This is a genomic window from Roseinatronobacter ekhonensis, assembly GCF_900499075.1.
Lineage (GTDB): Bacteria > Pseudomonadota > Alphaproteobacteria > Rhodobacterales > Rhodobacteraceae > Roseinatronobacter > Roseinatronobacter ekhonensis.
In genome coordinates, this window is sequence record NZ_UIHC01000027.1 from 1 (window position 1) to 41,885 (window position 41,885).

Annotated in this window: 33 protein-coding genes and 1 pseudogene; 19 read left to right on the forward strand and 15 right to left on the reverse strand. The window is 62.9% G+C overall.

Features of this window, described 5'->3' with window-relative positions:
• Positions 1-165: 165 nt before the first annotated feature.
• The 3 genes from pbpC to ROE7235_RS12430 all read right to left on the reverse strand — a co-directional run bounded on the left by pbpC (position 166) and on the right by ROE7235_RS12430 (position 8,514).
• Entirely contained in the window at positions 166-2,175 is a 2,010-nt protein-coding gene (pbpC, locus tag ROE7235_RS12420) for a penicillin-binding protein 1C (RefSeq protein ID WP_121095851.1), read from the reverse strand.
• On the reverse strand, positions 2,172-7,559 hold the full coding sequence (locus ROE7235_RS12425) for an alpha-2-macroglobulin family protein (RefSeq protein ID WP_245963958.1): 5,388 nt from the start codon (positions 7,557-7,559) through the stop codon (positions 2,172-2,174). The genes pbpC and ROE7235_RS12425 overlap by 4 nt, the downstream gene beginning before the upstream one ends.
• Before the next feature lie 136 nt (positions 7,560-7,695).
• Entirely contained in the window at positions 7,696-8,514 is an 819-nt protein-coding gene (locus tag ROE7235_RS12430; protein ID WP_121095853.1) for an ABC transporter permease, read from the reverse strand.
• Between the two features lie 88 nt (positions 8,515-8,602).
• Here ROE7235_RS12430 and ROE7235_RS12435 point away from each other — a divergent pair, with 88 nt between their 5' ends.
• Together ROE7235_RS12435 and ROE7235_RS12440 are read left to right on the forward strand one after the other, a co-directional pair.
• Positions 8,603-9,796: a KpsE/RkpR family capsule polysaccharide export protein gene (locus ROE7235_RS12435; protein ID WP_147434210.1), complete on the forward strand. Its 1,194-nt coding sequence runs from the start codon at positions 8,603-8,605 to the stop codon at positions 9,794-9,796.
• Between the two features lie 39 nt (positions 9,797-9,835).
• Complete coding sequence (locus ROE7235_RS12440; RefSeq protein WP_121095855.1) at positions 9,836-10,495, forward strand: ABC transporter ATP-binding protein; 660 nt, start codon at positions 9,836-9,838, stop codon at positions 10,493-10,495.
• Positions 10,496-10,522: 27 nt separating this feature from the next.
• On the opposite strand, the gene ROE7235_RS12445 is transcribed toward ROE7235_RS12440, so the two are convergent.
• The 9 genes from ROE7235_RS12445 to ROE7235_RS12485 form a co-directional block, all read right to left on the reverse strand.
• Complete coding sequence (locus tag ROE7235_RS12445) at positions 10,523-11,563, reverse strand: DUF2793 domain-containing protein (RefSeq protein ID WP_121095856.1); 1,041 nt, start codon at positions 11,561-11,563, stop codon at positions 10,523-10,525.
• 91 nt (positions 11,564-11,654) lie between these two features.
• The gene (locus ROE7235_RS12450) at positions 11,655-12,542 is read right to left on the reverse strand and encodes a 2-oxo acid dehydrogenase subunit E2 (RefSeq protein ID WP_121095857.1); all 888 of its coding nucleotides are present in this window, start codon (positions 12,540-12,542) and stop codon (positions 11,655-11,657) included.
• A 9-nt stretch (positions 12,543-12,551) separates the two neighbouring features.
• Positions 12,552-13,976, reverse strand: a complete 1,425-nt coding sequence (locus ROE7235_RS12455; protein WP_121095858.1) for an NAD-dependent succinate-semialdehyde dehydrogenase — start codon at positions 13,974-13,976, stop codon at positions 12,552-12,554.
• A gap of 27 nt (positions 13,977-14,003) precedes the next feature.
• Positions 14,004-15,269: a biotin/lipoyl-containing protein gene (locus tag ROE7235_RS12460; RefSeq protein WP_121095859.1), complete on the reverse strand. Its 1,266-nt coding sequence runs from the start codon at positions 15,267-15,269 to the stop codon at positions 14,004-14,006.
• Positions 15,259-16,254 (reverse strand): alpha-ketoacid dehydrogenase subunit beta, encoded by a 996-nt coding sequence (locus tag ROE7235_RS12465; RefSeq protein ID WP_121095860.1) that lies wholly within the window; start codon positions 16,252-16,254, stop codon positions 15,259-15,261. Before ROE7235_RS12465 ends, ROE7235_RS12460 begins: the two co-directional genes overlap by 11 nt.
• A 126-nt stretch (positions 16,255-16,380) precedes the next feature.
• Positions 16,381-17,370, reverse strand: a complete 990-nt coding sequence (locus tag ROE7235_RS12470; RefSeq protein ID WP_121095861.1) for a thiamine pyrophosphate-dependent dehydrogenase E1 component subunit alpha — start codon at positions 17,368-17,370, stop codon at positions 16,381-16,383.
• Positions 17,371-17,443: 73 nt separating this feature from the next.
• On the reverse strand, positions 17,444-18,742 hold the full coding sequence (locus ROE7235_RS12475) for a M24 family metallopeptidase (protein ID WP_121095862.1): 1,299 nt from the start codon (positions 18,740-18,742) through the stop codon (positions 17,444-17,446).
• Between the two features lie 97 nt (positions 18,743-18,839).
• A complete protein-coding gene (locus tag ROE7235_RS12480; protein ID WP_121095863.1) occupies positions 18,840-19,649 on the reverse strand; it encodes an SDR family NAD(P)-dependent oxidoreductase in 810 nt (269 codons plus the stop codon).
• Between the two features lie 10 nt (positions 19,650-19,659).
• Entirely contained in the window at positions 19,660-21,483 is a 1,824-nt protein-coding gene (locus ROE7235_RS12485) for an extracellular solute-binding protein (RefSeq protein WP_245963959.1), read from the reverse strand.
• A 211-nt stretch (positions 21,484-21,694) separates the two neighbouring features.
• Here ROE7235_RS12485 and ROE7235_RS12490 point away from each other — a divergent pair, with 211 nt between their 5' ends.
• The 5 genes from ROE7235_RS12490 to ROE7235_RS12510 all read left to right on the forward strand — a co-directional run bounded on the left by ROE7235_RS12490 (position 21,695) and on the right by ROE7235_RS12510 (position 27,046).
• Entirely contained in the window at positions 21,695-22,648 is a 954-nt protein-coding gene (locus ROE7235_RS12490; RefSeq protein WP_121095881.1) for a sugar ABC transporter substrate-binding protein, read from the forward strand.
• Between the two features lie 80 nt (positions 22,649-22,728).
• Complete coding sequence (locus tag ROE7235_RS12495) at positions 22,729-23,526, forward strand: SDR family NAD(P)-dependent oxidoreductase (protein WP_121095864.1); 798 nt, start codon at positions 22,729-22,731, stop codon at positions 23,524-23,526.
• Between the two features lie 28 nt (positions 23,527-23,554).
• The gene (locus ROE7235_RS12500; RefSeq protein ID WP_121095865.1) at positions 23,555-24,526 is read left to right on the forward strand and encodes an ABC transporter permease; all 972 of its coding nucleotides are present in this window, start codon (positions 23,555-23,557) and stop codon (positions 24,524-24,526) included.
• A gap of 13 nt (positions 24,527-24,539) precedes the next feature.
• Entirely contained in the window at positions 24,540-25,541 is a 1,002-nt protein-coding gene (locus tag ROE7235_RS12505; RefSeq protein ID WP_121095866.1) for an ABC transporter permease, read from the forward strand.
• Positions 25,538-27,046 (forward strand): sugar ABC transporter ATP-binding protein, encoded by a 1,509-nt coding sequence (locus ROE7235_RS12510; RefSeq protein ID WP_121095867.1) that lies wholly within the window; start codon positions 25,538-25,540, stop codon positions 27,044-27,046. The genes ROE7235_RS12505 and ROE7235_RS12510 overlap by 4 nt, the downstream gene beginning before the upstream one ends.
• Positions 27,047-27,052: 6 nt before the next feature.
• On the opposite strand, the gene ROE7235_RS12515 is transcribed toward ROE7235_RS12510, so the two are convergent.
• Positions 27,053-28,108 (reverse strand): ABC transporter ATP-binding protein, encoded by a 1,056-nt coding sequence (locus ROE7235_RS12515; protein ID WP_121095868.1) that lies wholly within the window; start codon positions 28,106-28,108, stop codon positions 27,053-27,055.
• A 3-nt stretch (positions 28,109-28,111) separates the two neighbouring features.
• The gene (locus tag ROE7235_RS12520) at positions 28,112-28,918 is read right to left on the reverse strand and encodes an IclR family transcriptional regulator (protein ID WP_121095869.1); all 807 of its coding nucleotides are present in this window, start codon (positions 28,916-28,918) and stop codon (positions 28,112-28,114) included.
• Between the two features lie 109 nt (positions 28,919-29,027).
• Between ROE7235_RS12520 and ROE7235_RS12525 the strand changes: the two genes are divergently transcribed.
• The 12 genes from ROE7235_RS12525 to ROE7235_RS12580 all read left to right on the forward strand — a co-directional run bounded on the left by ROE7235_RS12525 (position 29,028) and on the right by ROE7235_RS12580 (position 41,612).
• Positions 29,028-30,275, forward strand: coding sequence for an ABC transporter substrate-binding protein (locus tag ROE7235_RS12525; RefSeq protein ID WP_121095870.1), 1,248 nt, complete (start codon positions 29,028-29,030; stop codon positions 30,273-30,275).
• A gap of 63 nt (positions 30,276-30,338) precedes the next feature.
• A complete protein-coding gene (locus ROE7235_RS12530) occupies positions 30,339-31,250 on the forward strand; it encodes a carbohydrate ABC transporter permease (protein ID WP_121095871.1) in 912 nt (303 codons plus the stop codon).
• 3 nt (positions 31,251-31,253) lie between these two features.
• Positions 31,254-31,613: an MmcQ/YjbR family DNA-binding protein gene (locus tag ROE7235_RS12535; protein WP_306418874.1), complete on the forward strand. Its 360-nt coding sequence runs from the start codon at positions 31,254-31,256 to the stop codon at positions 31,611-31,613.
• Positions 31,614-32,462: a carbohydrate ABC transporter permease gene (locus ROE7235_RS12540; RefSeq protein WP_121095872.1), complete on the forward strand. Its 849-nt coding sequence runs from the start codon at positions 31,614-31,616 to the stop codon at positions 32,460-32,462.
• Between the two features lie 13 nt (positions 32,463-32,475).
• Entirely contained in the window at positions 32,476-33,828 is a 1,353-nt protein-coding gene (locus ROE7235_RS12545; protein WP_121095873.1) for an alpha-glucosidase/alpha-galactosidase, read from the forward strand.
• A gap of 60 nt (positions 33,829-33,888) precedes the next feature.
• A complete protein-coding gene (locus ROE7235_RS12550) occupies positions 33,889-35,598 on the forward strand; it encodes an IlvD/Edd family dehydratase (protein ID WP_121095874.1) in 1,710 nt (569 codons plus the stop codon).
• Positions 35,598-36,365, forward strand: coding sequence for an SDR family NAD(P)-dependent oxidoreductase (locus ROE7235_RS12555; RefSeq protein WP_121095875.1), 768 nt, complete (start codon positions 35,598-35,600; stop codon positions 36,363-36,365). The genes ROE7235_RS12550 and ROE7235_RS12555 overlap by 1 nt, the downstream gene beginning before the upstream one ends.
• Entirely contained in the window at positions 36,362-37,282 is a 921-nt protein-coding gene (locus ROE7235_RS12560) for a 2-dehydro-3-deoxygalactonokinase (RefSeq protein WP_121095876.1), read from the forward strand. Before ROE7235_RS12555 ends, ROE7235_RS12560 begins: the two co-directional genes overlap by 4 nt.
• Positions 37,270-37,869 carry a 2-dehydro-3-deoxy-6-phosphogalactonate aldolase gene (locus ROE7235_RS12565; protein ID WP_121095877.1) on the forward strand — a complete coding sequence of 200 codons (600 nt, stop codon included), beginning with the start codon at positions 37,270-37,272 and terminating at the stop codon, positions 37,867-37,869. Before ROE7235_RS12560 ends, ROE7235_RS12565 begins: the two co-directional genes overlap by 13 nt.
• Positions 37,866-38,702 (forward strand): SMP-30/gluconolactonase/LRE family protein, encoded by an 837-nt coding sequence (locus ROE7235_RS12570; protein WP_121095883.1) that lies wholly within the window; start codon positions 37,866-37,868, stop codon positions 38,700-38,702. The genes ROE7235_RS12565 and ROE7235_RS12570 overlap by 4 nt, the downstream gene beginning before the upstream one ends.
• The gene (locus ROE7235_RS12575) at positions 38,692-39,711 is read left to right on the forward strand and encodes an aldose epimerase family protein (protein ID WP_220669566.1); all 1,020 of its coding nucleotides are present in this window, start codon (positions 38,692-38,694) and stop codon (positions 39,709-39,711) included. Before ROE7235_RS12570 ends, ROE7235_RS12575 begins: the two co-directional genes overlap by 11 nt.
• Entirely contained in the window at positions 39,708-41,612 is a 1,905-nt protein-coding gene (locus ROE7235_RS12580) for a beta-galactosidase (protein WP_121095879.1), read from the forward strand. The genes ROE7235_RS12575 and ROE7235_RS12580 overlap by 4 nt, the downstream gene beginning before the upstream one ends.
• 72 nt (positions 41,613-41,684) lie before the next feature.
• Here the strand turns inward: ROE7235_RS12580 and ROE7235_RS12585 are convergent.
• Positions 41,685-41,885, reverse strand: a pseudogene (locus ROE7235_RS12585) (IS630 family transposase); the annotation flags it as partial.

Consider the following 41,885-nt stretch of genomic DNA (forward strand, 5'->3'; position numbering starts at 1 on the left):
CTGCACGGACATATGACGAATTATGGAAGGCGGTCGGTCATGTTTGTAACCTGTTCACCCCTGACGAATGCTACAACTTCTTCAAGGCCGCTGGATATGAAACTGATTGAACCAGACGCGCTCTAAATACTCATGTCGCAGGGCCTTCAAACCGCGCAACCCTTTCTATTGCAGTTCCACCTCCACACGCGCCGCGCGGCCCATCGCGTCGACCACGGACAGGGTGACGAAACCGGGGCCGATAAGCGGTAGTTGCGCCGCGCGCTCGAAGCTACGAGTCAGTACCGGCGCGCCATTTGCAAACCATGTAAACGGCGCGCGGCCCCAGTCCACGCGGGCCAGCACACGGCCCGCAACAGGGCGCAGCGCAGCCCCGTCGGGCGGAAAGGCGAGTTGTGGTGCATCTGTGTCCATTGCCAGTTGCGGTCCGAAACGGCGCAGGGGCGGGGGCAGGTCGGCATGCGCCACATCCAGTGTGCGCGGCGGCGCGGGCGGTAGCGGCACCGGGCGCGCGCCAAGCTGGGCGAAGACATCGAACAGGACGGGGGCGGCGGCATCCAGCCCGAATGTGCCGGGCAGGGGTGTTCCATCCGCCCGCCCGATCCAGACGCCTGCAACATGCTGCCCGTCAAAGCCCACCGCCCAGGCATCGCGGTGCCCGTAAGAGGTGCCGGTCTTGAACGCCAGCGGCCAGCCCGGCAGATGCGCGGGGCGCGGCGCACGCGCAAGGATCTGGCCCAGATGCCACGCGGCCTCGGGGGCGATGATCTGCGGGCCGGTTTTCACGGGGCCGGGCGCAGTTTGCAAAGTGACCGTCTGCCCGCCCCGCGCAATTCCGGCGTAAAGCTGCACCAGCCCTTCCAGCGACACGCCCACCCCACCCAAGGCCACGGCCAACCCCGGCGGTCCGTTCAAAGCGGTCGTGACGCCCGCACGGCGCAGCGCTGCCATCAGCCGGGCCGGGCCAAGCGTGTTGGTCATCTCGACCACCGGCAGGTTCAGCGAAAGCTGCAACGCCTCGCGCACCGAGACGGGGCCGCGAAACCGCCCGTCGAAATTCTGCGGAGCATAGCCGCCGAAACTGGCGGGGCGGTCATTGACCAGTGTTTCAGGATGCGCCAGCCCGTCCGAGAAGGCCAGCCCGTAGACCAGCGGTTTCAGAGTCGATCCCGGCGAGCGCATGGCCCGTGTCATGTCGTTGAACCCGGCGCGCATGTCGACGCCGTAAGCGCCACCGATATGGGCACGGACACGGCCTGTCTGCACATCGGCCAGCAAAATGGCCAGCCCCGCGCGCGGGGTCAGCGCGCGCAGCGTGTCCTGCGCCGTTTGTTCCAGCATGGCTTGCAAGCCCGCGTCTATCGTTGTGCGGTGAAGCCCGGTTGCGGGGTTTTCTGCCACCAACCTGTCTGACAGATGTGGGGCCAGCGCGGGAAAGGGGCGACGGGTATCGGGCATATGCTCGGAGCGGGCGGCATCCGCTTCGGCGCGGGTCAGCACGCGCGCGGCAACGGCCCGTTGCAACACTCGGTTGCGGGCGGCGCGCGCGGCCTGCGGGTGGCGGTCGGGGCTGCGCCGGGTGGGTGACTGTGGCAGCGCGATCAGCAGCGCGGATTGCGCGGGTGTCAGGCGCGCCGGGTCTTTGCCGAACCACGCGCGCGCGCCTGCGCGTAGCCCTTCCAGATTGCCGCCCATGGGTGCCAAGTGTAAATATAGCGATAGGATCGCGTCCTTGCTCAGATGCCGTTCCAGCGCCAGTGCCAGCCGGATTTGCCGCGCTTTGCCTGTCCATGTGCCGGTTGGCCCGTCCTCCAGCAGCCGCGCGACCTGCATGGTCAGGGTGGACCCGCCCGACACCCAATGCCCGGCACGCACCGATTGCCACACCGCGCGCAGCAGCGCGACCGGGTCGACACCCATATGGGTGTAAAAGCGCTGGTCCTCGTAGGCCAGCAACATGGCGCGGTAGGTCGGGTCCACGCGGGCAGGGTCCACCGCCAGCCGCCAACGCCCGTCTGCCACGGTGTAGGCCCGCAAGAGTGTGCCGTCTTCGGACAACACCTCGGCAGAGGTCGGCGGGTTCAGCGGCGGCAGATCGGTCGCCACCACCCAGCGTTCCAGCGCCAGCCAGCCTGTCAGCACCAGCGCCGCAACAAGGCCGAGCACCGCTTTCATGGTGCGATGGTCACACGGCCCGTGTCAGTGATCGCGCGCAGGCTGGGGCGATACATGTCCTCGACCTGTACTGCCGGATGGTGAAATTCGCCCGATGACACGGCGCGCACCGCATAGGCCAGCCGCAAGGGCGCCGTTTCGGTCCAGTCCACGGCGGCCAGAAAGCGGTCGCTGCGGGCTTCGGTCATCTGGGCAAAGCTGTGCAGGTTCAGCCAGTCCAGCGCGCGGATATCGCCCGCGCGCAACAGGTTGGGATTGTCGATTTCGACGCCAGCAGGCAGCGCGTCATCGACCATCAGCCGACCGCCGGGCGTGCCGCGATCCGGCTGCACGTCCAGAACCGCGATCAGCCGTTCGCCCACCCGCAGACCGTCAAGCCGCGCGGGTTCGCCATCCGGCGTATAGTAGCTGCGGGAGATGGTGTAGCCGTTGCCGCTGGCGGGCGGGGCGACATCGGGCACACCAAAGGCGGTCAGCGTGACCGTCGTCGGTGTGTCACCTGTATTGGTTATGGTCCGCGTGCTGCCATCATAAAGCTGCACCACATTGCCCGCAACCGCACGCCCGTCAACGTCAAGGCCACCGCCTTCCGACCCAAGCGCCACGGCAGCATGCAGCGACCACGCGGCTTCTTGCGTTGACAATTCATGCACCGCGCCGCGCTGGGCGATTTGCCGCGCCAGAAGCACGCGGTCCACTGCGCCGCTGTCTGCCTCTGACGCCAGCGCCAACAACCCCGCGCGATCGCGCAAGGCCGTGCCATAGTCGCGGCGGAACCCGTCTGCGTCATCGGCCCGCGCAAGGTCCGCGGCGTGGCGGAACATCGCATCGGCGCGCGCCTGTTCGCCGTAGGCGGCCAGCGCCCCGCCCAGTTGCGCGGCAGACAGGGCTGTGTCGAATTTTTCGGCCAGCGTATCGGCGTAGTAGCGCAGATCGCCAATCGCCGCCTCGCCCGCGCGGGCCAGCACATACAGCGCATAGGCAATGGCGGGCGCGTTGTCATATAAATCACCCGCCTGCGCCACCTCGTTGCGCAGGTTGTCAAGCGCCATGCGCAGGGCGGTGTCGGGCACATCCGCACCTTGGCCTGCCGCGCGGGTCAGCACATCGGTGACATAGGCGTCGAGCCACAGGTCATATCCGCCCGCGCCCCAAAGCCCGAAATTGCCGGTGCGCGATTGGCGGGTCAGGATGCGGTCAATGGCCGACTGGATGCGCGCTTGCGCCTCTGCTTCGGTGACAAGGCCAAGCTCGATCGCCGCACCCGACGCCAGCAGAAGCGGTTGCAGCCCGGATGCCAGTTGTTCGGTGCAGCCATAGGGGTAGCCCGTCAGCCGCTGCACAAGACCGGGCAGATCAAGGGCTGCACCCGCACCGGCCACCAAAGTGGCGCGCGCACCGTCGCGCAACCCGTCCAGCGCGTTGGCGTCAAAGCGGAAACTCTCGCCCGGTGCCAATACGAATTGAGAGCTACGCGCGATTTCGGGATCGGTGCGCTGCACCGTCAGCGTCAGATCGCGGGTTAGCACACGACCATCGGGCGTGGTCAGTTCTACGCTATAGCGGTGATCGCCCAAGATGGTTGGCGCCAGTGCCAGGTCCAGCACGGCGCGTTCGCCCTCACTCAGCGTCACGGTGTCGGGCACATCGCCCAAACCGTGGCCGGTCACGCGCAGCGCCATCTCGCCCGCAGCGCCTGTGGCGTGGGTCAGTTCCAGCCGCATCCGGCTGGTGTCGCCCGGTGTCAGAAAACGCGGCAAGCTGGGCTGGACGACGACCGGATCGCGCACCAAGACATCGGTGCTGGCTTGCCCCACGCCGGTGTTGGACCAGACCACCGCCATCAGCCGCACCGTGCCGTTGAAGGCGGGCAGATCAAAGCCGATGGTCGCTTCGCCGTTTTCAAGCGTGATCGGACCTTCGAACAGCGCCAGAAGCGCCTCTGTGGGGGCTGGCCCCGCGCGGTCGATGCCCGATGCATCGCCGCCCGAGCGCACCTGCCCCATGGCCCCCGCCCGCGCATCGATCAGCCGTCCGTAAATGTCGCGCAAGGCAACGCCAAGGCGGCGCTGCCCGAAATAATGCGCGCTTGGGTCGGGGCTGTCGAAATCCGTCAGTGTCAGGATGCCAAGGTCCACTGCGGCGAGCGTGGCATAGACCGGTCCGTCGCTCTCAGCGTTCAGCGTCACCTCCATGCGGGCGCGCGGGTCTGCGGCATCTGGTGCATCTAGCGTGACCGCCAGCGCCTTCGCGGCCGGATCAATCGCGGCGTGGGCAAGCCCCATGCTGCGAGTGGGCATGTCGGTCACGCTACCCGCCCCGCGCAGAAGCGTGGCGGTGACATAGGCGCCCGTGCCCCAATCATCCGTCACTGGCAGGGTGATCTCGGCCTCTCCCGCAACCTCAACCAGTTGCATGTCGATCACGCGGTCCGACAGCACGCTGACCAGCGCCATCCCCTCGCCGGACAGGCGCAAGCGTGCGGTGTCGCCGGGGCGGTAGCTGTCTTGGTCCAGCGCCACGGCCAGCCGGTCGGGTGTGTCGCGCCCGGCCGTGGCCCCATACCATCCGGCAGCGAAGGTGGTGGACGCGCTGGCATACTCGGTCCCGTCATGGGTGACGCGCAGCTCATACTGCCCCCAATCCAGCGGCACGGTGATTTGTCCTGTGCTGTCGACCGACCCTTCGGCCACGCGGTTGCGTTCGGTCACGGGTTCCCAGTTCCAGCGGCCATCGACGCTATACCATTGGTAGCGCGTGTCCACGCGGTCCACCTGCCATGTCAGCGCGCCCTGCATGGCCTGCCCGTCGGGGGAAACAAGCGCGAGGTCGAACACGGCTTCGGCGCCTTGGGGCAGGGTGTCGTCAAATGCGGGACGAATGCCAATCATGGGGCGGGTTGCGGCCATGGGTGCGCTCAGAGTGCGCTCTACAGGGCGGGCGGCCCCGTCCAGCAACGTAGCATTCAGGTCAAGTGTGTAGGGTCGCGCATCAAAACTTGCGTTTTCGAACAAAAGGCGGGTTTGCAAGCGGCCCTCGGCGTCGGTCACGGCATCACCCAAGGGGAAGCGTTGCGGGTCAACCCGTTGGTCATGGCGGCCAAATCGGTAGCCGGGCCAGCCCTCGCGCGTTGTTGCGGGGCGCAGTATTGCGCTGCCCGACAACGTCAATCCCTCGGCGGCGGCCCCGAACAGATGGCGCGCATTGATCTGCAACTCTGGCGGGTTCAGCGGGTCCACCGGCGTCTTTGTCGAAAGCGACAGGTCAAAATCAATGCGCTCTGGCAGGAAATCCTCGACCAGCAGGCGGGTGCTGGCCAGCGCGGGTGCGTCCGGGTCCAAGAGCATATCCAGCCGCCACGCGCCGCGCGGCACATCCGCGCCAAGCGGCAGGGCAAAGACATGACCGCCCGCAACGCCATCGGCACTGAGTGCGCGGGAATATTCCACCCCGTCAGGCCGCATCAGCCGTGCGATCATGGGCAGGCCGGGCAAGGCGCGGGCCTGCGGGTCGCGCGCAAGGGCGGTGACGCGGATCACCTCTCCGGGCCGGTAGGCGCCGCGGTCCGTGGCGATGAACAGATCCACCGGGCCGGGGGCGGCGCGCCCCTCGACCCCGCGGTCCGACAGGTCGAATTCGGGGTCGGCCAGCGACAGCGCGGCCATGTCATCGCCTTGGGTAACGGTCAGAAGCGCGGGCGCGCTAGCGCCGCTGCCTGCCGCCAGTGCGGCCGGAAACCTTGCCATGCCCTGCGCATCGGTCTGCGCGCTGCCAAGAACGCGGTTGGACTCTGCGACCAGCTGTATCTCTGCCCCGTTCACGGGCTGGCCGGTGGACAGGGCCTGCACCACCACATGCAGCCCGTCGCGGCCCGACAGGCTGGTCATCCCCAGATCGGATACCATGAACCATTGCGAGGCCGGGGGCGTGGCATAGGGATCGGTATCCGGCACCGCTGCTTGCAGCAGGTAAGCGCCGGGCGCGAGCGCGCCCGCTTCGGCCAAGGGCAGGCGCGACCGGGTTTCGCGGTTGAGCGCGCCGTCCAGCGTGGCGGTGCCCTGCCAGATAAGTTCGGCCAGATCATTGGTGACACGCTCGCCTTCCCACGCACTGAGGGCTTGTGCGAAATTGCCGTCGCGGATGGTGGCGACAAGGTTGCGGTCGGACACGCGATAGAGTGTCAGGTCGAGCGCATCGGAATTGACAGTTTCCACCGGCAGCGCCCGCGGACCTGTGGCGGGCAGAACATAGCCCCGGCCCAGAAACCGCACCAAGGGCGCGCGGTCGCGGATATAGACCGCCAAAGGCACATCACGCGCCAGCGTATCGCCGCCCGCGGCTGGCAAGCCCGCGCGCAGGCGGATTTCATAGCGCGCGCCGTATTCGACGCCGGTAAGACAAAGCTGGCGATCATCGACCTCTGGGACAAGCGCACCTGCGTCGCCCGCAAGGAACGGCGCATAATCGCGGCTGGCAACCAGCGGTTCGGAAAACCGTGCGCAGATACGCGGCGTCGCGGTATTGCTGTCCACATCATGCGAGAGCAGGCGAAAGCCGTATTGCTCGCGCAGGCGGGTCAGCGTGTCGGGGGCGATGCCGGGACGCAGTGCTTCGGCCAAGCGGATGGCTGCCAGCGCATCCTCGCCCCGGAAGCGTTTTTCAAGCGCGTCCGCCATGGTGACAAGTGCAGGGGCCGGGTCGGACAGGCGCAACGCCGCATTGGTCGCGGCAAGGATTGCCTGACGTTGCAAATCCGCGCTGGGCTGGTTGTCGCGCGCAGCTTGCGCCAGCAGGGCGTTGGCATGCGCAATCCACGCCGCCCCCGAATCTGCCACGGTGGCAGCGGCGCCGGTGAACAGAACCGCACGTCCACCCGTCGCACCGTCCAGCAGCGCCGTTTCGGTCATCCCGTTGGCATAGTATCGCTCTGCCATGGTTTCGGCCTGTCCGCGCGCAAGGTCGAAATCTCGGGCCGACAGAAAACCAAGCCGGGCGCGCATGTCACGCGCACGGGCTGCGGCGCTGGCAGGACGCTCTGCAATCCGGCCCGAGAGCGCGCCTTCGAACGGGACCGCTGCGCCGGGTTGCGACTTGGGAAAACACGCGCCGGCGCGCTGGTTGAACGTAAAGGCCGTGCATTCGGTGTCGCGCAGGCAGGCGGAATGGCACTGGGCAAGATTGGTGTTGAAGATCGGGGTCAGATCGCCGCCGGGCAGGTCGGTATTGTCGAACATTGTCGCGAAGCGCGGTGGCAGGGGGCTGTCTTGTTGCGCATCTGCCGTCGTGCCGAGGGCAAGCGCCGCGCCAAGGATCAGGCCGCAGAGGGGGGCTTTGCGCCCCCCGCCATGCGCGGCATGGCCCCCCCCGCAGAGTATTTTTCGCAAGATGAAGCAGATGCAGCATGGTCGCCCCCCGATGCAGAGTCGCTGGGTAAACTCTAACACAGGGTGGCGCGCATGGCAGCAACAGGTTTCAAGGCACGCCAAGGTGTCGACCTTGGGTTCGCATCGCGGCGGGCCGTCAGCGATTGAGCAGGTCGCGGTGATACTGGCGCAGCAGCATCAGTCCGAGGACCAAGGGCACCAGAATGCAGGTGCCCACATAGGGAAGAGAGATATATCCAGGTGAATAGACGGGATAGAACCCGTCACGCACAATGCCCGTGATATGCATGATCGGGTTATACCACAGGATATCTTGCGCGAAGGGTGGCATGTCTTCGTATAAGAACAGCACGCCCGAGATGATAAAAAGCGGTGCGGTCAGGATACCCCAGATTGTGTCCCAGACCGGAAACCTTTGAAACAGGTAGCAGTTCAGGCAGCCGACCCCCAACCCCAAGCCGCAGATCAGTCCGAATCCCAAGAATATCTGGCCCCAGTCCAGCACGGTCTTGATATCTTCGAACAGAATGATCCCGGTCAGGATGATGCAGGCGGCGGCCAGCGATACGAGGGTGTTCAGAAAGAACCGCGCGATAACGGCGTCCAGCCATGTGACCCTTGGATAGAACAGCAGCGCGCGCGAAAACTTCATGGCGCGGCCCACCGTGCTGCCCAGATTGGTGAAGGCCTGCAAGACCAGCATGCCGGTGCCCTTGAACAACAGAAAGCTGGTGCCAAGCGCGGGCGAGCGAGCCAGCAAGGAAAACGCGAAGGCGATCATCACGATCATGCCCAGCGGCTGCAACACGGCCCAGACATAGCCACCGGGGCTGCGCCCGTAGCGGGTGCCCATCTCGCGCAGGGTCAGCGCGGCAATGCAGCGCAGCGCGGCTATGAACGGGCTTTCGGCCTCTGGAAGGGGCGCATCGGCGATTTCCGGCGGCGGGGCGGGCATTGACAGCCTCTAAGCTGGTTTTTACCGCTTCGTGTATGTAGGTTTTCCGGATAGGAATCAATCAGGCAACCAAGGCAGATTTCAAACCGTGAATACCCATTCCCCCGCACCAGTGCCCCAACAGACCGAGACCAAGGTCGAGAGGCTTGCGCGCAGCACGGCGGTCCACGCCGTGATGCACACGCGCCACAAGGGGTTGATTGCCAGCCTTGTTGCGATGGTCGTTCTGCCCGTGGTTGTGACCGCGCTCTATCTGGGCATTTTGGCACAGCCGCAATACGCGTCCGAAACCGGCTTTGTCGTGCGACAGGAAGAAAGCGTTTCTGCCAGCCAGATGCTGGGCGGGCTATCGCAGGTTCTGGGCACGCAATCCGCCAGCAATTCCGACCTGCTGTTCGAATTTATCCAAAGCCAGGAAATCGTGCGCCGGATAAACGCAGAGTTGGACCTTGTCAGCCATTATTCGCAAACTTGGCCGATGGACCCTGTCTATTCCATATGGCCGGATGTCACGATCGAGGATCTTGGTAGTTTCTGGCGGCGCATGATCCGGATTACCTATGACAAATCGTCGGGCGTCATCATGGTCGAGGTGCGGGCACGCAGTGCGGAAATGGCCCGGAACATCGCGCGTCAAATCGTGTCGCAGAGCGAGTCGATGATCAACACGCTGAACGTGCAGGCCCGCCGCGATAGTATTGCGAATGCCGAAGCCGATCTTGACGATGCGCTGATGAACCTGCGCGATGCGCGCGAGGCGTTGGTCGCGTTTCAGGCCCGGACCCAGATACTGGACCCGCAAGCCGATATTCAGGGGCGTATGGGTGTTGTCGCGAACTTGCAGCAGCAACTGGCGCAGGCTTTGGTCGATTACGATCTGTTGTTGCAGGCCACCGACAATACCGACCCGCGTGTGCGCCAACTGGACCGCCGCATTCGAGCGATTGAAGAGCGCATTGCGGGAGAGAGAGCGAGCTATTCAAGCGACGGATTCGCCTCCGATGACAACAGCTACCCCAGTCTGCTGGCGCAATATGAGGGGCTGCGCGTGGATGTGCAGTTCGCGGAAGAGATCTATAGACTGTCGCTGACGGTCTTGAACCAAGCCCGCGCAACCGCGGAGCGGCAACAACTGTATCTGGCGACCTTCATCGCGCCGACCGAAGCGGAAACCGCGCAATACCCGCGCAACTTGATGTTGATCGGGCTGACCGCGTTTTTCGCCATGATGATCTGGTCCATCTGTGCGCTGGTGTATTACAGTCTGCGCGACAGGGGCTAACGGCCCCATGAAAGAACCCGGCGCCGGAATGGGGATGGCATGATCCAGCTTCGCGACCTGTGCAAAAGCTTCGAGATTCCGGGCGGCACCCATTCGGTGTTCCAGAACCTTACGCTTGACCTGCCGCCCGGACGCTCGCTCGGGTTGCTGGGACGCAACGGGGCGGGCAAATCCACCTTGTTGAAGATCATTGCCGGCACGATGCAACCCAGCGCGGGGCGGGTGATCCGAGGGGGCAAGATTTCTTGGCCGATCGGAGGTGCCAACAGCTTTCACCCGGACATGACCGGGCTTCAGAATACCCGTTTTCTGGCACGGTGCTACGGGATCGATAGCGATTCTCTTGCGCGCTATGTAGAGGAGTTCGCTCAGATCGGTGACCACTTCCACATGCCACTGCGCACCTATTCGCAAGGGATGAAATCGCGGCTGTCCTTCGGGGTGGCGATGGGTATTCCGTTCGACACCTACCTGATCGACGAGGTCACGGGCGCCGGGGATAAAAGCTTTCGAGAGCGTAGCAACAAGGTTTTTCGCGCCCGCATGGCCAAGGCGGACGCGATCATGATCAGTCATAACATGTCCGACATGCGGAGTTTCTGTAACAGCGGGCTGGTGCTGCATCATGGGATGCTGGAGTTTTTTGACGATATCGAACAGGCCATCACCCGCCATGAAGAACTGATGAACCTCGCCTGACCCTTTGGCCTTGCCCGCCAGTCACGATTAGGCTTCTTTCAGAAACCCGTTCGCATCGACCGTGGTATTGGCCGAAGTCCAGAGTTTTGCCCAGATTATCGTGCCCGTCGGCGTGGCGCGCGATCCCAGCCAGAACCCTTGTGCGGCGCTGCTGCCAACCGGCAAGCCCAGCAAGAATGTGCCGCGCCCGTCAACCCCGCGCATCGCCAGCAACGTCGCTTGTCCGGTTTGCCCCGCAGGCACCCCGCTGGCGGTTGCCATATCCGCGATATGATACAGGCCCGGTACAAGCGCTGCGGTCAGGTCTGAGACGGCGGACGGCGTCGCTGCACCCAGCCCGAAATCCCCAACCTTCAGCAGGCGGCCCAAGGTGGCATCTGTCGGGCTTTGGGTGATGGCGCTGCCGCCGATCTGGCCGTCCACGACAATCCCGGCGGGAAAGCTGGTCTGCCCGCTGTCGGGCGCTGCCACCATCGCGTCGTGCCATGTGCTGCCATCGGCGCTGACCTTGATGCTGAAGGCATCGGCCCCCGCCGTCCCCATTTCCGCGCGGCCAGAAAAACCAGTCTGGAACAGCAGGCTTGCCGTATCGGATAGCGCGGATTTGTTCACCTTGATCTGGTGGCCGCCGCCGTCATGGGTAAACAGGCTGGCGTCAGACGACACCGCCAGCCGGTTCACGCTGTCATGGCTGGCGTTGACGCCCACGCCCGACAGGTTGTTCAGGCTTTCGGGCGCGGCAGGCTGCCATGCGCTGCCATCCCAGATATACAAAGCCGTGCCAAATGCTGCGCACCATCCGGTTTGCGGCGTGATGAACTGCCACGCTGTCCCCATCCATACGGCCAAGGCCGTGTCCTGCCCCGCCCAATCGCCGGTTGCGCCCGTGCCCAGTGCCCAGACCTGCCCCGTTTCTGGGCTTGCGGGCGGGTTGATGGCATCCAGCCCCGCGACCACAAGCTGGACGACACTGTCCAGCCGTTCCAATGCCTCGTTATGGGTGACATGCTTTTGCGCCTGCGCGGGCAGCAGAAACGGCAGCCCAAGGCGGGGCGATAGCTCTGACATGGTCGGGCCTCCTGAACCGGGAATTCAGGGGCACCCTAGCGCCAGGCGGTAAGCAACGCGTCAGCGCGGCGCGCGCTGCCCGCGCAACGGTCTAAAGCAGCAAGTTGCGCGGGTCGCTGACAAGGGCGCAATACCGCGCCATGAAGCGGGCGGCATCGGCCCCGTTTATCACCCGATGGTCATAGGACAGGTCCAGCGGCACCATGGGCACGGGGCGGGGCGTATCGCCATCCCAGACCGTGACGGTTTCTGTGCGGGTAATCCCCAGAATCGCCAGTTCCGGCGGGTTCACGATAGGGCTGAACCCCGTGCCGCCAATCCCGCCCAGATTGCTGATACTCATAGATGCGCCGCCCATTTCATCCGGTCCAATCTTTCGGGCTTGCGCACGCGCGGCAAGGTCGGCGATTTCGGCCGACAGCTCCCACAGCCCCTTGCGGTCGGCGTTGCGGATCACCGGCACCATCAGGCCGTTGGGCGTGTCCACTGCAATCCCGATATGGACGTAATCCTTCAGAATAAGCGTTTCGCCATCCGCAGAGAGCGAAGCGTTGAAGCGCGGAAACTCTGTCAGACAGCGCGCCAGCGCCATTACGTGGAACGACAGCGCGGTCAGTTTCAGCCCGCGCGCCTGCGCTTCGTCACGCCAGCCCTTGCGCAACCCGTCCACCGCCGAGATATCGGCGCGGTCGTGATGCGTGACCTGCGGAATCATGGCATTGGCCGCGCCAAGGTTCGCGGCGGCGAGTTTTGACATGCGCGACAACGGCTCCTCGCTCACGGGGCCATGGGCCGCGTGGTCGACCTCCCAATAGCGGCTATGCTCCGGCCCCGCCGCTGCGGCGACACGCCCGCCCAGATGCGCGTCCACGTCCTCGCGCCCCAGGGTGGTGCGTCCGGTCTGGCGGGCCAGATCATCCAGATCGACACCTTTTGTGGCGGCGTAATGCTTGGTGCTTGGGCTTGCCTGAATTTCCATGACCCCCCCTTACCAACTGGCCGAGATATATTGCGTTTCCATGAATTCGAGCATCCCTTCATGCCCGCCTTCGCGGCCAAGCCCGGATTGCTTGGTGCCGCCGAAGGGTGCTGCCGGGTCACTGACCAGCCCGCGATTCAGGCCCACCATACCGTAATCCAGCCGCTCGCAGACCTGCAAACCGCGTTTGAAATCGCCCGAAAATACGTAGGCGACCAGCCCGTATTCGGTGTCGTTGGCGCGGCGGATGACATCTTCCTGATCGGTAAAGGTCTGGATCGCGGCGACGGGACCGAAGATTTCATCCTGCACGCACTCGGCATGCTCGGGCACATTCGACAGGACCGTGGGCGGGTAGAAATAGCCGGTGCCCTCGGGCACCACGCCACCGCATTCCACCTTCGCGCCCTTGGCGACGGCATCTGCCACGAACTCCGACACCTTGTCGCGGGTCGACGCGTTGACCAGCGGGCCGACATCCACGCTTGGGTCGGCCCCGTCGCCAACCTTCAGCGCCGACATGGCAGCGGTCAGGCGGGCGGTGAAATCCTCGGCAATGTCGGCGTGAACATAAATGCGGTTCGCCGCCGTGCAGGCCTCGCCTAGGTTGCGCATCTTGGCCAGCATCGTGCCTTCTATGGCGACATTGATATCGGCATCCTCGAACACCACCAAGGGCGCATTGCCGCCCAGTTCCATCGCGGGTTTCAGCACCTGATCGGCGGCGCCCTTCAGCAGTGTGCGCCCCACACCGGTGGAGCCGGTAAAGCTGACCACGCGCACGCGGGGGTCGTGCAACATGTGGTCAACCAGCGCGCCTGTGCGCTTGGACGGCAGCACATTGACCAAGCCCGGCGGCACGCCTGCTTCTTCTAACAGCGGCATCAGCGCCAGCATGGTCAGCGGCGTTTCCGAGGCCGGCTTGATGATGACGCCGCAGCCTGCCGCCAAAGCAGGCGCAATCTTGCGCGTGCCCATCGCGGCGGGGTAGTTCCATGGGGTTATCAGGATGGCCAAACCCGCGGGTTTGTGCTGCACCATGATCCGCGCGCCGGATGCCGGGGCATGGGTGATCATCCCGTCTGCGCGCACGGCTTCTTCGGCGAACCAGCGGAAGAATTCGGCGGCATAGGTAGCCTCGCCCTTGGCGTCGGTGCCTGCCTTGCCATTTTCCAGCGTGATCAGGTTGGCGAAATGGTCCAGCCGCGCGGTCATCAGCTCCCACGCTTTGCGCAGCACCTCTGACCGCTGGCGCGGGGTGCGCGCGGCCCATTCGGCCATTGCCGCTTCGGCGGCATCCAGGGCAGCGTCAGCATCGGCAATCTCGGCGCTTGCGACAGAGGCAAGCACCTGTTCCGTTGCGGGGTTGATGACGTCGAAGCGCGTGTCGGTCTTCACCCACGCGCCGTTGATATAAAGGTCGGTATGGTCCATCTCGGTCCCCGTATTGCAAAAGCTATGTTACAGCAGGTGGCGAAGTGGCTGCGCCACCCGCCCTGCGACATCGTTCAAAAGGGCGATCGCGGCCTGTGCGCTTAGGTGATGGCCTGCGCATTCCAAGACCAGCGACAGCCCGTCGCCATCCGGCATCAGCGTCAACACCGGCACCTCTTCGGCCCCAAGCGCAACCGATTGCACAAAGCTGCCGCGCAGATCGCGCAGGATCAGCTCTGGCGCATCATCGGTGGCAGCCACTTGCGACAGGCGGCGATTGTCCGGCAGGGCATAGCTTTGGCAGGCGCCGAACCGCTCTACGCCGACAACCGCGACATGGCCCTGACCGGCCAGTGCGGCCAGAACCGCATCGGTGCTGTCCGCATGCGCCGTGGCCCAGCTTGCGAACTCTGCCAGCCCGTGGGCGGGGATGTGCGCGGTCAGGCGGCGGCCCGCCTCTGCAGCTTTGGCGGATGGGGTCGTGTCACTGGGCAATCCGCGCAACACCTCCAGATCCGCGACATGGAAGGGCTGGGGGTGACCAGCCTTGACCAAGCGGTCCAGATCCAGCCCCTGTTCCAGAGCCAAGCGCCGCGCTTTTGGTGACGCCAAGATGCGCCCCCCCGTCTGCGGTCCGGGCGATTTCGCGGGTGTGGTGGTCTGTTTTGGCGGCTCTGGCGCTTCGGGCGCCTTGGCTTCGGTCGGAGCGGCGGGGGCCGCTGCCTCACGGGCAGACCGTGCCACGGTGTTCGTTGGCGCATCCGCACTCAGGATCGCGACCGGCGCACCGACCGCGACATCCTCGCCCGCCTGCGCCAGTGTTGCGGCCAGATAGCCGCTGGCCCCGGCAGGCACTTCCATCGTGGCTTTGTCGGTTTCGACCTCGAACAGCAGATCATCGGGGCCGACCTGCGCGCCAAGCTCGACCAGCCAGCCTACCATCTGCCCGCTATCCTGCGCCATGCCAAGCTGTGGCATGGTGATCTGGCGGCCCTCTGGCAGCGCATCGGCCGCGGGCTCTGGCGTGGGGGCAGGTGCCGGCGTCTCATCTTCGGCACTGTCGGAAATCCGCGCGATGACCTGCCCCACCGGCACGTCATCGCCCTCGGACGCCACAACCCCGGTCAGATAGCCCGCTGCCTGTGCCTCGACCTCCATCGTGGCCTTGTCGGTTTCCACCTCGAACAGCGCGTCGCCCTTTGCGACCGCGTCGCCGGGCGCTTTCAGCCAGGCCACGATCTTGCCCGCGTCTTGTGCCATGCCCAGTTGAGGCATTGTCACGTCATGCGGCATGAATCATCTCCCCGGCACATAGCTTGCGGGCGTTCGCGGCCACGCCTTCGGGCGTGGGCACGGTGATATCTTCCAGCGCGGGGCTGAACGGCACCGGCACATCCATCGCGCCCATGCGCAGTACCGGTGCATCCAGATGGTAAAACGCCTTTTCGTTCAGACGGCTCGCGATTTCAGCGGTCACGCCGTAGCTCTGGTGGCCTTCGTCAATCACGATCGCGCGGCTGGTTTTCTTTACGCTGGCCAGCAACGTCGCCTCGTCGAGCGGCACAATGGTGCGCGGGTCGATCACCTCGGCGCTGATGCCCTCGGCGTCCAGTAGCGCGGCGGCCTTCTCGGCCACCTGCACCATCGACGACGTGGCGATGAAAGTGATGTCGGACCCTTCACGCTTGATATGCGCCTCGCCGAACGGGATGAGGTATTCCTCTTCCGGGACCGGCGCCTTGTCCTGATACATCAGCTTGTCTTCGAAAATTACCACCGGGTTATTGTCGCGGATGGCGGTTTTCATCAGGCCTTTGGCTTCGTAGGCCGACGACGGCATCGCGACCTTCACGCCGGGAATGTGCGCGACCAAAGCCTGCAGGGACTGGCTGTGTTGCGCGGCAGAGCGACGGGTAGCCCCTATGTTGGTGCGCAGCACCATCGGCACGGTCAGTTTGCCGCCCGACATGTAGTGCTGCTTGGCAGCTTGGTTGCACAGCTGGTCCATGACCAGGTAGATGAAATCGCCGAACATCAGGTCCACGATGGGGCGTGCGCCGGTCATCGCGGCGCCGACCGCCAGACCGACGAAGCCCGGTTCCGAAATGGGTGTGTCCAGCACGCGGTCGGTGCCGAATTCCTCGACCAGACCGGACAGAACCTTGAACGGCGTGCCGGCCTCGGCCACGTCTTCGCCCATCAGGAAAACGGTTGGATCGCGGCGCATTTCCTCGGCAATTGCCTCGTTTACGGCCTGCGACAGGGTAATCTCGCGCATTATCTGCTCCTTCCGTAGCACCGGGAGATGCCCGCCCCGGGCCTGACCCGGGGCCTCCGGGCCGGACTTGCGTTGAGATCCCGGGTCAGGCCCGGGATCGGTTTGCGTTTGGGGTCCCTCATCGCGTCAGGCCAAAGCATGTTCGATGTCGGAAAACACATGCATGTCCACTTCGGACACATCGGGGTAGGCGGCGGCTTCGGCATAGGCGACGGCGTCGGTCGCGTCCTTCTCGACCGCAGTGTTGATCGCCTCTATCTCGTCTTCAGTGGCGATGCCCTGTTCGACCAGATAGCCGCGGAAGCGCACGATCGGGTCGCGATTCTCTTTCCAGTCCTTTTCCTCGTCCTTGGACCGGTAGTATTCGCGATTGATGTCGCCGACATGGTGGCCGTGGTAGCGGTAGGTCATCAGTTCCAGAAAGAATGGGCCTTCACCCTTGCGGGCACGGGCGACCAGCTTGTTGGTAAGCGCGTTCACCGCCAGCACGTCCTGCCCGTCCACTTGGTGGCTCTCGATCCCGAAAGCCTCTGCCCGCGCGGTGATCGAACCTGCCGCGATTTCCTCGGTCTTGGTGTATTCAGAGTAGCCGTTGTTTTCGCAGGCATAGATCACCGGCAGATTCCAGAGCGCGGCCATGTTCATGACCTCGTACCACAGCCCTTGCGCGGTTGCGCCGTCGCCAAAGAAACACACGGTCACATCGTCCGAGCCTTGCAGCTTGGCCCGCAGCGCCGAGCCGGTGGCGATCCCCATGGACCCTCCGACAATTGCGTTCGCGCCAAGGTTCCCGTGGCTCTGGTCGGCGATATGCATCGACCCGCCCTTGCCCCGGCAATAGCCCTCGGCCTTGCCCAGAAGCTCGCAGAACATCTCCTTGAATTCCGCGCCCTTGGCCACGCAATGCCCGTGACCCCGGTGCGTGCTGGTGATGCGGTCATCGTCGGTCAGCGCTTCACAAATGCCCACCGCGACAGCTTCCTCGCCGGAATACATATGCGTCAGGCCCGGCATCTTGGCGGACAGGTATAGCTGGTTGGCGTTATCCTCGAAGGTGCGGATGCGCACCATCTGGGTATACATCCGCAGGTAGTCTTCGGTGTTTGTCTTGGTCATGGGTTATACGCGCCCCGGGCTTGACCCGGGGCCTCCACCGTTGAGGTCCCGGGTCAAGCCCGGGACGGGTTGGTCAATACCGGTTTGCGATCGGCAACTCTTCGGCTGGGAACAGGCTGATGACTTCGCACCCGGTCTCGGTGACGACGACCTCTTCCTCGATCCGGGCGGCGGAATAGCCGTCGGTGGCCGGGCAATAGGTCTCGAGCGCAAAGACCATGCCGGTCTGGATTTCCATCGGATGATCCAGAGACACAGCGCGGCTGATGATGGGCCGCTCGTGCAGCGCCAGACCCAAACCATGCCCGAATTGCAGGCCAAAGGCCGCGTCCTCGTTCGGAAATCCTAGCGATTCGGCTGTCGGCCAGACCTCTGCAACCTTGTCGGTGGTGACACCTGGCTTGATCATCGCGATCGACGCGTCGATCCATTCGCGCGCCTTGACATAGGCGTCGTTCTGCGAGGGCGTTGCACGGCCCACGTTGAAGGTCCGGTAGTAACAGGTCCGGTAGCCTTGATAAGATTGCAGAATGTCAAAGAAAGCCTGATCGCCGGGGCGTATCAGCCTGTCGGTGAAGTTATGCGGGTGCGGGTTGCACCGCTCGCCCGAAATGGCGTTGATCGCTTCGACATCGTCCGACCCCATTTCATACAGCAGCTTGTTCGACATCGCGACGATGTCATTCTCGCGCACGCCGGGTTTCAGTTCCTCATAGATCATGTGGTAGACGCCATCGACCATCGCTGCGGCCTGCGTCAGAAGCTGGATTTCGTCCCAGTTCTTGATCTCGCGCGCGGCGAGCATGATCTGCTGACCATCGACCACGTTGATGCCTTCTTCGCGCAGCGCGTGGAACATCGCGGTTTCGGCGTAATCCACGCCCACCGGCATATCGGCCATGCCCGCATCCTTGATCAGCTGCGCGATCATCTTGGCATATTTCTGCATCAGCCCGAATTCGGGCGGGATGGTGCCCCGCATGCCAACGACACCGGCCAGGCAATGGCTGGGCTCCAGCCAGTCTGAATAGCGCTGGTGGTGCACGGCGGCAGAGCCGAAATCCCAGACATAGGGGCTGTCATCGCCGGTCAGCAGGCAGAAGCGGCACATCTTGTCGCGTTCCCACTCGCCGATCTTGGTGGCGGTGACATAGCGGATATTGTTCACATCGAACAACAAAAGCGACCCCGCCTGCGAGTTTTGCAAGCTTTGGCGCGTGCGCGCCAGCCGGTAGCGGCGCAGGCGGTCATGGTCAACGCGGCGTTCGAAATCGACAGAGGTGTGGCCCCAGGCGGGTAGGCGGTCGCGCCATTCCCAGTTGGGTTCCAGATCCTGCGGGGTCAGAAGGTTCGGCATAAGGGCGCGGTTCATGGCAAAAACTCCGTGAGGCGGACACGCGGGTCCGCCATTTTTGGTTCAGGGATAGGCGAGGTGCGGCGGGTGGCGGGGCGCGCACGCCCCGCGCGCCTTATTGGATGCACCAGCCGCCATCGATATGGATCATCTGGCCGGTCATGTAGTCGCTGTCATCGCTGGCAAGGAATGACGCGGTGCCGGTGATGTCATCGGGGTAGCTGACGCGTTTGATCTGAAGCGCATCGCGCACGATGTCGTCATAGGCCTGCCCTTCGCGCTCCTTGAAGCCGATATCGACCAGATCCTTGTCCAACTGCTCCCACAGCGGCGTGACCACAACGCCCGGCGCATAGCCGTTCACGGTGATGTTGTGTTCCGCCAGACCGATTGCGCCGCAATGGGTCAGCGCAAGGCAGCCGTATTTCGACGTGCAATAGACCGTGACATCCACCAGCGGCTTGCGGCTGGCGATAGAGCCGACATTGATCAGCTTGTAAGGATGCCCTTCCATCGGGCCTTGGGCGATCATCTGGCGCGCGGTTTCCTGCATGCCCAGCCACATGGCCTTTGTATTGACGTTCATGATCATGTCCCAGTTGTCTTCATCGATATCCATGAAGAACCGGGGCTTGTTCAGGCCCGCATTGAAGACCCCGACATTGATCGACCCGAACGCCTCGACCGTGGCAGAAACGGCGCTGGCATTGTCCTCGCGCTTTGTCACATCCATCTTGACCGCGATGGCCTTGCCGTTTCCGGCAGCGTTGATCTTGTCGGCCATCTCTTGTGCGGCGGGCAAGTCCAGATCGCCCAGGCAGACATTCGCTCCTTGTGCGGCAAAGGCTTCGGCATTGGCGGCACCCATGCCGCGCGCGGCACCGGTTATCAGGATGTTTTTGCCTTTCAGGCGATTGGGGTCCATGGTTTCCTCCCTAAGTGACCTTGGATTTCAGGATTGTTTCGGCCTCGGACTGGATGCGGTCCAAAGCAGTACGCGGGAGCGTGATCCCGCGCAGCATGTCATGCAACTCGCGCCCGCATAGGTCGATGATCTGCGACACTTGCGGGATGGGCGGGCGCGGCCAGAATTGCAGTTCGTCGCGCCATGACATCTGGTCGAGCAGCCCGAAAATCGGTGACAGGCGCCGCACCTCTGGGTCGGCGCCCACGGAATAGCGCGGCTCTGTCCGGCTGCCGTTTTGGGCATAGAGCTTTTGCGCTCCGGGCGAGGTGAAGGTGATCAGCGCCTCGACCGTATCGTCAATCCGGTCCTCTGCCAGATTGGCGGGGACACACAGCACATAGCCGCCGACGGGCGCAATCGGACTGCCCTCTGGCCCGTGCGGGTGCGGCAGGTAGCCGGTATTGCCATGCGCGGGGCTGTTTTCGTCCAGCTCGAAATACGGGGCCAGCAGGGTATAGCCATAGGCCATCGCAACATGCCCCGCACCATAAGGGCGGACCCGCTCATACCACGACATGGACAGAATATCGGGCGGCGAATAATCCAGAAGCTGCATCAGATACTCCGCCGCTTCCAGCGCGCGGTCGGTGTTCAGCGTGGGGGTGAATCCGCCCTGTGCCAAGCGGTCGGTGTCATAGCCCCCTGCAATCGCTGGCATGTCGATGATCGGTTGGCCAAAAGCGGCACAGGTCATCATGAACGTGTGCCCCAGCGCTGTGCCGCGCGCGGCATTCCACGCCACGCCGTAGCGTCCGCGCTGCGGGTTGTGCAGATGGCGCGCGGCGGCAAGTACCGCATCCGTGGTGGTCGGCAGGTCCAGCCCTTCGTTGGCGAACCAGTCCTTGCGGTAGAACATCAATTCAGGCGTGGTCTGGCTGGGCACACCGTATGGGCGCCCGCCCCAATGCGCGGCCCGCCACCCGGCGGTGTGAAAATCGGCCGGGTCCAGCAGGGCCACATTCATCACTTCGTCCAGTGGCCGGATGATGCCCTTTTCCACGAACTCGCCCACCCAGGGCAGGTCCACCGCGATCAGGTCGTAGCGGCTTTTGGGGCGTTCAGCATTGCGCAGGGCTTCCTCGCGCAGCCGGTCGATGGAAAAGGCGCGCTGGTGAATGCTGGTGCCGACGATCTGTTCGAACTGGCGTTTCAGCCCTTCCATCACCATGAAGGTCGGGTCGCCATGCACCAGAATGCGCAATCCGCCCGACAGCTTCAGCGGCTCTGGCAGGGCGCGGGGTGGCGCGATGGCGGCGCGCCCCGGCTGGTATGACCCGCCGAAATAGTAATCGGTCGTTTCCTGCGCGGGGCCGGCCAGCCCGAAAGAGCGGCGCGCCAAGCGGTCAATGCGGTCGGCCAACTGGCTGAACCCGTCAAGCAGGCTGGCGCTGGGATGCAGCGAATGGCTTTTGCCGGTGCGGGTGCGCACGCGACGGTCCACCAGCCCAGCCGCTTCCACCTCTGCCAGCTTGCGTGTCGCCGTTGCATAGGGAACGCCCGCCGCCGCAACAAGGGACGAGGGTGAAACGATCCGACCTTCGGAATGGCTTTGCAGCAGGTGCAGGATCATCTTCAGATGCGGGTTCGGCGTGGTGGGTTCCAAAGAGCTGTCGAGTTCCACCAACAGGTCGGTCAGAAAGTCTGTGACGCGGTCGAGATCGGGATCATTGGACGCGATCACAGCCTCCATCGGCGCGATTGCCGCGGATTGTCCGATTTGAGCATTTCTTACCGTGCTGTGTTTCATCGACTCTGATTCTGGTGGCTGGCTGTGCTGCGACTTGCGGCGCATGCGATCACTCCTCTTTCAATTTGCTCATATTGAACGTGGAAAATATCACCGAAATATCCAAAATGAGAGCAATCAAGTTCAATATTGATAAATTGCCGGAGGCGTGATCGGACAGAATCGCAATGATTGGGGTGTGATCGGTTGGGGCATGTCCCTTCGAGTGAGGAGGATGCTCGCGATCGCGCTGACAATTCCATGGGAGGAACGGAAAATGAAAACAGCACTGAAAGTTGCACTCGCGTGCTCGACCGCACTGATCGGCACCGCTGCTGCAGCACAAGACATGACCATCGGCATTACCCAGAACAACGTGGGCGTCGACAGCTATCAAACGACCTATGAGCAAGCGTTCATCGCTGCCGCAGAAGCCAACCCCGATGTTGAAGTGGTTGTGCTGGACGCAGGTGGTGACGTGGCCCGCCAACTTGCCCAGATTGACGACCTGATCCAGCAAGAGGTCGATGCGATGATTATCTGGCCGACCAATGGCGAGGCTGTGATCCCCGCAGTGCGCCGCGCGTCGCAAGCGGATATTCCGGTGGTCATCACCAATTCCAACATCGCCGAAGCCGGGTTTGATTTCATCTCTGCCTTCTCGGGCCCCGACAACGTCACCCAAGGGTCGCGCTCCGCAGAAATCATGTGCGACCGGTTCAAGGAACTGGGCATCGAGGACGAGGCGAAAGTTGTGCACATCACCGGTCAGCCGGGCTACACGACCGCCATCGAGCGCGCGCAAGGCTTCAACGATCGCCTGCCCGAAGTCTGCCCGAATGTCGAGCAGATCGACGAACAGCCCGGCGACTGGAACCGCGAGAAGTCGCAGCAGGTCATGGAGGCTTTCCTTGTCCAGTATGACGATATCGACGGTGTTTACTCCGGCGATGACAACATGGGTGTCGGCGCCATGAACGCCGCGATTGCTGCGGACCGTGTTGACGGCATCACCTTCGTCGGCGCCACCAACTTCGCAGTTGGTTATGACGCGATGGCAGAAGGCACCTACTGGGGGTCGATCTACCAGTCGCCAGTGGATGACGCCGAAGCCGCGCTGCAAACCGCCATCGACGTCCTGAACGGCGAAGACGTGCCCTTCCTGAACTACTTCGACACGCCGAAGATCACTCAGGACAACATGGACGAGTTCACCAAGCCGGTGTTCTGATCTCTCCCGAGGGTGCGCGGGGTAGCGTCAAGCTGCCCCGCGCCTTTTACACTCTGCACATATAAAATGATGGGGGCGATATGGCGCGCGTTTCAGGGCGGTCATGTATCGTGACAGGGGCTGCGCAGGGCATAGGCCGTGCGATCGGCGAGGCACTTCTGGCCGAGGGGGCCCATGTCTGTTTTGCCGATATCAACGCCGCCAAGGTGGCAGAGGTCGCTGACGCGAACGGCGAACGCGCCGCCAATGCCGGGGCCAAAGTGACCCATGCACCGGTCGATGTGACCGACCGCGAACAGGTGCGTGCCATGATCGCACACACGGTTGCAAAATTCGGTCGCCTGGATGTGAAGTTCAACAATGCCGGCGTGAACAAGCCTATGAATTTTCTGGATGTGACCGAAGATAACTGGAATTTCATAATGGGTATCAATGGCTTGGGCTGCATGATCGGAATGCAGGAAGCCGCCCAGCAAATGATCGCGCAGGGCGACGGCGGGAAGATCGTGAATACCGCCAGTATTGCCAGCCGTCAGGGCTTTGGTAACGTGGCCCCTTACTGCGCCAGCAAGTGGGCCGTCGTGTCGCTGACCCAGTCCGGCGCGCGCGATCTGGCGCAGCACAACATAACCGTCACCGGCTTTGCGCCGGGTGTGGTCGCAACAGAGATGTGGGAACAGGTCGACCAAGACCTTGTGGCCATTGGCGCGGCAGAGCGCCCCGGTCAGGCGATGGAAGAGTTTTCCGCCGATATTCTGAAGGGCCGCGTCGCGCTGCCCGAGGATATCACCGGAACGACGACATTTCTGGCGTCACGCGACAGCGATTACATGACCGGCCAGATCATCATGATTGACGGGGGCATGACGCTGGTTTGAAAGCGACGCCTTAGGGGAGGACTCTGGAATGACACTCAACAAGCAGGATATCGGCAGGCTGCTGGCCAAGCAGGGCATTCTGATTGCCTTTATCGTCTTCATGATCGGGTTTGCGCTGGCCAACCAACGCTTCATTGCCATCGACAATATTGCGGGCGTGATCCGGTCCTCTGCCATTCTGGGCGTTATGGCGCTGGGCGTGACCTTCGTGGTGATCGGCGGCAATCTGGACCTGTCCGTCGGGTCGATGATGTCGTTTTCCACCATCGTGGTGCTGGACCTGCATGACAAGATCGGACCCGCGCTGGCCATTCCGGCCATGTTCGCGCTGACACTGTGTCTGGGTGCCTTCATCGGGTTCCTTGTCGGCTATCTGAAGCTCAATTCCTTGATTGTAACGCTTGGGATGCTCTCGGCCATTCATGGACTGACGCTGACATGGTCGGGCGGCAAGAATATGGACATCGCAGACAAGGCCGGAACCTGGTTCTCTGTTTTCGGGCAGGACCGCATTATGGGAATTCCCGTTCCGATCCTGATATTCGCATTACTTGCCGCGGTGTTAACCTTGTTACTGTCGAAGACCCCATTTGGCCGAAAGGTTTATGCGGTCGGTGGCAACGGACAAGCCGCCACGTTTTCCGGCATCCCGCGCGCACGCGTGGTGTTCTACACCTACCTGATTTCTGCTTTCTGCGTCGCGGTGGCCGGTTTGCTGCAGGCCAGCCGTAGCCTTGGCAGTCAGAACACCGTGGGCCAGGGGCTGGAGCTGGAGGTGCTGGCCGCCGTCATCCTTGGTGGCGCATCGCTGTTAGGCGGGTCCGGCACCGTGTTCAAGACCGTGATCGGCGTGCTGATCCTTGGGTTTATCCAGAATGGACTGCTGCTCGTCGGGCTGGATTTCTATGTTCAGTATATCGTGACATGGGCCATCATCATTCTTGCCGTCTGGCTGGATGTGGCCGCCAAGAGGGGCCGTCTGTGGTCCCCGATCGCATAAGGGAGCGGCAGATATGACATCCGCAAACCGCAAAGACATGCTGAAACGTGGCGCGATCTGGGGGTTTATCCTGCTGGAACTGGCGTTCTTCTCGATCATTGGCGACCAGTTGTCGGTCTCTGACCAGCCGTTTCTGGCCTATGACAACATGCTGTTGGTGCTGAAGCAATCGGCCCCCATCGGGATTATCGCGCTCGGTATGACGATAGTCATGATCAACGGCAATATCGACCTGAGTGTGGGGGCGACATTTGCGCTGGCCGCCATCGTAATGCTGGACAGCATGACATGGCCGTTCATGCAGGCCATGGGCGACTGGGCAATCCCGCTGGCATGGCTGTTTGCATTGGCGACAGGCGTTATCATGGGGGCAATCAACGGCATCATCGTCTGGAAAACCGGGGTCGATGCCTTCATTGTCACGCTGGGGGCGATGCTGGGATTCCGCGGTATCGTCTTTATGTTCAACGGCGAGCAGCCCACCAGCCACCTGAACTGGACGCTCGTGGATTTCGCCGAGGCGCAGTTTCTGGGTCTGCACACGGCCACATGGTTCCTGCTGGGCGCGGCGCTTGTTCTGTGGCTGCTGATGACTAAAACCGTTCATGGCCGCAACGCCTATGCCATCGGCAACAACCGCGAAGCGGCCGTGAATGCAGGTATTCGTGTCGGGCCGCATTTCATCTGGAACTTCATGCTGATCGGTTTTCTGGCCGCGCTGTCAGCGGTGGTGTTCTATTCCGAGAGCGGCTCGGTCAACCCGAATGACGGGATGCTGTATGAGCTTTGGGCGATTACCGCCGTTGTCTTGGGCGGCACCAAGCTGGCGGGGGGATATGGGTCCATCATCTCCACGTTGGGCGGCGTCATCGCGATCCAGTTGCTGCGCAAGGGGTTGGGCCATATCGGGGCGGATACGCAAACGGTGAACCTTGTGATTGGCTTGATCCTGATCGCTGTGCTGGTGCTGGACCGCCAGTTGAACCGCAAGGGCCAAGGGGAGTTGAAGATATGACCGACCAGACACCGGTTTTGCGCCTTGAGGGCATTGTCAAAACGTTTCCCGGCGTGCGGGCCTTGGACGGCGTCTCTTTCGACGTGCGCCCCGGAGAGGTTCATGCCCTGATGGGCGAGAACGGCGCGGGCAAATCCACACTGATGAAGGTTCTGGGCGGTATTCACGCTCCGAACGAAGGGCAGATCTTCGTCGGCGACGAAGCTGTCACGATGACCTCGCCAAAGCATGCCAAGGCCAAAGGGGTGGTGTTCATCCATCAGGAACTTAGCCTTGCCGACGAGTTGACTGTGGCCGAGAATATCTTTCTTGGCGAATTGCCCCTGAAAGGGTTCGGGCGCGTCGATTGGGGCAAGTTGTATGACGACACCAACGCAATTCTGAAAACGTTGAATGTCGGGTTTGATGCGAAAACCCGCGTGGGTGATCTGTCCATCGCGAACCAGCAGATGGTCGAGATCGGGCGCGCGCTGACCGTGTCGCCCCGCGCCGTTATCTTTGACGAACCCACGGCATCGCTGACAGACTCCGAAAAGGTTGTGTTGTTTCAAGTGATCGCGGGCCTGCAAGAAAAGGGTGTGGGGATCATCTACATCTCTCACCGGATGGAAGAGATTTTCAAGATCACCGACCGCATCAGCGTTCTGCGCGACGGGCAATATCGTGGTACGCTTTTAACCGCCGAAACTAACGAGGATGACGTCACCAAGCTGATGATCGGGCGCAGCCTTGATCTGTCGCGCTCAGAGGCCACGCACGAACTGGGCGATGTGGCGTTGGAAGTTCGCGGGCTTGCTTGCGGGTCGCTGTTCGAGGATGTCAGCTTCAAACTGCACAAAGGCGAGGTTCTGGGCTTTTATGGCCTTGTCGGCGCAGGTCGGACAGAGATTGCGGAAACCATTTTCGGGTTGCGCACCCCGTCGGCTGGCACGATCCTGTTGAACGGGGAAGAAGTGCGGATAACCTCGCCCATTGACGCTGTGCAGCGCGGTATTTCCCTGGTGCCCGAGGATCGCAAGGACCAAGGGTTGGTGTTGGGCATGAATTGCCGCGACAACATGACCTTGCCACAGGTGGACGACCTGACAGCGGGTCCATTTGTCAGCGACGGGGCCGAAATCGCGATTTTCGATCAGTATCGCGACAAGTTGGACATTCGCACACCCGGTTGGCGGCAAACCGTGGGCAACCTGTCGGGTGGCAACCAGCAGAAAATTGTCATTGGCAAATGGCTGTCCATGCGCCCCAATGTGCTGATCGTGGATGAACCCACACGCGGCATTGATGTCGGGTCAAAATCCGAGATCCACAACCTGATCCGCGATCTGGCATCCCAAGGCTACGCGGTGATCGTGATCAGCTCTGAAATGCCAGAGGTTCTGCGCGTGTCCGACCGGATCGTGGCCATGTTCAACGGGCGCATCATGCGCGACTTCACGGCCGAGGAAGTGACCGAGGACAACCTGATTCAGGCTATCTCCGGCATCTCGGAAAAGGTCGCATAAGCAGAGTTAGCGGATGCGCAGACCGCTATCGGCATTGAACAGGTAGAGCGCATCCGCGTCGGCGCGCAGCCCGACTTTCGCACCGGGGCGCTCTACATGGGTGCCGCGTGCCTCTATGACCAGCTTTTGCTGGCCCGGGGCCGCGCAGTGAATGAACGATACCCCGCCCAGCGCCTCGGTCATCTCGACCGTGTGGCTGTCGCCTTCGGTGATGGCAATATCTTGCGGGCGCAGACCGATCACCAGTTTGTCGGGCGTATGGCCGGGCAGCTGTTCCGCCGTGATAATGCCGCCCAGCGCCGGGACATTTACGCCATCCTTGACGCGGGTCGCCGGAAGCAGGTTCATCGCGGGCGACCCGATAAACCCTGCCACGAACAGATTATCGGGGTCGCGATACAGGTCCAGCGGCGCGCCGACCTGTTCGACCCGCCCTGCGCGCAGCACCACGATCTTGTCGGCGAGCGTCATCGCTTCGACCTGGTCATGGGTGACGTAGATCATCGTTGCCCCAAGCTCGCGGTGCAGGCGGGCAATCTCGACCCGCATTTCCACGCGCAATTCGGCATCGAGGTTCGACAGCGGTTCATCGAACAAAAACACCTCTGGCCCGCGCACGATGGCGCGGCCAATCGCGACGCGCTGGCGCTGCCCCCCCGACAAAGCCTTGGGCTTTCGGGTCAGATACTCGTTCAGGCGCAGGATGTCGCTGGCGCGCCCGACCTTTTCGGTAATCTCTGCCTTGGGGTGGCCGTTCATCTTCAGCCCGAACCCCATATTTTCAGCGACGGTCATGTGCGGATACAGCGCGTAGGTCTGGAACACCATTGCGACGCCGCGCTGCGAGGGGTCGGCCTTGGTCACATCGCGCGCGCCAATGCTGATCTGGCCGCCGGTGGTTTCTTCCAGCCCCGCGATCATGCGCAGAAGGGTGGATTTGCCGCAGCCCGACGGGCCGACGAAAACGCAAAACTCGCCCGGTTCGACCGCCAGTTCCACCCCGTGGATGACCTGCGTTTCTCCGTATTTCTTGATGACATTCGATAATGCGACACCGGACATGGTTCAGGCCCTTTTGCGGTTTGGCTGGACGGCTTGCTCTGGGAAGCGCCAGTCTGTGGTTTCCTGCCCGATGGTGCGGGCAATGCTTGAAATCAGCGGGGCCAGATCGGCCAGCGCGGACAGGTTGGTGCGCGCGGTGGTAGAGGTGACAGACAAAGCCCCCAGCACCGCGCCGCCCGATGACAGGATCGGAACGGCCACGCAGATGATGCCGGGTTCGTGCTCTTCATTGTCAAAAGCAAAACCGCGCGCGCGGGTCGTGGCCAGATCTTGCGCCATGGCTGCGGCACTGGTGATGGTTTTGGCCGTAAACGGATGCCAGCTTTGCTGCGACAGGATGCCGGGCAAATCCGCTTCGGGCAGATAGGCCAGCATGGCCTTGCCCACGCCGGTGCAATAGGCCGGACCCACCTTGCCGGCCTGGCTATACATCGGGATCGGATCGCGGGCGTTGCGCTTGTCGACATACAGAACCTGGGCATGGTCCATCTGCGCCAGATGGACGGTTTCGCCCACCTTTGCCGACAGATCATCCAGATGGGGCCGTGCGATGGGGGCCAGCGCGCTTTGCTCCCATGCGGCATGGGCCAGACGCACCAGCCGCAGCCCCATTGTATATGTGCTGCGATCCGCATCGAAGCTGAGCATACGTTGCGCGACCAGCGTTTGCAGCAGGCGGTAAAGCGTGGCCTTGGGGTAGGGGCTGTGGTCCAGAAGGTCGGAAAACCGCACCGGGTGTCCGAACCCCGCGACAAGGTCCAGCACGTCGAGTGCCTTGGCCACGGTGCCGTCGCCTGCCGTCGCTGTCATCTGACGCCCCCCTTTGCAACTACTGCTTGACAAAGGCTACCCAGCCCTGCCATCTTTTTCAATATATAAAAACAAGTTTCACATATTGGAACCTGCAAGGGAGGAAAACATGCAGTCCATCTTCAAAGGCGTGGCCGCCGGTCTCGCCATGACAACACTACTGGCGGGCGCCGCCAGCGCCGAGCTTGGCGGCGATCTGCGCATCTTCTTCGATGACCAGAACCCTGCGCCAAAAGCGGCGATCGAAGGCACTGTCGAGCGCTTTCAGGCAATGCACCCCGACATGAACATCGAACTGACCTTGATCGACCGCGAGGCGAACAAGACCCAGATTCGCAATTACCTGACCGCCAATGCGCCCGACATAAACGGCTGGTATGCTGGCAACCGTATGCGTCCCTATGTCGAAGCCGGACTGTTCGAGGATGTGTCCGACCTGTGGGACGGCCAGTTGGGCGAAGAGCTTGCGTCCACCCGCGCCGCGATGACCATCGACGGCAAGCAGTGGGGCGTTCCCTATACCTATTACCAGTGGGGTATTTACTACCGTCAGGACATCTATGAAGAACTGGGCCTGACCCCGGCCACCACATGGGAAGAGGAAAAAGCCAACTGTCAGGTCATCCTCGATTCCGGGCGCAAGTGTTACACCATCGGCACCCGTTTCCTGTGGACCGCGGGCGGCTGGTTCGACTACCTGAACCTGCGCACCAACGGCTATGATTTCCACATGGCGCTCACCGCCGGGGAAATTCCGTGGACCGACCAGCGCGTGCGCGACACCTTCGCCAACTGGCGCGAATTGCTGGATATGGGCGCGTTCATCGACGACCACACCGCCTATAGCTGGCAGGAAGCGCAGCCCTTCATGGTCAATGGCGAAGCCGCGGCCTACCTGATGGGCAATTTCGTGGTCGCCCCCATGCGCGAAGCCGGTCTGACGGATGACCAGCTTGGGTTCTACCAGTTCCCCGAAATCACGCCCGGCATTCCGATGGCCGAAGATGCGCCGACCGATACGCTGCACATTCCGGCGCAGGCGGAAAACAAGGAAAACGCGCGTGCGTTTCTGCGTTACATGGCCAGCGCTGAAAACCAGGGCATCGTGAACGAAACGCTCGGCCAATTGCCGGTGAACCGCAACGCCACCGTGCCTGATGACAAGTTCATCCAGGCCGGGTTCGAGCTGCTGTCGAATGCCGAAGGCGGCATCGCGCAGTTCTTCGACCGCGATGCGTCGGCAGAGATGGCGTCCGCAGGCATGCAGGGCTTTCAGGAGTTCATGGTCCTGCCCGACAATCTGGATGCGATCCTTGACCGGCTGGAACAGGTGCGCCAGCGCCTGAACGCCGAATAAAACCATCTGCAAGGGCGGCTTTGCGCCGCCCTTGTCCCCGCTACAGCTTCGAAGGCGTTCGCAATGACGGCACAAACCGACCCGCAAGGCACAAGCTGGTGGCGCCGCAACCAGATGCGGGCCGCGCCGTGGCTGTTTCTGGCCCCCGGCATTGCCTTTTTCGCGCTCTATGTGATCATCCCGATCTTCCAGAGCTTCCAGATCAGCCTGTATCGTTGGGACGGTCTGGGCGAGGCGCGCTATATCGGCCTCGATAATTACGACCAGTTGCTGGACGACGCGGCGTTCTACACCTCGCTCATGAATAACGTGAAATGGCTGGTGCTGTATCTTCTGGCCATCCCCGGCGGGCTGTTCATCGCGCTGTTCCTGAACCAGCAGGTGCGCGGTATCCGGCTGTATAAGTCCTTGTTTTTCTTTCCCTTCGTGATTAGCCAAGTCGTCGTCGGCTTGGTGTTCGCGTGGTTCTACAACCCGTCTATTGGGTTGCTGAACCCGGTTCTTGACCTGTTCGGTCTTGGCCCCATGAACGTTCTGGGCAACCCCAGCACTGTCACCTACGGGATTATCGCTGCAGGCCTTTGGCCGCAAATTGCCTATTGCATGATCCTGTATCTGACAGGCCTGAATGCGGTGGACCCAGACCAGGTAGAGGCCGCACGGCTGGACGGCGCCAAGGGGTTGAAAATGCTGTGGTATGTCATCCTGCCGCAACTACGCCCTGCGACGTTCATCGCCGTGGTGGTCACGGTCATCGGCGCGCTGCGCAGTTTCGACATGATTTCCGTCATGACGAATGGCGGGCCGTTCGGGTCATCCCGCGTTCTGGCCTATTACATGTTCGAGGTGTCGCTGTCCGAATACGGGTTCCGCATGGGATATGGCGCGGCGATTGCCGTGGTGTTGTTCCTGATCATGCTGGTCTATATCGCGTTCTTCCTGTGGCGCATGTGGCGCGAAGAGCGGGAGGGCTAAGGCATGGGCGTGACCCAAGAGCAGATCGACCAAATCTGCGCCGCGCTTCCCGGTGCCGAATTTGCCCGCCCGCCAGAGCTGACAAGCTGGAAGGTCGGGGGCAAGATGTTCGCCTGTTTCGCCGCCAATGGCGATCCGTCCGGCGTTTCAGTGAAATGCGCCGATATCGACACCGCCCGTATGCTGATCGACGCAGGGCTCGCCCAGCGGGCGCCCTATTTCCATGCCTCTTGGGTGCGCCTGCCTTTCGATGCAACCGGTCTGGAGGATGCCCACCACAGGCTGGTCGTGTCCTATGACCTTGTGCGCGGCGGCCTCAAGAAAGCTGCGCGCGACGCCCTGCCTGCCAGAGGGGATTTTTAGATGTTTCCAACCCCCGTCCAACAGCGCTCTGCCGCGGTGCAAGCGGGCTATACCGCGCTTTTGCCGATTGCACTTATCCTGTGGCTGTTGCCGTTGTTGATGGTTGCGCTGTTCTCGATCAAGCCGGACACGGATTTCACCCAAGGCAATCTGTGGGGCTGGCCAACCAGTTTCGCAGGGTTTGAGAATTATGCCCGCGTCTTCACCGACAGTGCCATGCCGCGCTATCTGCTGAACTCGGTTTTCATCACCGTACCCACGGTGATCGGCGCTGTGGCGTTGTCTTGCATGACCGGTTTTGCGCTGGGCGTATATCGCTTCAAGGGCAATATCTGGCTGTTCTTCATGTTCGTTGCGGGGAATTTCGTGCCGTTCCAGATCCTGATGGTTCCGGTCCGCGAACTGACCCTCAACCTTGGCCTGTATGACACGCGGCTGGGGCTGGTCCTGTTCCACATCGCGTTCCAGACCGGGTTCTGCACGCTCTTCATGCGCAATTTCATCCGCGCCCTGCCGCGCGAGCTGATAGAGGCCGCACGGGTCGAAGGCGTGTCGGAAATCCGCATCTTCTGGTATGTCGTTCTGCCGCTGATGCGGCCGGCCATCGCGGCGCTGTCGGTGCTGATCTTCACCTTCATCTGGAACGATTATTTCTGGGCCGTGGTACTGACCCAAGGGGTCGAAACCCAGCCCGTGACCGCAGGCATCACCGCCTTCAACAGCCAGTTCCGCGCCGCCTATCACATGATGAGCGCGGGCAGCATTATCGCCGCTCTGCCGCCGGTGATGATGTTCTTTCTTATGCAGAAACACTTCATCGCGGGCCTGACATTGGGTGCGGTGAAGTGAGGAGAGCCGTCAAATGACCAAAATCGCGTTTATCGGGGCGGGCTCGACCGTCTTCATGAAAAACCTGATCGGCGATGCACTGCTGCGCCCCGCGCTGGCAGATGCGCAAATCGCGTTGATGGATATCGACCGCGCGCGACTGGACGAATCCGCGCTGGTCGCCCGCAAATTGGTGGCCAGCCTAGGCGCGGGGGCAACCGTGACCGCCACCACCGACCGGCGCGCGGCGCTCGACGGGGCGGATTTCGTGATCCTCGCCTTCCAGATCGGTGGCTACAAACCCTGCACGGTCACGGATTTTGAGATCCCCAAAGCCTATGGCCTGCGCCAGACCATTGCCGATACGCTGGGCATTGGCGGTATCATGCGCGGCCTGCGCACCGTGCCGCATATCTGGGCCGTGGCCGAGGATATGCGCCAGCTTTGCCCCAACGCGCTGTTGATGAACTACGTCAACCCCATGGCCATCAACACATGGGCTCTGACCGCGCGCTACCCCGATATTGCGCAAGTGGGCTTGTGCCATTCGGTGCAGGGCACGGCGTATGAGCTGGCGCGCGATCTTGGGCTGGACGTGGCCGACCTACGCTACCGCGCGGCAGGCATTAACCACATGGCGTTCTATCTGTCGCTGGAAGCGCGCGATGGCGCGGGTTGGCGCGATCTTTATCCGGCGCTGCGCGACGGCTACCGCGCAGGCCGCATCCCGCTCGAAAGCCACTGGAACCCGCGCTGCCCCAACCTTGTGCGCTACGAGGTGATGCAGCATTTCGGGCATTTCGTGACCGAATCCTCGGAACATTTCGCCGAATATGTTCCGTGGTTCATCAAGTCGCACCGCCCCGACTTGGTTGAGCAGTTCCGCATCCCGCTGGATGAATACCCCAAACGCTGCGAGGAACAGATCGCGGCGTGGTCCGAGCAAGCAGACGCGCTGAAATCCGCGCCACGGATTGAGCACACCGCCTCGAACGAATACGCCGCCACGATCATGGACAGCATCGTCACCGGCACGCCGTCTGTCATCTATGGCAACGTGGCCAATGACGGTTTCATCCCGCAACTACCCCAAGGCGCTGCGGTCGAGGTGCCAACCCTTGTCGATGCCAACGGGTTGCAACCCACCGTCGTCAGCGATCTGCCGCCGCATCTGGTGGCGCTGATGCGCACCAATCTGAACGTGCAGGACTTGACCGTGCAGGCGCTGCTGCATGAGGACCGCGACCACATCTACCACGCCGCCTATCTGGATCCGCACACAAGCGCAGAGCTGGATCTGCGCCAGATCCGCGCGTTGGTGGATGACTTGCTGGCCGCCCATGGCGACTGGATGCCCGACTGGTGCCGGGTGAAGCGCGCGGCCTGATCTTCATCTTGCCAAAAATACTCAAAATCCAATACCGGCCCCAAAGGACCACCGCTCGATATGACAAAACCCCGCCGCTCTGCTGCTTGGTATGGCAAATTGGACAAGGACGGCTTCATCCATCGAAGCTGGATGAAGAATCAGGGCTTTCCCGATCATGCGTTTGATGGCCGTCCGATCATTGGCATTTGCAACACATGGTCGGAACTGACGCCCTGTAATAGCGGGTTGCGGGTGCTGGCCGAAGCGGTCAAGCGCGGCGTCTGGGAAGCGGGCGGTTTTCCGGTCGAATTTCCCGTGACCAGTCTGGGCGAAACCCAGATGAAGCCCACCGCCATGCTGTTTCGCAACCTCTTGGCGATGGATGTGGAAGAATGCATCCGCGCGTATGGCATTGACGGTGTTGTGCTGCTCGGTGGCTGCGACAAGACCACGCCGGGTCAGGTGATGGGCGCGGCCTCTGTCGATATTCCCAGCATCGTGGTCAGCTCCGGCCCCATGCTGAACGGCAAATGGCGCGGCAAGGATATCGGGTCGGGCACCGATGTCTGGAAGTTTTCCGAGGCCGTGCGCGCGGGCGACATGACGCTGCAAGATTTCATGGCCGCCGAATCCGGCATGTCACGTTCTGCGGGTGTCTGCATGACCATGGGCACGGCGTCCACCATGGCATCGCTTGTCGAAGCGATGGGGCTGTCCCTGCCCACCAATGCCGCCCTGCCTGCGGTTGATGCGCGGCGCACGGCGCTGGCGCATCACACAGGCCGCCGGATTGTGGAGATGGTCGAGGAAGACCTGAAGCCATCGGATATCCTGACCCGCGAGAGTTTCGAAAATGCGATCCTGACCAATGCCGCCGTGGGCGGGTCCACCAACGCCGTGGTGCACCTGCTGGCGATTGCGGGCCGTGTCGGCGTGGACCTGACGCTGGCCGATATCGAATTGGGCCGCGATATTCCGCTTTTGGTCAACTGCATGCCATCGGGCAAATACCTGATGGAAGATTTCGCCTATGCGGGTGGTGTACCTGCCGTGTTGGCACAGATCCGCGCGCATTTGCGGCCTGCACAGACCGTGCTAGGCGGCGATATTTCGGCCTATTCGGACGGGGCAGAGATTTTCAACGATGATGTGATCCGCCCGCTTTCAAACCCCGTCAAACCGGCGGCGGGCCTGCGTGTGCTGCGCGGCAATCTGGCGCCGGACGGGGCAATCGTGAAACCCTCTGCCGCGACCGATGCTTTGCTGGAACACGAAGGCCTAGCCTATGTGTTCGAGACCATTGAGCAGCTAAAAGCCGAAATCGACCGCGAGGACCTTCCCGTGACGCCCGACACCGTTCTGGTGCTGAAAGGCTGCGGGCCCAAGGGTTATCCGGGCATGCCAGAGGTCGGCAACATGCCCATCCCCGCCAAGCTCGTGAAACAGGGTGTGCGCGACATGGTCCGCGTCTCGGATGCGCGCATGTCGGGCACGGCGTTTGGCACAGTGGTCCTGCATGTCGCGCCAGAGGCGCAGGCGGGCGGTCCGCTGGCGCTGGTGAAAACCGGCGACCGCATTCGCGTGTCAGCCAGCCGGGGCGAATTGACGCTGCTGGTCGACGACGCAGAGCTTGCCACCCGCCGAGCAAGCTGGCAGCCGGACCCGGCCCACTATACCCGAGGGTATGCGAAGTTGTATGTCGACCACGTTTTGCAAGCCGATAAGGGGGCCGACCTTGATTTCCTTGTCGGCAAGGATACCCGCCCCGTGACCAGAGAGAGCCATTGATGACCCTGCCCACCTATCCCGACCTGAACGGCGCGTCTGTCTTTATCACCGGCGGCGGGTCCGGCATTGGCGCGGGGCTGACCGAAGCGTTCCTGCGCCAAGGCGCGCGCGTGGCCTTTGTGCAGCGCTCGGACGCCACTGCGTTTTGTGACGAGATGACGGACAAGACCGGCAATCGACCGCTATTCCTGCAATGCGACATCACCGACCGCGCGGCGCTCGTCGCGGCGATTGAGCAAGCCGCGCAGGCGCATGGTCCTGTTTCGGTGCTGGTGAACAATGCCGCCAATGATCAGCGCCATAAGCTAGAGGATATCACCGAGGATTTCCTCGACTGGGCGCTGGCGATCAATTTCAAATGCTATGTGACCGCCTGTCAGGCAGTGGCGCCCAAGATGCGCGCCATGGGGCGGGGGTCAATCATCAACATCACGTCGATCAGCTACATGATGGCGAATGCGGGCTATCCGCTTTACACCTCGGCCAATTCTGCCTTGAACGGGCTGACGCGTAGCTTGGCGCGCGAACTTGGGGGCGACCGCATTCGCGTGAATGCGCTTGCGCCCGGTTGGGTGATGACGCCCAAGCAACTGGACCAATGGGTCACGCCCGAAGGGTTGGCCGACCACATGAAGCGCCAATGCCTGCCCGATACGCTGTCGCCCGACGACATCGCGGGCGGTGTTTTGTTCCTTGCATCCGACAGCAGCCGCGCGATGACGGGGCAAGCCTTGGTCATCGACGGTGGCGTGGTGGTGACGGGATGAGCGGTCTGGTGCAAACCCCTGACTGGATCGCGCTGGACTGGGGCGGCTCGCACCTCCGCGCATGGGCGGTGGTGGGGGGCAGACCGGTCGCGCATGTCGCAAGTGACGCGGGCACAGGCGCGCTTGACCGGGACGCGTTCGGCCCTGCGCTGACAGCGCTTGTACAAGACTGGTTGACCGAGAAGCGCTGCATACCCGCCTTTGCTTGCGGCATGCTCGGAAGCCGTCAGGGCTGGGTCGAAGCGCCCTACCGTACGGTGCCCTGCGCGCCTTTGGGCGGCGGATTGGTGGCCGCCCCTCAGACAGATCCGCGCCTGCAAGTCTATGTTTTGCCGGGGCTGAAACAGCCCCGTCCCGCCGACGTCATGCGCGGCGAGGAAACGCAGATCGCGGGCTTTCTGGCGCTGAACCCCGGTTGGGACGGCGTGATCTGCCTGCCTGGCACGCACAGCAAATGGGTGCATGTCAGCGCCGGAGAGGTGGTCAGCTTCCAGACCTTTCTGACGGGGGAGACCTTTGCGCTTTTGTCCGGTCAATCTGTGCTGCGCCACGGCATGGACGGCTGGGACGACGCGGGCTTTGACGACGGACTGGCGCAAGGGTTGGACCGCCCCGACCGCTTGCTGTCGCGGCTTTTCACATTGCGCGCCGAAGGGTTGCTGGACGGGCTGGACCCCGCCACCGCCCGCGCGCGCCTGTCGGGACTGTTGGTCGGCGCGGAACTGGCGGCGGCGAAACCCTATTGGCTGGGCCAGCGTGTGGCCGTTCTTGGCGCGGGCGACCTGGCCGCGCTTTATGCGCGTGCACTGGACGGCTTGTCCGTTCCCGTGTCCGCCCATACCGCAGAGGCCGCGACATTGGCCGGGCTGGCCGCCGCGCGCGCGGCGCACACAAAGGAGGCGACATGCGCGAGATAATCGCCATTTTGCGCGGAATCACCCCGTCAGAGGCGCTGGGCGTCACCCATGCGCTGATCGAGGCGGGCATCACCAAGATAGAGGTGCCGTTGAATTCGCCCGACCCGTTGGACAGCATTGCCGCCATAGTCGCCGAATTCGGCACGCACGCCCAGATCGGCGCAGGCACGGTGCTGGACGCGGGGCAGGTGCCCAGTCTTGCCGCGACCGGGGCCCGGTTGGCCGTGTCGCCTGATTGCAACCCCGAGGTGATCAGGGCAGCGCGCGCAGCAGGGCTGCTGAGCTATCCCGGCGTTTTTACCCCGACAGAGGCGTTCACTGCAATCCGCGCAGGCGCGACGGGGTTGAAGCTGTTTCCGGCGTTCAAGATGGGTGTGGACGGGTTGCGCGCCATGCGCGCCGTGCTGCCGCCGGACATGCCCATCTATGCCGTGGGTGGTGTCGGGCCAGAGGATTTTGCCACATGGCGCAGCGCGGGGGCGGCGGGGTTTGGCCTTGGAACCGCGCTTTATGCGCCCGGCATGGCCGCAGCAGATGTCGGCGCGCGCGCGCGTGACGCGGTCGCGGCGTGGGATGCCTGCGCGTGACACCGGTCAATGACACTCGTTGCGCGTTGGGCGAAGGCGCGTTCTGGCACCCCGAGCGTGGCGAATTCTTCTGGTTCGATATCACCGGGCGCAAGCTGCATTCGCTGGCGCAGAGTTGGGATTTCGATGAAATGCCGTCTGCCATGGGCTGGGTCGGCCATGCCGAGGTGGTGATCGCCACCGATGCACGGTTGATGCTGTTTGATCTGGAAGCTGGGACGGGCCGCACCCTGTGTGCGCTGGAAGCGGACAATCCCGTAACCCGCTCGAATGACGGGCGTGCCGACCCGCAAGGCGGGTTCTGGATTGGCACCATGAGCAAACAGGCCGAGAAGGGCGCGGGCGCAATATGGCGGTATTACCGTGGTGAATTGCGGTGCCTGTTCCCCGGCCTCACCATACCGAACGCGATCTGCTTTGCGCCTGACGGGCAAAGCGCGTGTTTTACCGACACGCCCACACGCCGTGTCATGCGCGTGGCGTTGGATGCCGAAGGCTGGCCCAAAGGCGCGCCCGCCTGCTGGTTGGACCTGAACGACACGGCCCTGAACCCCGATGGCGCGGTCTACGACGCTTCGGGTACGTTCTGGGTCGCGCAATGGGGCGCAGGACGGGTTGCGGGGTATGGCCCTGACGGAGCGTTTATCCAAGCGGTCGAGGTTCCCGCACCGCATACATCCTGCCCCGCCTTTGGCGGGCCCGATCTGCAAACGCTGTTTTGCACCACCGCGCGCGAGGGGCGCCAGAACCCGCACGAGCTGGATGGCGCGACCTTTTGCGCAGCTGCGCCCGCCCGAGGCCTGCCAGAGCATCAGGTGCGGCTTGGCGTCTGATGTGGAACGGTTCGGCGAGATGCCCGATGGCCCCACGGTCCATCGGGTGACGCTGCAAAAGGGCGCAATGCGCGCGCAGGTGCTGACGCTTGGGGCCATCGTGCAGGATTTGCGGCTGGAGGGTGCGAGCCACCCCTTGGTGCTGGGGGCAGGCACCCTTGCGCCCTATCTGGGGCCAATGCACTATTTCGGGGCCACGGTGGGTCGCTATGCGAACCGGATTGCCAACGGCGCGTTCACCTTGAACGGCCAGACGCATCGGCTGTCGTGCAATTTTCGCGGGCGGCATTGTCTGCATGGCGGCGAGTTGGGGTGCGCCGAGCAGCTTTGGACGCTTGCAGATGCGACTGCGGAAACTGCAACCCTGACGCTGACGCTACCCGACGGTGATATGGGCTTTCCGGGACGGTTGAGCATTGTGTTGACCATCGCGCTGTCGGATGCTGCGATCAGCTTTGACCACAGCGCCACGACCGACCGTGACACGGTGTGCAGCCTGTCGCATCACGGCTATTTCGTGCTGGATGACAGCGGGTCGTTGGCAGAGCACGGCTTGCGCATTGCCGCTGAGCATTACTTGCCGGTGGATGATGACCTGATCCCGACGGGCCGGAGTGCGCCTGTCGCGGGCACAGGGTTCGATTTTCAAACCCCGCGCCCGCTGCAAGACGTAGCCCTTGACCACAATTTCTGCCTGTCGGATGCGCCTGCTGTGCTGCGCCCGGTGGCGTGGCTGCGCTCGGACCGGTCCGGTTTGCAGATGCAGGTTGCGACCACCGAACCGGGCCTGCAGGTCTATACCGCAAGCCATTTGCCGCAAGCCGGAGCTATCGGCCATGACGGCCGCGCGCTGCGCCGCCATGCCGGGATCGCGCTGGAAGCGCAGCACTGGCCGGATGCGCCGAACCGGCCTGATTTCCCCTCGGCCACCCTGCTTGCGGCGCAGACCTATCGCCACACCACCCGCTACAGTTTCGACCGCACCAACCAGACGGAGCCGCCACAATGAAACGCAGCCTTGGCGTGTGCTACTATCCCGAACATTGGCCCGAAGCCCAATGGCATGACGATGCCGCGCGCATGGTGGCCAGCGGTCTGACATGGGTGCGGATCGGTGAATTCGCGTGGTCACGGCTGGAGCCGGACCCCGGCAAGCTGGAATTCGACTGGCTGGACCGCGCTATAGACGTGCTGGGCGACGCGGGGTTACAGGTTGTGCTGGGCACGCCCACCGCCACGCCGCCGCGCTGGATGCTGGACCGCCATCCCGACATGCTCGCGGTCGATGCTGACGGTCGCCCGCGCAAGTTCGGGTCGCGCCGGCACTACTGCTTCAGCCATCGCGGCTATCTGGCAGAGTGCAAGCGCATCGTCGCGCTGCTCGCCGAGCGCTATGGCCGTAACCCGCATGTCGCCGCGTGGCAAACCGACAATGAATATGGGTGTCACGATACGATCCTTAGCTATTCCGACGCGGCGCGCATGGCCTTTCGCGACTGGCTTGCGCAGCGCTACCAAAGCCTTGATGCGCTGAACCGCGCTTGGGGGAATGTGTTCTGGTCGATGGAGTATGCAGGTTTTGACGAGATTGACCTGCCCAACCTGACCGTAACCGAACCCAACCCGGCGCATGTCATGGATTTCCGGCGCTTTGCGTCCGATCAGGTGGTGGCGTTCAACCGAGCGCAGGTGGATATCCTGCGCCGCCACACTTCCGCGCCCATCGCGCATAATTACATGGGACGCGAGACCGGGTTTGACCATTACGCGGTCGCCGCCGATCTGGATATCGCGTCATGGGACAGCTACCCGATTGGGTTTTTGTCGGACCGGCTGGAGGCGTCAGACGACCACAAGGCCGCGTTCCTGCGCCAGGGCGATCCCGATTTTCAGGCGTTTCATCATGATCTGTATCGCGCCGTCGGGCGCGGGCGCTGGTGGGTTATGGAACAACAGCCGGGGCCGGTGAACTGGGCCCCTTACAACCCGGCACCCTTGCCCGGCATGGTCCGCCTGTGGACGTGGGAGGCGTTCGCCCATGGCGCGGAAACCGTGTGCTATTTCCGCTGGCGGCAAGCGCCCTTCGGGCAGGAACAGATGCATGCGGGATTGCTGCGGCCCGACAGCGCGCCCGCGCCGGGGTTGGCAGAGGCAGAGGCCGTCGCCCGCGAACTGGCCGACTCCCCACAAGCGCAGGCCGCGCCCGCCGATGTGGCACTGGTGTTCGATTATGCCAGCGCATGGGCATGGGACACGCAGCCCCAAGGCGCGGATTTCGACTATGTCCGCCTGTGCTTTGCGTGGTATCGGGCTTTGCGTCGGCTGGGGCTGAACATTGACATCATCGCCCCCGACACCGCCGATCTGTCGCGCTGGCGCGTGGTGTTGGCACCGGGTTTGTTTACCTTGTCCGACAGCCTGCGCGCGGCCTTGCCTAGCTGTCAGGGCGCGGTTGTCTTCGGCCCGCGCGCCAATTCGCGCCTGCCAGATTTCAGCATTCCGTCTGATCTGGGGCCGTCGTTGCCGGGGCTGGACTGCCGCGTTGCGCGGGTTGAGAGCTTGCCGCCGGGCAGCACTGTGGGCCTGGAAAGCGGGGGCCATTTCGTGCATTGGGCCGAAGATCTGGACACGCGTGCAGAGGTCGTTCTGGCCCGTGCCAATGGCCAACCGGCCATGGTGCGCGCAGACGGGCTGCACTATCTGGCCGGGTGGCCGGATGATGACACGCTCTTTGCAGTATTGCGCGATCTTTGCCACGCGCAAGGGCTTGCGACCATGGACCTGCCGCCGGCGCTGCGCACACGGTCGGACGGGCGCACTCGCTTCTGGTTCAACCACGGGTCACAGACGATCACATGGCAGGGCACAGACCTGCCACCCTGCGCCGTGTTGCAACAGGTGCAGCGCTAGGCGACACCCGCAACACACCCGCCGCGCCACGGCCCACTATTTTCACGCGTAAAGATTTGCTTTATACTTCTTCTACTCCAAAACCCGAAAGTTCTCGTGTGTTATGACGCGGAAGTTATCTGACACCTTGTCGCGGAATTTCTTCCATTCCTGCGGGATGGTCTCACGCATGAATGCAAGGATGGCGTCGGCGAATTGCTTCTGACTTCGGTAGTAGCGATTGTGGGTGACATAATGGTGCAAGACCGCCCAAAGACGTTCAATTGGATTGAG

Coding starts and splice junctions, on each gene's coding strand:
- ROE7235_RS12440 (WP_121095855.1), top strand. CDS start 9,836: ATGATCCAGCTTCGCGACCTGTGCAAAAGCTTCGAGATTCCGGGCGGC.
- ROE7235_RS12540 (WP_121095872.1), top strand. CDS start 31,614: ATGTTTCCAACCCCCGTCCAACAGCGCTCTGCCGCGGTGCAAGCGGGC.
- ROE7235_RS12555 (WP_121095875.1), top strand. CDS start 35,598: ATGACCCTGCCCACCTATCCCGACCTGAACGGCGCGTCTGTCTTTATC.
- ROE7235_RS12480 (WP_121095863.1), bottom strand. CDS start 19,649: ATGGACCCCAATCGCCTGAAAGGCAAAAACATCCTGATAACCGGTGCC.
- ROE7235_RS12530 (WP_121095871.1), top strand. CDS start 30,339: ATGACGGCACAAACCGACCCGCAAGGCACAAGCTGGTGGCGCCGCAAC.
- ROE7235_RS12525 (WP_121095870.1), top strand. CDS start 29,028: ATGCAGTCCATCTTCAAAGGCGTGGCCGCCGGTCTCGCCATGACAACA.
- ROE7235_RS12520 (WP_121095869.1), bottom strand. CDS start 28,918: ATGACAGCGACGGCAGGCGACGGCACCGTGGCCAAGGCACTCGACGTG.
- ROE7235_RS12475 (WP_121095862.1), bottom strand. CDS start 18,742: ATGAACCGCGCCCTTATGCCGAACCTTCTGACCCCGCAGGATCTGGAA.
- ROE7235_RS12460 (WP_121095859.1), bottom strand. CDS start 15,269: ATGCCGCATGACGTGACAATGCCTCAACTGGGCATGGCACAAGACGCG.
- ROE7235_RS12490 (WP_121095881.1), top strand. CDS start 21,695: ATGAAAACAGCACTGAAAGTTGCACTCGCGTGCTCGACCGCACTGATC.
- ROE7235_RS12485 (WP_245963959.1), bottom strand. CDS start 21,483: ATGCGCCGCAAGTCGCAGCACAGCCAGCCACCAGAATCAGAGTCGATG.
- ROE7235_RS12565 (WP_121095877.1), top strand. CDS start 37,270: ATGCGCGAGATAATCGCCATTTTGCGCGGAATCACCCCGTCAGAGGCG.
- ROE7235_RS12580 (WP_121095879.1), top strand. CDS start 39,708: ATGAAACGCAGCCTTGGCGTGTGCTACTATCCCGAACATTGGCCCGAA.
- ROE7235_RS12495 (WP_121095864.1), top strand. CDS start 22,729: ATGGCGCGCGTTTCAGGGCGGTCATGTATCGTGACAGGGGCTGCGCAG.
- ROE7235_RS12450 (WP_121095857.1), bottom strand. CDS start 12,542: ATGGAAATTCAGGCAAGCCCAAGCACCAAGCATTACGCCGCCACAAAA.
- ROE7235_RS12545 (WP_121095873.1), top strand. CDS start 32,476: ATGACCAAAATCGCGTTTATCGGGGCGGGCTCGACCGTCTTCATGAAA.
- ROE7235_RS12560 (WP_121095876.1), top strand. CDS start 36,362: ATGAGCGGTCTGGTGCAAACCCCTGACTGGATCGCGCTGGACTGGGGC.
- ROE7235_RS12505 (WP_121095866.1), top strand. CDS start 24,540: ATGACATCCGCAAACCGCAAAGACATGCTGAAACGTGGCGCGATCTGG.
- ROE7235_RS12455 (WP_121095858.1), bottom strand. CDS start 13,976: ATGGACCATACCGACCTTTATATCAACGGCGCGTGGGTGAAGACCGAC.
- ROE7235_RS12430 (WP_121095853.1), bottom strand. CDS start 8,514: ATGCCCGCCCCGCCGCCGGAAATCGCCGATGCGCCCCTTCCAGAGGCC.
- pbpC (WP_121095851.1), bottom strand. CDS start 2,175: ATGAAAGCGGTGCTCGGCCTTGTTGCGGCGCTGGTGCTGACAGGCTGG.
- ROE7235_RS12535 (WP_306418874.1), top strand. CDS start 31,254: ATGGGCGTGACCCAAGAGCAGATCGACCAAATCTGCGCCGCGCTTCCC.
- ROE7235_RS12470 (WP_121095861.1), bottom strand. CDS start 17,370: ATGACCAAGACAAACACCGAAGACTACCTGCGGATGTATACCCAGATG.
- ROE7235_RS12445 (WP_121095856.1), bottom strand. CDS start 11,563: ATGTCAGAGCTATCGCCCCGCCTTGGGCTGCCGTTTCTGCTGCCCGCG.
- ROE7235_RS12550 (WP_121095874.1), top strand. CDS start 33,889: ATGACAAAACCCCGCCGCTCTGCTGCTTGGTATGGCAAATTGGACAAG.
- ROE7235_RS12510 (WP_121095867.1), top strand. CDS start 25,538: ATGACCGACCAGACACCGGTTTTGCGCCTTGAGGGCATTGTCAAAACG.
- ROE7235_RS12465 (WP_121095860.1), bottom strand. CDS start 16,254: ATGCGCGAGATTACCCTGTCGCAGGCCGTAAACGAGGCAATTGCCGAG.
- ROE7235_RS12515 (WP_121095868.1), bottom strand. CDS start 28,108: ATGTCCGGTGTCGCATTATCGAATGTCATCAAGAAATACGGAGAAACG.
- ROE7235_RS12500 (WP_121095865.1), top strand. CDS start 23,555: ATGACACTCAACAAGCAGGATATCGGCAGGCTGCTGGCCAAGCAGGGC.